Genomic DNA, 56,366 nt, shown 5'->3' on the forward strand with positions numbered 1-56,366 from the left:
AGCACTATTCGCTAAGGCGGGAGGAGCAGCTCCGGCTAGCAACTCTAGAGGCTGGGGGCTGCTCCTCCCCCCCGCCCGTCCCGTTTCCGTTGGCGCTCAGGCAGGCCGAGCCCAACAGGTAGCGCAACAATAGCACCAATCAGATGGCGTATCCTCGCTGGCGCCGGCCTTTCTCCTCCGCTGGCCCTGACCAGGACCAGGAGATTGCAGATACAAGGCGTCTCCCTTGTCAGTTAGCCCGGCATAGCGCGAGAGCGAGCGCGAGCGAGCCAGCCAGCCAGCCGGCTAGCTAGCGCAGAGAAGAGCAGAAGGGGCATAAGGTGATGACACAGCAGTTTTCTCGCCTGGTCGCTGGCGTCTATCGCATCGGGCAAGTCTTCACCCGTCCAGGTTCCATAGTCACCAGTTGTACAGCTTATAACCGAAACACGAACGATGTGGTGGGCTTGCATCTGATTGCCCTGCCGCCGACCTCTGCTTTCGCTTCTCAACAGCTGCAGAGTCTCTTTGCGTTGCTGGAGCGGCGCCGCCAGGTGCATTCGCCGACAGTGCTGCCTCTGCACACCTGGGGTCTCGATGGGTCATGGCTCTATCTGGTGACCGACCCGCCGCGTGGGGTTAGCCTGCGCTATCTGATGGACCATGAGCACATCGATCTGCAGCGCGCGCTAGAGATTGTGCGCCAGCTTCTCAAGGGTGTTGAGGTGCTTCAGGCTCACGGCTTTGTGGGTCTGGATCTCCGTCCTTCTTTCATTACGGTGCAGGTCATTGAGTTCCGCGACTATGTCCAGGTCGACGACCTTGGCCTGCGCCTGCTCGTCCACGCTCTGGGCCTGGGAGCCAGCCAGCAATCCGACGATATTGGCTTCTTCGATCCCCGCTATCTGGCGCCCGAGGAGCTTCAAGGGCAGCCGCCCGGTCCCTGGAGCGACGTCTACCATGCCGGCCTGCTGCTCTTCGAGCTGGTGGCCGGTCGCCCCCCGTTCGTCGGGCGCACCATTGCGGAAACTGCCTTTCTGCAGACCAGCGCGCCGCTCCCAAGTCTGGAGCTGTACCATCACAATACGCCGAATGTGGTGCAGGCCCTGCTAGAGCATGCCCTGGCCAAGCAGCCAACCCAACGCTTTGCTTCGATCCAGGCTTTCCTGAATGCCCTCAACGGTATCCAGATGCCGCCTCCTCCCGAGCGCGTCCCCGCCTTCGGCGAGATTACCCTGCTGGCAGGGGCCGAGCAGCCACCCTCTTCCGCTACTCGCGAGATAGCGGCCATAGAAACGGCTGATGATCTCTCCCTGGCCCAGACCCTGCTTCAGACTCCCCAGGGCAAGGCCAGCCTTCGCAGCGAGGACTCCGAGGAGGGCGTGCTGGCCTATCTCTGCTTTGAAGGAGGCGAGCGTCCTCTGCGCCTGCCGATCAGGGGACGGAACGTCGTTGTTGGACGAGCTGATCCGCGCCGCCACCTGTATCCCGATCTCGACCTGACGCCTCTCGACTCCCAGATGGTGGTCTCGCGTCAACACGCCCGTATCCACTTCGAAGAGACGTTCTTTTATATCGAGGACCTGAAAAGCCACAATGGAACCTGGCTGGGTGGGTTGCGGTTGAAGCCGCTTAAGGCCGAGCTGCTACAGCACGGCGACCATCTGCGCTTCGGTTCGCTCGAATGCATCTTCCGCGTGCCAGGCCAGCCCGACCCGCCACGGCCCGGCGCCAGATCCGAGCCACCAGCCAGGCCCCCGCTCAAGCCGAAGCCATCTGGCAGCTAGAGAGCGGCGCGGGAGCACTCTCTACAGTAGCACTAGCACAAGCCAAGGCCAGCCCCCAGTCCGTCGGCCCGCCAGGGTGGCTATGTTCGAGCAATGGTCAGCAAATCAGCAAGCAATCCCTGAGCCGTCTGGCGGCGACCTGCTCCGGGGCCGATCACGGTCACCGAGTCAAGGGTGTCGCATTCAACCGTGAGGGCATTCATGACGCCATCGACGCGCGCCAGAGGATGCTCCAGCGGTAGGGCTACAGGCTCCACCCGTGCCTCTAGAGGCAAGGTCGGCGTCTGGCCAGAGGTAGAGGCGGCATGGATCTCCGCTTTCTCGCGCAGGCGCAAGGAAGCCAGCAGTTTGATGCGACGCCCCTGAGCCTGGGCAGCACGGATCTCCTCCGGCGTCACTCCAGCGATACCGCGACGCTGCACTTGCTCGGCCCGTAGCGGTAGCCCAAAGACCAGGGCGGCCAGGATCAAGGTCTTGGCCAGGGCGTCATAGCCTTCCACATCCGCGCTGGGATCAGCCTCCGCGTAGCCGAGGCGCTGAGCTTCAGCCAGGGCCTCCGCGTAGTCCCTCCCCTGGCTCATCGCCGTCAGGATATAGTTGGTTGTGCCATTGAGAATACCCGCGAGCGCGCGAATGCGAGCGCCAGCCAGTCCCTCGCGGAGCGTGCTCAGCACCGGTGTACCAGCCATGACTGTAGCCTCCATACGCAACTGGACCCCTTTGCGTGCCGCTAAAGCCAGAAGCTCGTGAGCGGCCAGAGCCACCGGCCCCTTATTGGCTGTAATCACATGCATGCCCTGCTCCAGTGCCTGCCGGATATGGCTTAAGCCCGGCTCTCCATCGCGCAGATTCGTTCCCGTTACCTCGACCAGCACATCGGCCCCAGTGGCCGCCAACCCCTCACGCACCGTTGGCCAGCGCTTCACCTCTGTCGCCGCATAGGCCGTCAACGGCTGACCACTGCTCGCGACCCTGAGCAACTCCGCCTCATCCAGGCCCTCAGCCCGGGCCAAAAAACCTGAGCGAGCCGTCGCCACCGCCACCAGACGAGCATCCAGGCCATAGGCGGCTCGCAGCCAGTCCCGCTTCTCCTGCAACAACTCAGCCAGCCCCTGGCCAACCGTGCCGAAACCAATGAGGGCAAGGCGCAGTTCCTTTACCATTGCAGTCACACCTTGTCAATCTTTCTTTCTTTCTTTCTTGCCTGCTTGTTTGCTTAGCTGAACTGAGTCCCCCGGCCTCCGCCCGCCCCCTGCGCAATGCGACCGCGAAGAAGGGAGATCAGCCTGCAGCTGGGACGAAGGGCATAGAGGCGCCAGGCGGGACCCAGAGGAAGACCACCACTGGCTGACCAACTAGATCCAGGACAGCTTGAAGCGCGCCAGCAGGCGTCGCAAGGGACCAAGCAGCTCGATCTGCCCATCGATCTTCAGCAGGCGCGCCGCTCGCAGATAGACCAGGATGCCGACCGCCATCTCGATGAGCAGCTTCACTAGAGCGACCAGGACCTGGACCAGGCCCCCATGCGTAATCATTGGGCGCGTTGGATCGGTCGTATTCAGCAGGAAATCCAGTAGCAGGCGAACCAGGAAGACCGCCAGGCCCATCAGCCCGGTCGCTAGCAAGACCCGACTCAAGAAGGCTCCCAGATCACGGGTAATCAGTCCACCGATCCGTTGATGGATCAGGCAGAGAAGGACCGTGGCCTCCAGCAGACCAGCCACCGAGGTTGAGAGCGCCAAGGCCCCCATTCCCCAGGCCGCACCCCACAGGCGAGCGAAGGCGTTGATCAACAAGAGGCCAAGGGCAATCTTAAAGATAAACTGGCCAACGCTCACAATCACCGGCGTCTTGCTATCGCGCAGGGCATAGAACGAGCGCGTCAGAATCTCTACCGCAGCCTGGCCGGCCAGACCAATGGCGAACATCGACAGGGGGATGGCCGTAATTTCGGCGCTCTCCAGACCAAAAGCGCCGTGCTGATAGAGCGTCTGAATAATGGGCAGCGCCAGCACAATCAAGCCCAGACTGGAAGGGATCGACAAGAAGAGGATGCCGCGCAAGGTCTCCATTACGATGCTGCGCGCCCGCTCCAGCCGCCCGCGCGCGACATACTCGGCGATCGTCGGGAAAGCCGCCGTCGAAATGGCCATGCCGAAGATGCCCAACGGCAGCAGCATCAGCGAAAAGCCGTAGTAGTACGCCGTGATAAAGCCAAGGAGCGTCTGCTGCCCAAGCGAGCCGGCGACCACCAGCGTTCCCAGTAGCAGGATCAAAGCGCGATCGACAAAAGTCGTCGTTGAGAGCATCGCGGCATTGATAATGCGCGGGATCATCTGGCGACCGATCTGCTGAACGCCCGGATGGCGCCAGTCAAAGGAGGGGCGGAAACGCATGCCGACCCGCGACAGCCCAGGAATCTGAATACCGACCTGGAGTAAGGCCCCCAGGACTACCCCAGCACTGGCGCAGTAGACGGCCACCATCGAATTGCGATGGCCGATCAGCGCCAGAAACATTCCCGGCAACAGGCCGACGATCAGGCCGACGTTATAGAGCACGGTCCCCAAGGCATAGAGCGTAAAGTGCTGCTGCGCGTTTAGAACCGCGCTGACGATGACCCCGCTGCCAAGAATCACAGCCTGGAAGAGCATGATACGTGTTAAGGCCGTAATCAGACTCAGCTCGCCCGGGCTGACATTGGGATTATACAGCGGCACAATCTGATTGGCGAAAATGAAGCCGATCAGAGCAATGATGAGCATAATGGTTGTAGCCAGCGTTAGAGCCGTATTGGCCACATGCCAGGCCGTCTTCTCGTCCCGATCGCTGACCATGTAGCGCGTAAAAACGGGAATGAAGGCCGAGCTGAGAGCACCGCCGGCCACAATGTTAAAGATCGTATCAGGCAAGAGAAAAGCCTGATAGAAGGCGCCAGAGGTCGGGTCTGTTCCAAAGACAGCCGCAAACATCGAGGAGCGCAGCAACCCCAAGACGCGACTGGCCACAAAGGCCCCTGTGAGAATGAAGGCCGCGTTCCGAACCTGCACCCGCCGGATCATTGCGGTATCCTGGGCTGATTCGGAAGCAGGCTGCAAAGCGGGGGCCGAAGGCGAAGCGGCAGCAGGCGCCACCGAGGCCGAAGCCGCCGGGCTGGCCACCAACGGCTCTTGAACCTGAAGTTGGGCCTGGGCCTGGGCCTGCCCCTGCCCCTGACTCAGGCCACCACTGGCCCCACCAGCCTGCTCGCCCAGGGTTGATGAAGAGAGCGGCGCCAGATCACCCATGCGGCGCCTGAAGACCTTGCGCTGAATCAAATCGCTTAGATCCGGCTGCTGCACACGACGCTGCTGCCGACGCAGACGCTCCTCGCGCAACTGCTGCAGGCGCGCCTGACGCAAGGCCGGCAACGGCTGCGATGGCTGCGGCACATTGGCGTAGAGATACTCCATCCCCTGCCCATAGCCCAGCGAGCCCCCCATATCCGGCAGATGCTGCTCCTGATACGAGCGCCCCGGCTGGGCCCCTACCCTGCCACCAGAAGGCACCTGGGGAGGATAGACTGGCTGCTGCGGCGGGAGCGAGGCGGGTGACAGATTCACACCTGACGTCCCTGCGGCCCCTGCCCCCAGTTGCTCCTGATCATACTGCCAGCCATAGTACGGAGTTGGCTTGTTGCTTTCTTCTGCCATCCAGGTGCTATTCCTCTTTTTCGTGGATCACATACTGTTTCTTCCTGACAGTCCTGCCGTCGTTCTCGTGCGGCTTCTTTTAGAGAATAACAGGTTAGGCAGACAAGTCAAGCCCTTGAACTGAGCCGTAGCGGGGACTTCCCCCAAATGGGGGAAGCTTCCTCTCTCCTCCCTCTCGGAGGCCCTCGTGGTAGAATTGTCCCCGGTAAGGTGTGCCTTTCTTGAGAGTGTACTCGTTCTGTTGCTATGATAGGACATCTCCTTGAGCGAGCCAGCACATGGCGGCGGCTAGAGATGGCTGTGTGGCAAGCAAGCTAGCTCTCTGGCCTCTTGCTTTCTTGCGGCTTGAATCGGCAAAGACCCCTGTGCATGGGCACCATTCTGACCAACCGAGGTAGATAGATGGAAGACTTACACGCTGTCATCCTGGCGGGCGGCAGCGGGACACGACTCTGGCCGCTGAGTACCCCCGAGTTTCCCAAGCAGTTTCTGCCTCTTCCGGGAGGCCGCAGCATGATTCAAGAGACGCTGGCGCGAGTGACCACGCTGGTGCCGCCAGAACAGGTCTGGGTGGTCACCGGGCGAGCCTTTAGTGAGCTGGTGCGCCAGCACCTGCCAGAGCTGCTTCCGGGGCAGATCCTGGAGGAGCCGGTTGGGCGCAATACGGCTCCCGCCATTACCTGGGCAGCCTCCTTGCTGGCTCGCCGCTCCCCCCGGGCTGTGATGGCGGTCTTTCCCGCTGATCATGTGATCACGAAGCTGGAGCCGTTCCAGCGGGCGATCCGCTTCGGCTATCAGCTCGCTCAACGCGGCTACCTGGTAACCTGGGGCATCCGACCCACCGAGCCGGCCACTGGCTACGGTTATATCCGCTTCGCTTCCCCCGTGGCCGACGGCTACGGCCACCAGGCTTTCAGCGTGGAGCAGTTCGTCGAAAAGCCTGATCTGGCTACAGCACAGCGCTATCTCCAGGATGGACACTATGTCTGGAATAGCGGCATGTTTATTTGGCAGACCGCCACGATTCTGACAGAGGTGGGCAAACACCTGCCAGCTCTGGCGGAAGAGATGACACGCATTGTGGAGGCAATGGGCACGCCTGCAGAGAGGAGGGTCTTGGAAGAAGTCTGGCCTTCCCTGACTTCAATTTCGATCGACTACGGCGTGCTGGAGAAAACCGACAGGCTGGTGGTGATTCCGGTCGATCTCGGCTGGAGCGATGTTGGAAACTGGGAGCAGTATGGGGCGCTCTACGCTGCCGATGGGAAGGGTCTGCGCGGCGTCGGCCACCACTTTGCTCTTGGCAGCCAGAACGTCTTTGTCTACAACACGACGCAGCGGGAGATCTATACGATCGGCCTGGAGGACGTGATCGTGGTGGCCCTTGACGATAAGACGCTGATCTGCCATAAGAACCACGTACAGCGCGTACGCGAGCTGGCCGAAGCTCAGCTTCTTCAACGCGCCAGTACAACCGCTGCGCGCAACGGCCATCAGCCAGGACCAAGGCCCGCCTCTGCGCCCTCGCCCCTGCCGGCGGCCTCAACGGGCCAGAGCGGTTCCGCGCTTAGCCTTGGCCTGGCAGCTACTGATTCTCCTCCAATGACGCCAGAGGAAGTGGCACCAGGAGCAGACCCTGAGCCGGGTGGCACCGCCGACCAGAGCCAGTCGACAAGCTGATCCTGCAGTCTCCCTTTCGGCTTCCTTCTCCTTCTTGCGCCCCATCAGACCCATCTCAGGGCGGGGACTCAGCCAGCCTGGCCTGGACTACCCCGCCCTCAGTCACGCCGCTCGCCATACTCACGGTAGCGGTAGCCGCGGTAATAGCGATGGCGATGACGCCAGTGACGATAGGTCACCAGATGCCAGATGGTGAGCAGAACGGCCCCCCCAATGATGGCTTGAGCCAGGGCGATCGGCTCACCGAAAATGGTCACCTCGCTGCCGATGCGAAAAGGCAGGAGAATGGCGATGAGGATGCCAATAAAGGCACAGAGGACGGCCCCAAGAATGCCATAGGGGAGGCGCCAGCCGATGATCGTTTCCGCTACGATTCCAAGAAGTACAGCCAGAACGAAATAGAGTAAGTGGGCTAACGTCACGGTGAAGAGTGGTTGGGTGGCAAGGACGGCCAGAACTGCTGTGGATGACACGGTAGCCTCCTGGTTAAAGATGGCGCTCTTCAGCAGGCTCATGATAACGGGAGAGGACTGCGCCGTCAAGTCGCCGTCCCTGCGCTTCGAGGAAGCGCTTGCCGCCTCTCCCTCTCGCGCTATGCTATAATGGGTAGCGGGCAAGGGGCTAGCCAGCGCTTCTGGAAGCCTTCCTGGAAGGCTTCCAGGACCGGTCGCCTGATGCTCTGTTCGGCTGCTCTGTTCGGCCTGCGTTTGTTTGTCCGTTCGTTTGTGAAGTGAAGGTAGGTAGGCTTGCCTCGCCAATCAGGCTGGCCACTCGATCTGCACAGGGCTTTAGCTGGTTGACGAAGGCACTCGGTGCGAAAGGCGATCTCCCATCATGCTCTCCGACCAACCCGTCTTTGGCTCACATCTCATGGTCGCCTGCGCTCATTACCTGGCTACTCGGGCCGGTTTGCAGGCGCTGGAACGCGGAGGAAACGCAGTCGATGCCGCCGTCGCTGCTAACGCGGCGATGACGGTTGTCTACCCGCCAACCTGCTCAGCGGGCGGCGACGTTTTTATGCTGATCTGGGAGGCGCGCAGCCGTCGGCTGCATGCTCTCAACGGCAGCGGGCGCGCACCGCGTGCCCTGACTCCCGAGTATTTCGCCGCGCACTCACTGCGTGAGATTCCAGCGATTGGCCCGCTCTCGATTACGGTTCCTGGGGCAGTCGATGGCTGGTTCGAGGCCCTGGAGCGCTTTGGCCGGCTGCCAGTCGAGGAGGTCTTTGCGCCGGCCATCGCCTACGCTGAGGAGGGCTTTCCGGTCTCGTCGAAGCTGGCTGGCTGGCTGGAGCGCGCCGCCAAGACAGTGCTGCAGCGCTGGGAGGCGACGGCTCGCGTTTTTCTCCCTGAAGGCCGCCCCCCAGGCTGCGGCGAGATCTTGCGCCAGCCTGACCTGGCACGTACCTACCGCCTACTCGCACGCGAGGGCCGCGAGGCTTTCTATCGCGGACCTCTAGCGCGCACGATCGTTGACTACGTGCAGCGCTGCGGCGGAGTGCTGAGCCTGGAGGACCTCGCGGCCCATCATTCGGATTGGGTAACGCCACTGTCAACAACCTATCGCGGCTACGAGGTCTTTGAGTTTCCTCCCAATTCACAGGGCCTGACGGTCCTGGAGATGCTCAATATTCTGGAGGGCTATGATCTGCAGGCACTCGGTTATCAAAGTCCCGAGACGCTGCACCTGATGATTGAGGCTAAGAAGTTGGCCTTTGCCGATCGCGATCGCTATCTCTCTGATCCAGCTTTTGTGGAGATTCCGGTAGAACGCCTGCTGAGCAAGGCGTACGCGGAGCAGCTGCGAGCACGCATCAATCCAGAGCGCGCCTCCTTCCACGTCGAGGTCGAGAGCAAACCTGAGCGCGACGGCGATACGATGTATCTGTGCGTGGTTGATAGTGAGGGCAACGCCGTCTCGCTGATCCAGAGCCTTTTCTATAGCTGGGGCAGCGGGATCGTGGCCGGCGAGAGCGGGGTACTGCTGCACAATCGCGGCTCCTATTTCTCTCTGAACCCGCGCCACGTGAATTATCTGCAACCAGGGAAGCGCACGATGCATACACTGACGCCTGCGCTGGTCCTGCGCGACGGCGAGCCGTTTCTGGTACTGGGAACAATGGGGGCGGATGCCCAGCCGCAGATTCATGTGCAGCTGCTGACAGCAGTGATCGACTTTGGGCTGAATATTCAGCAGGCGATTAACGCCCCACGCTGGCGCAGCGGCCTCTTGCTACAACAGGGCGGACGCCGACAGCTGCTACAGGGACAGCAAGGCGCCCATCCAGCAGGAGAAAGCGGGGCCAGCGAGGTGGTGGCTCTGGAGCAGCGCTTTCCAAATGCGGTGGCGCTGGGCCTGGAGATGCTGGGCCACCGGGTGGCGATCTGGGGACCGTGGGAAGACGATATGGGCCACGCTCAGGCTATTCTGATTACTCCCGGCACCCAGGTGCTCCAGGGCGCAGCAGATCCACGCTGCGATGGCTTAGCCCTCGGCTGGTAGCTTTCTCTCGGCCCGGACCCGGCTGGCGGGCCGGCGTGCCTGCGCCAGCCTTGTCCCTGGCTCGCTCGCCCCGCGAGCAAACCCTGCTTTGCGTTTGCGCTCTCCGGCCTGGTCTGGTACCTGCCCCCCGGCCCGGCGCGTGTGAACCTGCTCCCTTGCTCGCTGCCCAAGACTCGACTCGGACCAGTCTCCCGTACACTGGTGCGATCGGCCAGCTCTATCCTGCCTGTGCACTCACCACTACGCGCGTGCGCCAATTTTCTGCTACAATGAAAACACTTTCCTGAGTTTATGGTCCCTTTTTGAGGAGGCGAGATGCTGCAAACCTGGAAGAAACGTAGCGATATTCCTAAAGAGTATACGTGGAATTTGGAGAGTGTCTTCGCAACTGATGAGGCCTGGGAGCGCGAGTATCAGGAGCTACAGCGACTGCTGCCGGATCTGGAAGCCCTCAAGGGGACACTGGCCCAGAGCGGCGAGGCTCTCCTGAGCGTCCTGCGCCAGCGCGATGAGTTCTTCGAACGACTGGAGACGCTGCTGGTCTACGCCTCGATGCGTAAGGATGAGGATACCAGTAATAGCCACTACCAGGGGATGTACGACCGCGCCCTTCAGCTCTACGTGCGCGCTTCCACGGCGATCTCCTTTATTGAGCCGGAGATTCTGGCTGTGCCACAGGAGAGGCTTGAGCGCTATCTGAACGAAACTCCCGGTCTGGCACTCTATAAGCATCAGCTGCATGACCTCAATCGTCAGCGCCCACATATTCGCTCCGCCGAGGTGGAGGCGGTGCTGGCCGCCGCCGGAGAGATGGCTGAGACGCCAGATGCCATCTTCACCATGATCGATAATGCCGATCTGCACCTGCCGACTATCCGCAACGAGCAGGGCGAGGAGGTGGAGCTGACCAAGGGGAACTACCTGGTCTATATCCGCAGTACGGATCGGCGCGTGCGTCAGGAGGCTTTCGAGGCACTACACGGGACTTTCCTCAAGCAGCGCAATACGATCGCCGCCACCCTGGCCGGACATATCAAGACGGATATGTTCTACACCCGACAGCGCGGCTATCGCTCGGGCCGCGAGCGCGCCCTGGCTCGCTACAACATCCCCGAGAGCGTCTACGATATGCTCATCGAGACGGTCAACGAGGAGCTGCCGCTGCTGCATCGCTACCTGCGCCTGCGTAAGCGCATGCTCCAGCTCGATGAGCTGCATATGTACGATCTCTATGTCCCGATCGTTAAGGAGACGCTGCAGGAGATCTCTTACGAGCAGGCCCGCGATACAGTCATTGCCGCCCTCGCACCTCTGGGGGAAGAATACATCAGTGGGCTCAAGCAGGCGTTCAGCGAGCGCTGGATCGACGTCTTCGAGACGCCCGGCAAGCGCGGCGGCGCCTACAGTGGCGGCGCCTATCGGACGCGCCCCTTCATCTTGCTCAATTTCCAGGGTAACCGCGATAGCATGTATACCCTGGCCCACGAGCTAGGGCACTCGCTGCACTCGTATTACACACGCCGCCATCAGCCTTTTGTCTACGGAGACTACACGATCTTCGTGGCCGAGGTGGCCTCGACTTTGAATGAGACGCTGCTCACCGAGTACTTGCTCAAGACGACGGAGAGCCGCGAGGAGCGCCTGGCCATTCTCAATCACTCACTGGAGGATTTCCGCGGGACGCTCTACCGCCAGACGATGTTTGCCGAGTTCGAGTATCAGATTCATCAGTTGGCTGAGCAGGGCGAGCCGCTGACGGCGGATACGCTGAGTCGACTCTACCACCGCCTCAATGAGAAGTACTATGGGGCCGAGGTGGTTATCGATGACTTGATCGATATCGAGTGGGCCCGTATCCCCCACTTTTATTACAATTTCTACGTCTATCAGTATGCGACCGGCATCTCGGCAGCCTGCGCGCTGGCCCAGCAGATTCTGGAGCAGGGGGCGCCAGCGGTCGCGCGCTACTTGCAGTTCCTGCGCTCCGGCTCCTCGGACTATAGCATTGAGCTGCTGCGACGGGCCGGGGTCGATATGACGACGCCGGAGCCGGTGCGCCAGGCCCTGCGTCTCTTCGAGTCACATCTCAGGCAGATGGAGGAGCTGATCGGCTAGCCAGGAAAGGAAGGCGGGCGATCTGGTAGACGCGCCTCGCTGCGCTGCGCCTGGGCGCCGCCAGGCACCCAACACGGGCCGCCAGACGGCGCACTGCTCCCCCACTCCTCGCTCCCTCCGCTCTGTTAGACGTGAGCGGCAATGAAGTCGCGCATGGCCTCCAGGACCTGCTGGGGCTGCTCGATATGCGGGGAGTGCCCACAGTTGGTTAGCTGGAGTTCGTGATAGCTCCCTCCCTGCTGGCGATAACGCTCCAGGAGTCTCCGAATCTGGGTCTTCATGGGCTGGGGCGGATACTGCTCGGCCCCTGGCCAACCCGGTACGATGCCAAGCTGCCCGAGATAGCCAAGGTCGAAGAAGGAGGTGTCAGAGACGATCTGGTCGTCGATACCGTGAATCCAGAGAATGGGCGGCTTGGGATTGAGGTCGACCAGGGCCGCTTGATTGAGATAGGCGGGAGAGAGGGCATTGTTGACTCCCTGACGCCCCGGGGCAACATAGGGCCAGTTCGGCGACGGCAGGGAGTCGCCCGGATAGTTGCCAGGCCCGGTGCGCGTCGAGAGGATGGCGCTGACGTAGATCTCTTCGCGCTCGGGCGCTACATGAAACGGCGGCTTGAAGTAGAAGTTGTTCATAACAGCCCGCGGTGAGCCTTGCTCAGCACTGCGATCGCCAGCGGCAAGACGCTGCACGAATTCAGCATTGGCGGTCCCGCCTCCGCTGCCAGCGAAGTCCGGCCAGACCGGGCGCCCTTCGGCGTCGCGCGTTCCTCCAAAGCCAAAGGGCGAGCCGGTCGCCTCTAGAATGAGGCCGCGGAGCCGGCCAGGATAGTCGATGGCATACTGCATGGCAACATTGCCTCCGAGCGACCAACCGAGCAGGTGGAAGCCGCTCAACCCCAGGGCTTCCGCGAAACTGGCCAGGTCGTCTGAGAGGTCACGGACGCCACGGGTGGCATCAATCGGTAAGACCTGGCTGTCACCGTAGCCCCGCATGTCGGGCGCGTAAACATGGTAGCCAAGCGCTGCCAGGGCCAGCATGAGGTCCTGGAAGAAAAGCGATGAGGAGCAGTTGCCGTGGATAAGGACGAGCGCCGGCCCTTCGCTCCCGGCTTCGAGATAGGCAATCTCTAGACGCTCTGTGCTGCAACGCCTCTGGCTGATGCCAGGTAAAAGGACTGAGGTGGGCATGCCTATGGTGGCCTCCTTCACTATCAAATATGAAAGGTGAATCACATATCAGTAAGCTTACCCCAGCCGGTACCCAAAATCAAGCAAGTCGCTTCGGGCTGGTGGGCGTAGGCGCGTTGGTTCGTCTCTTTCACGACTCAATGCTTGAGGTCGCAGTCCTGCTTACCTGGCTGTCCGCCAGCCAGTCCGGTGCGCTATTCATCCCTGGCCAGATGTGCTATACTTAAGGGCGAGCGATGGCCTTCGCGCTTGCGCTTATGTGCTATGGTATTTGGTAAGGGGAGTTTCTTCTTTCTTTCTTTCTTTCTTTCTATCCAGGCTATTCAAAGAAGCAAGCTTCGCTCACTAATGGCAGCGTGGGGCGCTCCGGCTCCCGTTGGCTGGTGAGTGCGATCTGAAGCGAGGAACAGGAGCTGTATGGACAGGTCTCCTCAGACTGCCGGCTCGATTGCCGACGAAATTCACGCGACCTTGCTCGACGTTGAGGGCGAGGAAGGGGAAGAGCATATCCATACACCCGGGCCGAGCTATTGGCCGCTGTTGTTGGCCGTGGCAGTGGCTGCGGTCTTCTTTCTGCTGCTCTTATTGAACAGCGCTCCCTTGCTCTCGCTCGGGCTGGCGCTGGTGGCAGGCATTTTTGTGATTGCCTTTATGGTCGGTTGGGGGCTCGAGGACCCCTTCAAATCTCTGCCACCCATCTATGTGCCCGCGCCCGCTGAGGCACGCACGCGCTCTCCTTTCAAGCTGGGTCTGGACGTGGTCGATGCCCGTGGCAGCTGGCTTGGAACCATTCAGGCCCGCTTCCCGACCTATCTGTTGGTTGAGCGTGGGCGCCTCTTCCCCAAGGTCTACTATGTGCCGCGTCAGGCGGTGAAATCCCTGAGTGATGATGGTGTAGTGCAGCTGAATCTGAGCGAGGCGGATCTGCAGTGCATGGGTTACAATCGGGTGCCCGACGATCTCTATAGCGAGTCGCCCGAGCCAGATGTGCCGCGTGTGCGTGGTATCCCGCAGTTCGGCAAGCTGCCGCTCTCTCCTGCTCAGACCGGTCATTATCTCTATGGCGCTCGCTGGCCCGGTATCAACACGGATGCCAAGAACTCCTACCATCTGGACGAAATCCAGCCCGACCCCAGCGAGTATGTGGCTGAGGGCTATCCCGTTTTGAGCCATGCTCCCGCCCGGAGCGGCAGCTAGTTCACCACTCTCAACTCCTGTGTAAGCACCCCTACGCCGGGCGACCGCTCTGGTCGCCCGGATTCGCGTGGGGAAATCACTATCCACCTTGCTTTCTTCTTCTTCTTCTTCTTCCCTTCCCCTCTTTCTTCGCTCGGAAGGAGGGATATTCTTGCTATTTACCAGTCAGGCCTCTTTTTCCGTTTGACCTGTCTGTTGTGCCTCCCGACGCTGCTTGTGGCGTGCAGCAGCATAATAGAGGCAGAGATCGCGGAGAAAGCACTGGTCACAGCGCGGTCGTTGGAAGAAGCAGCGGCGCTGGCCGTGCCAGACGAGACCTTTGTGGAAGTTGTAGATGGGGCGAGCCTCGGGCGGCAGCAGGGCCTGCAGTACGGGCTGGGCTTGCTCGGGGGTGAGCCGAGGCGGGATGAGGCCCAGGCGGATAGAGATGCGATGGACGTGGGTGTCGACGGGGAGCACTGGCAGGCGGCAGCTAAAGAGGAGGACGCAGGCGGCAGTCTTGGGACCGACGCCCTCGAAGCGACTGAGCCAGGCGAGACCTTCCTGGACAGGGAGACTGCAGAGGAAGTCAAGGGTGAGAACGCCGCGCTCAGCAGTGATCTGACGCAGGATGGCCTGCAGGCGTGGCGCCTTGACCTCTGGCCAGTTGACGACGGCAATGGCGTTCTCTACGGCTGCCGTGGGGGCGTCACGTACCGCTTCCCAGCTTCCGAATTGCTGGCGCAGGCTCGCATAGGCGGCGGCTGTCTGCTCGTCGCGCGTGCGATGCGAAAGCAAGACATCGACGAGCTGGCTGAGGGGGTCTTTGCTGGACCACTCCGGCTCGCCATAGTGCTCAACCAGCCGCTGCGTGATCTCCTGAATCCGCTGGCGCTGGGCAGCCTGGTCCTGACTCTGCTCCGCGGCCCTCCGCTCCTCTGAACCTGGGGGCTGAGACGTTTCGTCGAAGAGCGCCTGGCGGTAGAGCGCCTCCTGCTGGCTTCGACGTTGTTTCGGCTTCACGGGATCGGTCCTTTCTCGTTTCCTTCTTCGTTCGCTTCCCGCCAAACCTGGAGCCGCCCGAGCGGCGGAGGTGAGGGGAGGCTCCCAGGATAGCCTGGCCGCCCTATCTGGAGGGAGCGGCGCGGCGGCCAGGCGAGGCGAGACGTCAGGTCATGAGACCGGCCAGGCTACTCACCCGAGGTCAGCGCTTCCTGACGGCTTGCTTCCTCGTGGGCCTGGCCCTCTAGCCAGCGCTCCAGATCGATGGCTGCCCGACAGCCGTCACCGGCAGCGGTGACCGCCTGGCGATAGCGGCGATCCGTTACATCGCCAGCGGCAAAGACACCCGGAATATTGGTCATGGTGTGCTCGACAGGGATGATGTAACCCAGCTCATCCATCTGCAGCAGGCCCCGGAAGAGGTCGGTATTCGGCTGATGACCGATGGCCAGAAACAGCCCCTTGACAACTAGCGTCTGCTCCTCGCCCGTCTTGACGTTGCGCAGGCGCAGGCCGGTCACCGAGTCCTCGCCCAGAACCTCGACCACTTCGCTATTCCAGATAAAGCTGATCTTGGGATTTTTAAAGGCGCGCTCCTGCATGATCTTGCTGGCGCGCAGGGTATCGCGACGGTGGATGACGGTCACATGGCTGGCGTAGCGCGTGAGGAAAAGGGCCTCCTCCATCGCGGTGTCGCCCCCGCCGATCACGGCCACCTCTTTGTCTTTAAAGAAGAAGCCATCACAGGTTGCACAGGCACTGACCCCGCGTCCCTGCAGATGCTGCTCGCTCGGCAGTCCCAACCATTTGGCGCTGGCGCCGGTGGCAATGATCACCCCTCGGGCCAGGTAACTGCCCGAATCGCTGGTAATCACAAAGGGGCGGCGGCTAAAGTCAACGGCAGTGACGTCTTCGGGAAGCATCTCAGCCCCGAAGCGCCGCGCCTGCTGCTCCAGCTTCTCCATCAGGGCCGGCCCCAGGATGCCTTCTTCAAAACCGGGGTAGTTCTCGACCTCGCTGGTCAGCATCAACTGTCCGCCGACCTGGTAACCCTGAAAGACCAGGACCGAGAGGTTGGCGCGTGCAGCATAAATGGCCGCAGTATAGCCTGCCGGCCCTGAGCCGATGATGATTGCGTCATAGAGCTTCGCCATAGACAGTATGTACTCCGCTTCTTGCAAACGTATTCCCCTGACTGTAGAAAGAAAGGGACGCTAAAGGTCCACTTGTGAAAACACGAGAAGGGGGGCCTTTTATGCCCCTCTCTCTCGTCGCTGGCTCTGACTCCGCCAGCCTGCCCTGAGTCAGGGCAGGCTTCCGGGACGCTCGGAAGGCAGGGCTTGCTGCGTCTGCCGCTCAGCGCTGAGCCTTCCCTGGGCCCGGTTGAGGGCCGCGTCAATGTTGGTGCAGGCCGTAATGAGCGAGAGATGGGTGAAAGCCTGGGGGAAGTTGCCCAGAGCTTCGCCACACAACCCGACTTCTTCGGCATAGAGACCAACATGATTACTATAGGTGAGCATCTTCTCCAAGAGCAGGCGCGCCTCGTCGAGGCGTCCGCAGCGCGCTAGCACTTCGGCCAGCCAGAAGCTGCACGGGCTGAAAGTGCCTTCCTGACTCCCCAGGCCATCGTCAGCAGCCCGCCCGGGATCATAGCGATGCACCAGGGAGTCGCTGGCCAGTTCGCGCTGAATGCGCTCGATCGTCTTGAGCATGCGCGGCTCGTTCGGTCCTGTGAATTTGACAATGGCCATCAGCAGGGCACTGGCATCGATAGCATCGCTTCCATAATACTGAACAAAGCTCTGTTTACGCTCGTTCCATCCTTTATGCATAATCTGCTCATAAATGCGGGCGCTGGTCTCCATCCACTCGACCATTGGCGCCGGCCAGCCGCGGTGGCGAGCCAGGCGCAAGGCGCGATCGAAGGCGACCCAGGACATGACGCGCGAGTGGACAAAGTGCTGGGGGCCGCCGCGCACCTCCCAGATGCCTTCATCGGGATCGTCCCAGTGATGTTGCAGCCACTCCAGCAGACGTCGCAGGTTCTCCCACAGGTCATAGGAGATCGTGCTATAGCGATTGAAGATGTAGATGGCATCCATCAGCTCACCATAGATGTCGAGCTGCTGCTGCTTGTAAGCGGCGTTGCCGATGCGGACGGGACGACTTTGGCGATAGCCCTCCAGGTGATCAAGGGTGTATTCGACCAGTTCCTGCTCGCCGTTAATGCCATACATGGGCTGGAGCGAGCCGTTTTCTTTCAGCTCATGGCAGCGAGCATCAAGCCACTGCATGAAGGCCTCGGCCTCCTGAGTGAAGCCGAGGGTCAGCAGGCTATAGAGCGTAAAGGCAGCATCGCGCAGCCAGGTATAACGATAGTCCCAGTTGCGAGCGCCACCGACCGTCTCGGGGAGGCTGGTCGTCGGCGCAGCTACAATAGCGCCTGTGGGGGCATAGGTGAGCAGCTTAAGCACCAGAGCCGAGCGCTGCACCATCTCGCGCCAGCGCCCCTGGTATTGGCACTGGGAGAGCCAGCGCCGCCAGAAGGTGAGCGTGCGCTGAAAGGCATCGTGATAGCGGCGCGATGAGACATGCTGTGGGCCAAGGTCGCCGCGCCTGGCGCTCTCCAGCAGGAAGTAGGCCGATTGGCCAGCGTGCAGGGTAAACTCAGCGCGTACTCCCCTCCGTCCGTCCTCGCTCAGCGGCACCGTGCTGGCCAGCCCCAGAGAGAGCCCATCGCTGTGGAACATCGCCCCTTCGGGCGAAAGATGGACGACGTGCCCGTCGCGGCCATAGTTGAAGGCGGGATGACAGACCAGCTCGAATTTGAGCGAGCCACGCACTACGGTCACGGCCCGATAGAGATGATGCTGATGCTCGGCGCTGCCGGGCACCTTCACCGGCATGAAGTCGGTGATCTCCCCTACGCCATCGACCGTGAGAAAGCGCGTCAGCAGAATGTTGGTCTCCGGAATATAGAGCTGCTTCTGTCCCATCGAGGCATGATCGTGCGGGGGCGGCGCAATGCGAAAGAAGCCACCTTTCCGCGCGTCTAATAAGGCGCCAAAAACACTAGGAGAATCGAAGCGTGGAATACAGCACCAGTCGATCGAGCCATTTTTGCCGACCAGGGCCACCGTATGCAGGTCTCCGATGACCGCATAGTCCTCGATGGGTAAATAGGTCGCCGGGCGATCATCTGCCGTTCCTGGCTGCTCAAGGCGACCGTGTGACCGCACGGGCGGTGCTGTCTCTCCTCCGTCGTGCGACTTTGCCTGTTCCATGCCAGAGTCCTTTCGCGCCATCATTGCTTTCTAGCGACAGGGTATGGTATACAGAGAAAGCTATGACATGCGCAGCGTCTAGCAGCGTTAGGCAGCGAGCCAGCGCTCCTGTGGCCTGGCCGCAAACTGCTTCGCTTCGCTGTCGGCGCGTCGCGCTTCCCTGTTGCTATCTGCTGGTATGCATTGTACCACAGGCAAACAGCGGATCTGCTCAGGCTCAAGTCCTGGCCAAAGCGCTGCTGAGGTAGACTGGCGCCGAAAAGATGAACAGTGAGCGGGAGACAAAGCCGCGCTCCACTTGTCATGGTGGGAGAGGAGGCTGGTGCCAGAGAAAAGCAAAATCGCCGCGCAAAGCAGTAACCTTCTCCCCTTAAAAGGGGCAGAGCCGGGTCGATCTGCTTTTTGATCTCTCTAGCAGAGCAAGATCCCTGAACGGGTGGAATGGGCGGCAATACCAGGCAGGCCGGTAGCTGAGGGCAAAGTAGTCACCGCCTGGCCTGGCTGAGAGAGGAGGGGCCAACAGCAAGCAGTCAGACAGACAAGCATCATGCATGCGAACAAGGAAGGAAAGAAGGAGAAGAGGAGCATGGCAGATCTGGCGTCCGTACCTGACTTTGAGATGGTAGCTACCTGTATCGCAGAGCGCTTTGAGCGCATGCGCCCCTTGATGAGTCAGTGGGCAGATCTGGCGCGCCTGGCAGTCCAGGGGCTGCCACACGATCGGGCGCGTCTGGCCGAGCTGGAGCGCCGTCTTAATCAGCTACGTGCGGAACTGCGGACCTTTGTGCTGGTGGCGTCCGAGCATTTTTCCGATGGGCAGCTGGCTGCCTTGCGTAAACAGGCCCGCATGAGCAAATCGGCCTGGCGGTCGCTGAAGAAGGTCCGCCCGATCACCACGCGCTCCGGCTTCACGCTGCTCAGTTTCTAGCTGGCCCGGCAAGGATACCAGCGCTCGCTCGCACGACGCTCTCTTTCCGACTCCGAGATGCTATACTGAATTGACGCGCCGCCACTCTTCATGCGTCATGAGCAGCGCCAGGTTGCTCTACTCTTGTCCTTTTGTAGATTGGTCCGTTCGTTGCCTTTGGTTGTCCTTTCTTTCTCAGGAAGAGGGCTGAAAGGGGGCTTAGATTGCGTATGGCACCTGCAGCAGCGCGCGTGCTGGCGATCGACATCGGCACGGGAACACAGGATATCCTGCTCTTCGAAAGCGGCAGGACGATGGAAAATAATGTGAAGCTGGTGATGCCCTCGCCAACGGTGATTGTAGCCGAGCGCATTCGCCGGGCGACGGAGGCGGGCCGGCCTCTGCTGCTGACCGGGGTCACGATGGGCGGTGGCCCTTCGCACTGGGCGGCCCGCGACCATGCTCTGGCTGGCTATCCGGTCGCAGTGACTCCCGAGGCGGCGCGCACCTTCGACGATGATCTGAATGCGGTGGCGCAGATGGGCTTTGAGATCGTCAGTGAGGAGGAGGCCGCCCGGCAGGCCCGGCGCCCGGATGTGGTCCATATTGAGCTGCAGGATCTGGACGGGCAGGCCATCGTCCAGGCTTTGCGCACCTTCGATGTTGATCCGCGAGTGGATGCCCTGGCCATCGCCGCCTTCGATCACGGGGCTGCTCCTCCGGGCTATAGCGATCGGCGCTTCCGCTTCGAGTTTCTGGAACACATGATCCGCCGCTCGCCAAGACCGGCAACCTTCGCCTACCTGGCGGAGGAGATTCCGCCGGCGCTGACCCGCCTGCAGGCGCTCAAAAGAAGTGTTGCCCGCTATATGGAGTACAGCGGTTCCAGGCCGGACCTGCCGGTGCTCGTGATGGATACGGGGGCTGCGGCAGCATTGGGGGCCTTGGAGGACCCACTGGTGCGCCAGCAGAGACAGAGCCTGCTGTGCAACATCGGCAACTTCCATACACTGGCTTTCCACCTGGTGGAAGGACGTATCGTCGGTCTTTTTGAGCACCACACCGGCGAGATCAGCCGGGCACGCCTGGAGGAGCTGCTGCAGAAGCTGGCCGCCGGCATACTGACCAACGATGAGGTCTTTGAGGATAGCGGACATGGGGCACTGGTGCTGGAGCCAGCGCGCCCAGCGGCGTCGCCTACTACCTCCCCGGAGCTGCCGTTTCTGGCGGTCACCGGCCCCCGCCGCGAGCTGCTGCGCGGCTCGGCACTGCCTCACTACGAGGCCGTACCGCATGGCGATATGATGCTGGCCGGTTGTTTCGGTCTGCTGCGCGCTCTGGCCGAGCGTGTGCCCGAGCTGGCCCCAGCGATTCGGCCCGCACTCCTGAACGGGAGAGACAGCCTGGCCCGTGGCTGACCAGACGGACAGGCCAGGGAAGGATCGGTAGCGCGCTGAGCAGAGGTCTGACGTGGCAGCAGACAGGGCGATTGGCAGGAGAAGGAGGAAAGGAAAGGAGGAGGAGCGGGGAGCTGCATCAGGGGGTCACACCACTATCGGGAACTTCGGCGCCGGTGGCCTGAGCGGATGCTTCCGCCTCAGAGACCGGGGAGGGTAAAGGAATTGGCTCTTTGCTGCGCTGCCGGCGACGGCTCTTACGGCGGGGAGCAGCCTGCTCGGGGTCAGCATTGGGGTCGGCGCGTTGATCGAGGATGCGAGCCACTTTTTCGCGGATCAGGGTAATCTGGGAGTAGACGGCCTGGCGTGACTGCTGAAGCTTGCGGGCGATAGCGGAGGGGCGTTCACTATTGGCCAGATAGCGACAGATGGTGGCTTGTTTCTCTGTCAGATCGACATCGGGGTGAGAGAGCGCAGTCCGGGCCAGATCGACCAGTTCGCCATAGCGCCGGCGCTTATACTCATCGAGGTCCGCCGGAGAGAAGAGCCAGCGATCAACGATTCGTACGCCGGGGATGCGTCCGGCCTCTACAAGGTGCATAAAGTGCCAGTAACTCAGATCGAGTTGTTTGGCAGCCTCGTGGGTAGTCAACATACCATTCAGATGCTGCAAGTTATAGTGCAGTTCATCGCTCCGTAAGGCCATCTTGGACGCCTTTCTCCACCTGGGATACGTTATCTTGTCTTCGTCTCGCCTTCGTACGCTGGTGGTCAGCGCTGGCAAGCAGCAGGCAAGATACAATTGTTCATGGTGAGTATACCATACCCAGGGAGGGTTAGCAAGGCATAAGGGAGGGAAGCCGCCTCGGGGAAACTGCGAGGCGAGCGCGGGCAAGGGTGGGAGAAGATCGCAGAGCAGGGCAGGGCAGGGTAGGACAGCGCAGGAGCCTCTGATAGTAAAGAACACCTCGGGTCCATGAGAGGCTTCTCATGGGACCAAGGTGTCTCAGCCGGGAGACGCCGCGAGAATGAGCGCCTCTGCTCGTTGCGTTGCTCTGTTGTAGGCTGTGCGCAGCGGACAGCGGCTTCGCTCAGTCGGAAATAGAGCTGAAGCCTTCGCTTAGCGAGGCCGATTGAAGAGATTCTGAAGGCGCATCGCCAGCATCATATCGCCGCTGATCTTGATCTTGCCAGTCATGAAGGCCGTCGTAGGATCGAGCTTTCCCTCAACAATGGAGGCCCAGTCTTTATCACTGACGGTAAGGGTGATGTCGGGCTTCTCGACGCCGCCCTTGATCAGCTCAGCCTGACCATTTTCCACTTTGATGGCATAGACGCCAGGATCATCGCCGGTGATGTTCCACTGGAAGGTCTTGTTCAGCCCACTCGCGGCTGACGGATTGACATTCTGAACCATTGCTTCGAAGATCTCAGCAGTTGTCATTGGTGCACTCCTTCTTTGCTCTTTCGCAGGGAGTTACCCTAACTGGCACTGGTTACAGTATAGCAATGGCCCTCAAAGAATTCCAGGCAACTGGCTAACAAAAACGTCCGCTTGCCCAGGCGAAAAACTCCCTCTCGCGCCGCTGCCTCATCCCCCAGCCTCTTTTTGGAGCAGGGGACCCGCGGAAGCTGCAGAGAGAGCCTCTTGCCAGGGGCGGAGCTTAATGGTATCGTGTCCCTGGCTGGTCGACATATCCAGGGCGCGCCGCGGAGCGCCGGCTCCGGTGCAGCGCCGGGCTGGCCGGGGTAGGACGGCAGGCAGCCGTCCAGCGCTCAATTCGGCAGGGGGAGCGCCAGCCTTGCAATCTGTCGCTGCTGCAGCGGGCAGGGCCCGTGACGGGCGGGCCTGGCCTGTCGGCAGGGAGGGAGGGAAGACAAGAGAGATCCGCTATGGCTAGTGCAAGTAGTTTTAAGGTGAAGGTGGAGGGCGGCTATCTCCAGTTCAGCGCCGCCCACTTCATTACTTACGGCGGGAAGTGCGAGCGCCTCCACGGCCACAACTATGGCGTCACCGTGGAGGCGGAGGGGACCCTCAACGAGGATCAGCTGGTCTTCGACTTCACGATCCTCAAGCGCCTGACGCGCGAGATCTGCCAGCGCCTCAACCATCGCTTCTTGCTGCCGATGAAGAATCCGCATATCGAGTTGATTGCCTCCGCCGATGAGTGGGAGATCCGCTTTCGCGAGAAGCGCTACGTCTTCCCACGGTCCGATGTGGTGGAGCTGCCGATCGATAACTCAACCGCAGAGCGGCTGGCTGAGTATATCGCGCAGGAGCTGCTGGAGGCACTGGCACCCTACAATACGTTGAATGTGCAGACACTGACGGTGGGCGTTTCGGAGGCTCCGACGCAGATGGCCTGCTACCATCTCGATCTGCGGGGACGTCTGCCAGGCTGAGGCAAGGCGCCGGGCTGGTTCAGGCCCTGGCCCCTGGACTCGCTTGCTCTGCAGGCAGCCCGGCAAAGAAGCGCTCTGCGGCGGCCCGGCCCTGGCGATAGAGAGCTTCGATCTCGCCGCGACTCAGGTCGAAGCGCGTGGCTCCGATCTTGCCAACGGGGATGCTGATGGTGCGGATGGCCCCCATTCCATGAGCGCGCTGCTCCAGGGCGAAGCGGTCATGGGCCGATAGCATGGTCTCCAAGAGGGCCTGACTAAAGGCGACCAGGTTGCCCGGCGGCAGGAGGATCGGCTCCCCTGGCCGATCTGCGCCTTTGTCGCTACCATCCTCATCGTCCTCGCCGTCGCCCTGGCAGAGGCGAAAACCCAGCAGAGGGCGGGCCGCTTCACCATCTGGAGGAACCAGGGCGAAGAGCGGGAAGCCGCTGACGAGGCCGCCGTCGACAATGTAGCTGAGTCCGCCGTCGAGGCGCCGGAGGGACACTGGCACATAAAAGAAGGGGATGCTCGCGCTCATGCGTACGGCGCGGGCAATGTCAAGCTGGTCGGGATCGAGACCATAGCAGGCCCGCTCACTGTGCAGGTCCTGGGGAAGACACAGCAGGCGCCGTCGGCTGACGTCGGCAGCAATCACGGTCAGCCGATAGGCCGGGGAGCTACCGACCGCCGCGGCTCTTTCTGGAGGAAGGCGCAGGTCGCCGAAGCGGCGCAGGCCACGCGCCTGGAGCAGCTCACGCATGAAATGCTCCAGTTCGATGCCCGCGTGCAGGCCGAGCTTGAAGAGCAGGCGGCTGACCTGATGGAGATGCAGGTGGTCGTCGGCGGCATCATCGGCAAAGCGACGATAGTCGACGGCCCCCATGATGGCGTGTAGCTCGGCAGCACTGTAGCCAGCGGCAACCAGGGCGGCGATCATGGCCCCGGCTGAGGTGCCCGCGAGACGGTACCAGCGATAGCCGCGCTCTTCGGCGACGGCTAAGGCCCCAATGTGAGCCAACGCTCGCATGCCACCGCCTTCGAAGACGGCGTCAGCGACCAGAGCCGGCGGATGAGCAGGACTGGAATTGGAAGCACACTGAGAGAGAGAGGCAAGAGGAATGTCGCGAGTGTTAGACATGTTGGGGAGGACCTCCAGAAGATGAGGTTGTTGCGCGCGCTCCAGGACGCGCTGGCGAGGAAAGAGGAATGGTTTGCTCAGGAGAGCAGTTGCGTCTTCAGGTGGACGCTCTCTAGAATAACTATACACTGATTTCAGTAGAAAAGAAAAGTCTCTGGACGGGCACAAGTGCAGTGATGCTCTAGCCTTTCCATCCCGAGTATTACCAGAGTGCTATCTTAACGATTTTTTTCTATGCAAGGCTCCCCAGGCCGTGATAGAATGGCAAGCGCAGAATCGCGAGATCGCGCCCACTGCAGCCAGGGGAGTATCTCGCCCTCGATGAGCAGGCCCTGACGCCAGCGTCTCTCTCGCAGGCTGATACTCACTGTGCTGCTGTCGTGCTGCAGATGCTGGTTGCGAGCGGAGTGAGACTATGGGATGGGCTTTGAGACCGTTCTCCCCGGGCGACGACGAAGACGACGATGGATAAGGTCTATTATCTAGATTTGCAGACCCTCCTGGACTATCTGCAGGGGCAATCTGCGATTCTTTCAACGACGGTGAGCGTACCTTCTGTGCGCGGCACCTGCCAGGGCCTGGTCTTTGTGAAGGAGGGGACAGTGCTGGAAAGCCTCATCCAGGGGCCGAATGGAGTCCTGCTGGCAAGTGGAGCCAGGGCTTATGCCCTGCTGAGCAGCCGCGATCAGTGGCAGGTGCGTATCCAGCCCGATGTCGAGCAGGTGCTGCGCTCCATGGTACGTCCCGCTCTGCCCGAGCCGGAGCCGCGGCCAGGGCCGGGGCCGAGGCCGACTCAGGCCGCGCTTCCTCCCGCCTCTCCTGTCTCGCCACCTTCCCTCTCGCTGACGCCGGTCCCTCGACCGCTGCGCCCGCTCGATGCCCAGCTGCTGGCGGGCTTCAGCATGCGCCAGCGTTTCGTCTTGCGCCTGGTTTTTACGATGGTCAACGGCGAGCGCTCGGTCGAGCAGATCAAGGCGCAGTTGAATCTCTCGCCAGCGGTGGTTGAGGAAGCGCTGATGACGCTGCGCACTCTGGGTGTGATCAGCTAAGCTCAACGCTGCAGCTTCGCTACGATGGAGGATGGTATGAAATCCCTGTTGGCCTGGTGGTTCCGCCTGACGCTCCCCAGGCATCTGCCGGAAACAACGCCGGCTGAGCGTGAACGCGCCCGCTATGCACGCTTAACCAGTACGTTCGCTCTGGTAATTGCCCCGCTCGGCCTGCTGGCTTTCATCTACGGAGCGCTGACTTCTCTGAATCCAATCGCTCCCTGGATCGAGGGCGCGGCCTGCTTCTGCGCTCTGGCCGCACCTCTGCTGAACCGCTGGGGCTTCACTCATGTTGCCGCCTCCTTGCTCGTGCTGAATTCGATGATCAACTCGGTGGGGAACCTGATTACGAACCCCCTCGATCCGGTCTACGTGGGAATCTTCAGCGCGCTGGTGATCCCGGTGGTGCTCGCTGGGGCCTTGTTGCCCCCGGTGGCCTCCCTGGTGACCAGCTTCTTGAACAGCGCCGTTATTATCGGCCTGACGCTTTTCCAGCAGCATACCGCCGAGTACGATCGCTGGCTGCGCCTGGGCTATGGCTCCATTATGATCGCTTTGCCGATCGCGCTCCAGTTGATCGTGGGTATTATCACCTATGTGATTATGCGCTATCTGATTGCAACGATTCGCCGCGCTGATCGGGCAGAGGAGATCATTGCCTTGCAAAAGGAGATCGCGGAGTATCAGCGCCAGCGCGCTCAGGAGCAGCGCCAGCTTGAGGAAGGCATCGCTCAGATCGCCCAGGTCCATGCGGCGGTGGCCAATGGCAACCTTGACGCCCGCGTGCCCACCGGTCAGGAGGGGGTCCTCTGGCAGATCGCTGTGCCGCTCAATAATTTGTTAAACCATGCTCAGCAATGGAAGCGCAATTCCGATGTGCTGGAGCAGACCTATACGCTGGCGCATCAGTTGGTGCGTTATTTGCAGCGCTGCCGCTTGCAGCAGACGCCGGCGGTCTTTACGCAGCCAACTGGCACGCCTCTCGATCCTATTCTGCCAGAAATTCAGTACTTGAGCGAGAAGGCTACCAGGCCGAGCCGCACCTCGTCTCTGTAGTGAGTCGATGATGCGGCTCGCCTGCTTCGCTCACTCGTTATCCTGCGCGCCCGTGCGCCTGACTTCTGTCGGTGTGCCGCGGCGCGCTGCGATTCTTGAAGCTTGCTAGTTGAAGAAGCTCGCTATTGAGCTGGAAGGAGTCTTTGCTTGTATGCGAGTCCTTGTGACGGGCGCTTTTGGCAATATCGGTTTTAGTACGGTGCAGGAGTTGCTGCGCCAGGGCCATACGGTCCACTGTCTCGACCTGCGAACGAAGGGCAATGAGCAGAAGGCGCAGCAGATCAGCCGCGAGGCGGGCGAACGGGTGACAGTCCAATGGGGCGATATTCGCCAGCGCGAGACGGTGGTTGAGGCGATGCGCGATCAGGAGGTGGTGGTCCATCTGGCCGCCATTCTGCCGCCAGACATCTATGAGAAGCTAGAACTGGCTTATGAGGTGAATGTGGGGGGGACGCGCAATGCGATTGAGGTGGCACGGCAGCAGCCCCAGCCTCCACGCTTTCTCTTCGGTTCGAGCCTGGATGTGTTCGGCTACACGCAGGATCAGCCGCCGCCGCGCAAGGTGACCGATCCTGTACAGGCTACCGACGATTATACGCGCCATAAGCTGGAAGGGGAGGCAATGCTGCAACGGTCGGGGCTGACCTGGAGTATCTTCCGCTTCGCTGATGTGCCTCCCCTGGGACCGCGCCCGATTCATCCGATTATGTTCCGTATCCCGCTGGATACCCGCCTGGAGATGCTGCATACGTTCGATGCCGGGCTGGCGGTGGCGAATGCGGTGAGCAGTGCGGAGGTCTGGGGGAAGATCTGGCTGATCGGCGGCGGCCCTTCTTGCCAGGTGCGCTATCGCGATTATTTGAATCGCATGCTGGAGGTGATGGGGATCGGTTCACTGCCGGAGGAGGCTTTCGGCCACGAGCCATACTGTACGGACTGGCTGGATACGAGTGAGAGTCAGCGGGTGCTGCGCTACCAGCGCCATTCCTTCGAGGAGATTATCCAGGATGTGGCGAAGTATGCGGCTCCGCCGGCGCCGGTGCGGGTGCTGATGCCACTGCTGCGCCCAGTGGTGCGCCGCCAGATGCTGAAGCTTTCTCCCTATTGGCAGAAGGCTCAGGCTCCTTCAGCCTGAGTCGAGCGCTGAAAAAGTCCCTGGAGCTGCTTGAGGCGCGTCGGCTGATTGCTCCTGCTCTTATTGAGAAGGGCAGGCAGGCCGACGCGCCTTTTGCTGTTGGTGGGCCTGCAATGAGCCGCTCCGGCTTTAGATGAGGATGCGCCCGTCTTTGAGGAAGAGGGTGTCGTCAACCCAGACTTCGCCGCCTTTGCGCAGGTCGCAAATCAGGTCCCAGTGCAGGGCCGAGCGGTTCTGGCCACCCGCTTCGGGATAGCTGGCCCCCAGGGCGAGGTGGATGGTGCCACCGATCTTTTCGTCGAAGAGGATGTTGCGTGTGCTCCGTTGAATGTTCCAGTTGTTGCCAAAGGCAAATTCTCCGGCGATGCGGGCGCCATTGTCGATGTCGAGCATGCGCAGCAGATAGTCCTGGCCCTGGCGGGCGCTGGCTTCGACGACTTTGCCGCCGGCAAAGGCCAGGCGGATGCCTTCGACGAGGCGCCCGTCAACGGCGCTGGGCAGGTCGAAGGTGATGGTGCCTTCGAGGCTCTCTTCGACGGGACTGGTGAAGATTTCGCCGCTGGGAAAGTTGCGCCGCCCGTCGCTGTTGATGAAGCGCCGCCCAACAATGGAGAGGGTGAGGTCGGTGCCTTCGCTGAGGACGCGAATGCGCTGCTTCCCTTCAAGCCAGGCCACCAGACGCTGCTGCTGCTGGGAGAGGTCCCGCCAGCGGGCGGCTGGATCGGGGTCGTTGAGAAAGCAGGCTTCGAAGACGAATTCTTCGAATTCGCTCAGGGAGAGACCGGCGTCCTGGGCATAGGCTTCGGTGGGATAGAGGGTCAGGCACCAGCGATAGCTGCCCTCTTGCTCGCGCTGCTGCAGGCGGTTTCTGAGGGCACCCTGGGCTTTGCGCCGCATGGCCAGGCGGCCCGGGTCGAGGGTGGTAAGAGCGCTGGTGTTGCTCGCGGCTTCGATTCCCAGACGGGCGGCGATGCGTTCGGCGAAGCCTTCATGAAGCGAGGGGGTGTTTTGCAGCTGGTCGTCGTTGCCTTCGCGCAGCAGTAGCTCCTCCAGCCTGTCCAGGCTGAGGAGGGTCAGAGGATAAGCTCCCGCGCGCAAAAGCTCTCGATAGATGTTTTCGATCAGGGGAACGGCCAGGGGCGTGGATTGGATGGCGACAAGCTGACCTGGCTGCACCTGGAGGCAGTAGTCGACCAGGGTACGCGCCCAACGGGCCAGTCGAATGTCGTGCATATGGCTTTCCTTTCTTCTTTTCCTCGCACAGGTCTTGTTTCTGACTGATGATGATAGCATAAGGCCATAAGGCAAGAAGGCCGACCAGGGCAGCCGAGTGCGATCTCTTGCTTCTCTCAGCACTGCCGTTAGAAGCGCTTGGAAGATTACAACGGTGATTCGTCTCTTTTTAAGAGAGGAAGCTGTTTTCTGTCATGTCTGACAACAGGGCTACTGTTTCCCTCAGAGCGAAAAGGACGGTAGGAACCAGATGGACATTACAGTTGTGATTCTTGTGCTCGCCCTGATTTGTCTGGGGCTGGTTGTCATCAACAGCTTGCAGCGGCAACGGAGGAGCGGCCCGGCAGCGCATGCTGGTGTTGAGCAAGGCAGCACTCTGGGGGCCGAGGCGATCGAGGCCGGGGGTGATCAGCCGGTCAGCGGCAGTGTGCATAGCCACCATCGCCATGCGCCGCATCCAGAGACATCGCTGCCGTCACATTCATCGGGTTCTCACCATAGCAGCCATACCGGCGGCCATTTCGGTGGAGGTGCCGGCGGCCACTTCGGCGGTCATACTGGCGGCCATTTCGGCGGTCATACCGGCGGTCATTTCGGCGGTCATACCGGCGGTCATTTCGGCGGTCATACCGGCGGTCATACCAGCTTCTGAGTCCGTACCAGCAAGGAGGGAAGCACCCGCAGCGCTTTTCCTCCTTGCTCATACGGCTCGCTTTTGCGGTGACTGACTTTTGCGAGAAAGGTGGCCAGCTTCCAGGGGCGGGTCTGGCGCTGATCCGGATTTTCCCTACTGAGGCTTGCGACCCCAGACGGTCAGCAGTGTGTAGAGGCCACAAAACTCCTCTTGCTGCATTTCAGCCGTTGCTTGCTGGATCAGGCGGCCCAGCTCTTCGCCTGTAGCTACTCCCATTTTGATCAAGAATGGTTGGATCAGCTCCTGGAGCATCAGCCAGTCTTTGAGCATAGGATAGTAGCCTTCGGTGCCCATCGAACACTCAATGGCGCTGGCCCGCAGCTTCACCTCCTCAAAGCCCGCCTGCCTCACCAATCTGGGCAAGACCGGCGTGATCCCAATATGGCGCCCGTCCGCTGAGAAGCTCTGGCCCGCCTTCTTGAGCGCCTCCGCCAGGAGAGCGTTGAAGCGCTCTGCGGCTGGGCTGGTCGTCAGTCCGGACTCGGACTCGGTGAGTCTGATGATCCCACCCGGCTTGAGCAGGCGCCGGCACTCGGCCAGCAGCTTCGGCCAGGCCTCCGGCAGCATGAAGCCCAAGAGTAGCCGCCCATTGATCAGGTCAAAGGAGGCATCGGGGAAGGCCAGCGGCTGCATGACATCCATCACCCGAAAGTGGGCGTTCTCCAGCCCGCGCGACCAGGCTTGCGCGCGGGCGTATTCGATCACTGCCTGGCTGATGTCGACGCCGATCACTTCCACGTTGGGATAGGCAAAGGCCACTTCCAACGCCCAGCCTCCCGGGCCGCAGGCCAGGTCGAGGACACGCCCCCCTGCGGGCAGCGGCGCCCCTTCAGGAAACTCTGGCAAGAGGCCACCCATGCCTCTGGTCAACATCTGGTCCTGATGCATCAGGCGGGCCAGCTCTCCTGCGTTCTCCGAATCGATCACGTAGGAGTTCTGGTCCTCTTCCCGCACGCTGTCATTCTCGGCAGGGTCCATCGTACCTCTCTTCCTTGTGCTCTACGCTACTCCTGGGGCTTGTATCCCCAGACCGTCAGCAGCGAGTACAGAGCACAGAACTCCTCTTGCTGCATCTCGGCCACCGCCTGCTGTACAAGCCTCTTCAGCTGCTCCTGATCTGCCAACCCCATCTTGAGCAAAAATGGCTGACTCAGCTCCAGGAGCATCAGATAATCCTTGAAGACTGGATAATGGGCCTCGGTTTCCACCGACCACTCGACCGCGCTGGCCCGCAGCTTCACCTCCTCAAAGCCTGCCTGCCTCACCAATCTGGGCAAGACCGGCGTGATCCCAACATGGCGCCCGTCCGCTGAGAAGCTCTGGCCCGCCTTCTTGAGCGCCTCGGCAAACAGGGCATGCAAACGCTCCAGGGCCGGGCTGGTGGTCAACGGTAGCTCTGCCTCCGTCAGCCTGATCACCCCACCCGGCTTGAGCAGGCGTCGGCACTCGGCCAGCAGCTTCGGCCAGGCCTCCGGCAACATGAAGCCCAAGAGTAGCCGCCCATTGACCAGGTCAAAGGAGGCATCGGGGAAGGCCAGCGGCTGCATGACGTTCATCACCTGAAAGTGGATGTTCTCCAGCCCGCGCGACCAGGCTTGCGCGCGGGCATATTCGATGATGCTCTGGCTGATGTCCACGCCAAAGACGTGGACCTTGGGATAGGCAAAGGCGAGTTCTAAGGCCCAGCCTCCCGGGCCACAGGCCAGGTCGAGGACACGCCCCCCCTCTGGGAGAGGTGGCCCTGCGGGAAACTCGGGGAGGAGACCCCCCATATGCCGGTTGAGCATCTGGTCTTGATGCATCAACCGCGCTAATTCTGCTTCGTCCTCGGAATTGAGCACATAGGTATTCTGGTTGCGCGCTCTCTCTTGACTATCCCCGGCAGGGTCCATCTCTTCTCTCTCCTCCTTTGTTGATTCTCTCTACTGAGGCTTGTATCCCCAGACGGTCAGCAGCGAGTACAGCCCACAAAACCCCTCCTGCTGCATCTCGGCCACCGCCTGCTGCTCTAAGCGCTCTAAATCGCTCTTGTCGAGGCTCTCCATCTTCAACACAAAGGGCCTCATAAGTTCTAAGCCCATCAGCCAGTCTTTGAAGACCGGATAATGGGCTTCAGTTCCTATCGACCACTCGACGGCACTGGCCCGCAGGCGCACGTTGGCAAAGCCCGCCTGACGCACGAGCCGCGGCAGCACCGGCGTGAGGCCAACATGGCGCCCGTCTGCCGAGAAGCTCTGGCCGGCTTTCTTGAGTGCATCGCAGAGCAAGGCCTGATAGCGCTCTAAGGCCGGACTGGTCGTCAGCGTCAGCTCAGTTTCCGTCAGCCTGATCACCCCACCCGGCTTGAGCAGGCGTCGGCACTCGGCCAGCAGCCTTGGCCAGGCCCCCGGCAGCATGAAGCCAAAGAGCAGCCGCCCGTTGATCAAATCGAAGGAGGCATCGGGAAAGTCCAGCGGCTGCATGACATCCATCACCTGAAAGTGGGCGTTCTCCAGCCCGCGCGACCAGGCCTGCGCCCGCGCATACTCGATCACTGCCTGGCTGATGTCAACGCCGATCACTTCCACTTTGGGATAGGCAAAGGCCACCTCCAACGCCCAGCCTCCCGGGCCGCAGGCCAGGTCGAGGACGCGCCCCCCTGCGGGCAGCGGCGCCCCTTGAGGAAACTCGGGGAAGAGGCCGCCCATGCCTGCGGTGAGGATGCGATCCTGCAGCATCAGGCGCGCTAACTCACCGGCATTCTCAGAGTCAATCAAATAGGTGTTCTGGTTGGGCCTCCTGTTCTCGTCGTGCTCCTTCTCAGACGCCATAACGCCTCTCTTTCAGCAGCTTACTATCTATGCCGATACCCCGATCTGCGTCGCCCACTCCTCTAGCTGCTTCACCTGCGGCCAGCGCGCCTGCCCCTGCCTCAGCAACTGCCTGACCATCGCCAGCGCATAACGGCTGCCGCTTTGCTGCGCCGCCCCCAGACTTGCCCCTAGCGCTTCCACAAATAGCTCCTGATCCCTCAACGCTAACGCTACCGCCGCTCGCCTTGGCTGTAGCTCCGCCAGCGCTCTGCCTTTCGCTTGCGGCCACTGCGCCTCGTAGAGCCGCTGGCTCTCTTCCAAAGCAGCCATCACACCCTGCGTTTGCCCCAGATTGATAAGAATCCGCACGCGCCGGAGAGGAATCGTATACGCAGGAGCATCGGCTAGCCAGTAGCCCGGATCAGTAGCTGGTGAGGTTGAGGCATAGCGGTCTTCAGCAAGAGAGAGAGTCTTAAGCGCCTGGCGTGACTCTTGAAGCAGGCTGTACGCCTCTGCCAGGCCACCAAGCAAATCGGATTCGAGCGCAGGGGACGCTGGCCCATCTTTGAGAGCCAGCCCGCGTTGAAAGCAGAGCAGCGCCTTCTCTGGCCGCGGCCCGTACTGCTCCTTCCCGGGAGCCAGATTCCAGTTGTAGCCGTACCCCAAGTAATCGAGCACGGCCTTGGTGAGCAACGGGTCTGCCGAGAGCTGAGCTTGCTGCTCAGCTTGCCGCAGATGGTCCAGGCGCTTGTCTGGCCATAGTAGATGACGTGCCACCGTGGCTAGAATAAGGTGCACCTCAGCCATCAGCGAGGCCCTTGTCTCCCGCTCCCCTTCGAAAGCTGGATGGTTCTCTAGAAATCGCAGGAGGAGGGCCGCCAGCCCGTGGATCGTCTCTACATGCTCTGCTAGTGAGGCTCTCCACAGCACCCCTAACAACGTCCGCGACACTCCGAGCGCTTCCGCTGTGGTGTAGGGCAGAGCAGGAGACAAAAAGGCTAAGCCGCTCCCTGCCGTCAGGACATAGAGTGCATCGCGTCGCTTGATGTCGTCCTCCTTCGGGGCTGTCTTCCTCTTCCCTCTCTGCTGGCAGACCAGCCCCAGCTCTGCCGCCGTCTTGCCGTAGTACTCGCAGATCAATCGGATCGTATCCAGTCGCAGCGGGCGTCCATGCTCCGCTGCCAGCAGCGTCCCTACTGCAATCCCTATCTTCCCCGCCTGCTCCCTCAAGCCCGCTAGCTCCTGCTCCCGCAGCTTTCGTAACAGGCTCATCCCTCCTCTTCTCCTCCTCTCGCTCCCTCAGCAGGCTCTTCTGTTATGCCGATACCTCGATCTGCGCCGCCCACTCCTCTAGCTGCTTCGCCTGCGGCCAGCGCGCCTGCCCCTGCCTCAGCAACTGCTTCACTTCCGCCCTCCCGTACCGGCTCCCACTCCTCTGCACCCCCTCCACACTCGCCTGCAGCGCCTCCACAAAGAGATCCTGATCCCCTAACGCCAGCGCGACCACTGCCCGTTTCGGCTGTAGATCGGCCACCCCCCTTCCCTTCGCCTGGGGCCACTGCGCCTCATAGAGCCGCTGACTCTCCTCCAACGCCGACAGCGCCTCTCTCGCCTGCCCCAGGTTCAACAGCACCCTCGCCCGGCAGAGAGGCACAGCATAGGATGGACGGTCAGCCAATGCATAGCCAGGATCATGCCGGGATGAGGCTACCGCATAGCTCTGCTCGGCCTGTACCAGCGCGTTGACTGCCTGTTGCGGCTCCCGAAGCAGGCTGTAGGCTTCTGCCATCCCTGTCAGCAAGCTCGCCTCTAGCGCCGGCGAAGCCGGTCCTCCCTTGAGAGCCAGCCCGCGCTGAAAGCAGAGCAAGGCTGTTTCTGGCTGCGGCCTATACTCCCCCGTTCCTGGCACTAAGTCCCAGAGATAACTATAACCCTTGTAATAGGGCAATGCCTTCTGTAAAACGACATCTCCCGACAAATGCGCATAGTGTTCTGCCTGCTGTAAATGTTGCAGCCGATCCCGAGGGCGAAGGAGATGACGCGCTGCAATGGCCTGAATTAAGTAGACCTCTGCCACTACGCGCGCTGTCTCTCCCTGAAGCCTCTTTCCTCCTGGCTCCTTTTCCAAGATCGCAGCCAGCCAGGCGGACGTTTGAGACACTGTAGTAACATCCTCAGACTCCGAGGCCCGCCACAGTGCTCCCACCAGGGTGCGTGCTATCGTGAGTGCCTCCTCCCTGGTCAGGCTCAGACTGCCCATGCCAGCCAGCAGCGCCAGCCCACTGCCGCCCGCCAGCAAGGTCAACGCTTCTCGCCGCTGCATCTCGTCCTCCTTCGGGGCTGCCTTCCTCTTCCCTCTCTGCTGGCAGACCAGCCCCAGCTCTGCCGCCGTCTTGCCGTAGTACTCGCAGATCAATCGGATCGTATCCAGTCGCAGCGGGCGCCCATGCTCCGCTGCCAGCAGCGTCCCTACTGCAATCCCTATCTTCCCCGCCTGCTCCCTCAAGCCCGCTAGCTCCTGCTCCCGCAGCTTTCGCAACAGGCTCATCCCTTTCTCCTCTGCGCTTACTCTTCCACAAAAGGACACCAAGGGGCCTGAATTTCGTATTCCCTCTGACAGTATAACAGCAGGTCATACCGAGTTCAAGGCTTCCTTTTTTAACGGAAATGAACTTGAGACAAAGCTGTCACAAAACTCTCTTTACTGTGGCGGCAAAGCTGGCTATAGTAGATTCGACAGCAGGTCAAGATATAGCTTCTTCACCGTATTAACCCTATCTTTCTCTAGAAAAAGGGTAAGGGAGACTATTCACTCAAAACCAATGACGAGGCTTTTTCAATGCTCGATGATACTGCTAACCATACGTATCGACGTCAGGATGATCATCTAGAACAGGAGAGCCGCATCATGGCCACCGCCCTTCTTCCTCGCGGCAGCGAGGTCCCCAGGCATCGCTGTCCTCGCTGTCGCGAAGCAGACTTCAGCCAGCGATCTTCCTTCAGTCAGTGCCGCCTACCCGAGAGCCGCCAGGACCATCTCAGCGCCCTGCGGGCCGAGCTAGGGGCAAGTGAGGAGACCGAGCACCTCATTGATTGGCTGCTTGACATGTGGGAAACCATCGACCTTCTCATCGCCCGCTTCGGGGCGGCGCGCGCCTGGCAGATCATCGCCACGCCCGCCGCCCTCTGGCCGCAACCCATCAGTAGCGAGGAGCTGGGCGCGCACCTGCACGGCGAAGAAAGCGCCCTTGCTGATCCGCCGACCGTCTACCCCTGAATACAAAGGAGACTGAGCATGTTCTTCATGCGCCTCTGGAAACGGTTGCGCTCCTCCCCGGCAGAGCCAGGGCAGGCCGTCGACGAGATCAACCAGACTGAAGCAGCGGTTCCAGACCACAAGAGCAATGGGCGTCGGCGCCTGTCAGACGTGCCCTACCTGCTACCCAAGGATCTGGACGAGATCAACCGTCTGGACTTTCAGCATTATGTCCTGCGCCTGGCTCTGGGACGGCTCACCTTTGCCCCCGTCGACGAGCAGCTTCGGCAGGGCGGGCAGGTGCTCGACGTCGGCTGCGGAACGGGCCGCTGGGCCATCGAAATCGCCCGGCTCTACCCCCTCACTCACGTCACGGGCCTGGACCTGGAACAGGCCAAAGCGACGACGCCGCCTCCCAACTATCGCTTTATCCAGGGGAATCTCCTCCAGGGCCTGCCCTTCGCCGACAGCACCTTTCACTACACTCATCAGCGCTTCCTCGTGGCCGCCATTCCCCTGGAGCGCTGGCCGGGGGCGATCTGCGAGCTTTACCGCGTCACCGTCCCGGGCGGCTGGATCGAGCTGATCGAGCTTGGGGCCGAGACACGCAACGCCGGCCCTTGCCTGCAGCAGCTCATCGCCTGGGGGCGTCAGCTCGCAGCCCCGCGCGGCATCGACGGCACCCAGATGAGCCGCCTGGGCGAATGGCTCCAGCAGGCTGGCTGCCGTCAGATCTACACACACACCCTCTGGCTGCCCGTTGGTGCCTGGGCCGGGCGCCTGGGGCTCCTGTTCATGCGCGACCTCGCGGCAGGCTTCAATGGACTGGAAGCCCTGGCCGTCCGCGCATGCGGCATCACCCCCGAGCACTTTCGCCAGACCATCGCCGCCCTTGAGCAAGAGTGCAACCAGCACCAAACACGCTACGCCTGCTACCTGGCGGCAGGCCAGCGCTAAGCCCAAGCGCAGCCGGAGAGCGCAGTCGGCCTGGTCACATCAGCTCTGTCCGCTCCCAGACCGAAGCCGAACAGCTGGAGAAGAAAGGAAGAAGAGGGGAAAAGCATGAAAAGAACAGCTATGCGGCGACCCTATCACCGCGGGCCACGGGTCGCCAGTCCTGGCGGCCTCCGCCCGGAGGAATGGCGTGTTCTCATCCTGGCCCGTCAAGGACTGGCCCGACGCCAAATTGCCGCCCAACTGGGTGTCAAAGTCGAGACTATCAACCTCTATTTCCAGCGCATCTACGAGACGCTTGGCGTTCACTCCTGGCGCCAGGCCATCGAGCAAGCGCCCTGGGAGAAATGCCCACTGGAAGCCCCGCCTGGCTCTCTGGAGCAGCAAGGACCAGCACAAGGGCCAGCAGACCCATAGCAAACCCATCGCAAACCCATCGCAAACCCATCGCCCCCCAGTCTCTGACGCTAGCTGCAGCAGAGGGCAGGGAAGCCAGTTTGTGGGCAGGCCCTGGGCGGACGCCCCAGGCGCGCCGGCATGAGGCGAACGCCCAGGCGCCCACCTGCTCAGCCAGGGCACGCCACGCAACCCGAGAATCATCAGCAGAAGCAGAAGAGGAGTTGACGTCATGCCATTACGCCCAGAAGATGCCCGCTTCGCCATCGGCCTCGACCTCATCCTCACCGACGCGGATCGCAGCCAGATTGCCCTGATCTTGCGCGCGGACGAGCAACGTTACGCCCTGCTGGGAGAAAAAATGCGCTGGGGAGAGCGCGCTGATCAGGCTTTTCTGCGCGCCTTGCGCGAAGAGCTGGGCCTGACAAAGATCCTGCCCAGCCGCGTCAATGGCGAACTCAACCGCAAGCTGCAGGCCAGCGGCATCCTGTGCTGGCAACTCGCCGGACTCTTTGGTCTCCTGCGGCCCGAACGCGATCCCCGCTTTCTCCAGGCCCCGCTGGCCGAGCGCGCGCAGGTCCTCTCGCTGGCCTATCTGGTCGACTGCGATCTGAGCCGCCTTCAGCAGGTCGTCAAGCCGGGGAACAGCGTCCTGCGGCTGGAGCTTTTCAGCCTGACCGCGCTGCCCACCCTCTTTCTCGACCATGCCGAGCTGATCAGACACATCCTTGAGGCCGAGCGACGCGGAGAGCTGCCGCTGATCCGTTAGTCCGCTCGCTCAGCCGGGTAGCAAGCCAGACGAGGGCCGGCCCCCTCACCTTCTTGCTAACGCAGAGGACCCTGAGCGGAGCCTGCTCGGGCTGGCCCGCCCAGGGTCCTCGCCTTACGTGCCCACCTCAGCCGGCTGGCTGGGCGGGCGCCGGGAGTCGCCACCTAGCCGCGCGCGCGCTCGGCAGCCTTCAGAATGGCACGGCGCGCCATCACAGCGGCCATCTGCGCCCGATACTGTTTTGAACCGTGGATATCCTCCATCAGCTCCAGGCCCTCAGCGGCATGACTGGCCGCCTCGGCCACCGCTGCCTCGTCCAGTTGCTTGCCCACCAGGGCCGCCTCCACCGCCGCTGCCCGTGTTGGCATCATACCCGCCCCCGTAATCACCACACTGGCAGCCGTACAAGCGCCATCGGCCCCCAGCGTCACCACCGCCGCGCAACCCGCGACCGCATAGTGCGACGCCTTATTAGCCAGCTTCGTGTAGGCGCTGCCCGTGCGCGCCGGCGGCAGCGGGAAACGAATCTCCGTCACCATCTCGCCCGGCTCCAGGGCCGTCGTGAAGGTCCCCAGAAAGAAATCATCCGCCGCGACCGTTCGCTCCCCATTGGGGCCGCGCACACGAATCTCCGCCTTCAAGGCCCGCACCGCCCCCGGCATGTCCGCCGACGGATCAGCATGCGAAATACTGCCGCCGATCGTCCCCCGGTTGCGCACCTGCGGATCACCGATCACCGAAGCGCACTCGGGCAAGAGGGCAAAATGCCGGCGCAAGACCTCCGAGCGCTCAATCGTCGCATAGGTCGTCAAGGCACCCACCGCCACCACATTACCCTCTTCACGAATATAAGAAAGGCCCGGAATACGGCCAATATCGATCAAGTGAGCCGGCTGAGCCAGACGCAGCTTCATCGTTGGGATCAGACTATGGCCGCCGGCCAGCAGCTTGGCATCATCACCGTACTGCGAGAGCAGGGCAATGGCCTCATCCACCGAGGTCGCAGGATGATACTCAAAAGCGGCAGGAATCATCAGACATCTCCTCCTCGCATCGTACGTCAGTCAGTCGGCCAGAGCGAGGGAGTGCAGACCAGCCAGAGAGAGCCGATCGACGATCTGCCCGCCTGCCGGAGCGCCTTCCCATCCCTGGCCCTGGCCTTCATCAGCGACGTTCGTCAGGGCAACAGCTCACAGGCAGCTTCACGCCTGAGGCTGGGCCTGTTGCTGCTGGATAATCCGCCAGATGCGCTCGGGCGTCAACGGGATATCGACATGCGGCAGACCGAGCGCATCGGCCACCGCCGCAGCGACCGCTGGCGTCGCCGCGATCGTCCCGGCCTCGCCCACGCCCTTGACCCCGAGCGGATTATACGGCGTTGGCGTCACCGTATGATCCAGCTCAAAAGGCGGCAGCTCCGAAGCCAACGGCATCGCATAGTCCATAAACGTCGACGTCAGCAACTGGCCATTCTCATCGTAGACCACGCCCTCAAAGAGCGCTTGCCCGACCCCCTGAACAATGCCCCCGTGGATCTGGCCCGCCACCAGCAACGGATTCAACTGGCGACCGCAATCATCGACGGCCACATAGCGTCTCAGATGCACCTCGCCCGTATCCTTATCGATCTCCACAACGCAGATATGCGTCCCGAACGGGAAGGTACAGGCTTCCGGCTCAAAGAAAACCGTCGTCTCCAGTCCCGGCTCGATCCCCGGCGGCAACGTATTCGAGAAATTGGCCGCCGCCGCCACCTCAGCGAAGGTCACCGCCTTCTGCGGCGCTCCAGTCACCGAGAACTTGCCATCCTCCAGCGTCACATCCGCCGGACTGGCCTCCAGCATATGGGCGGCGATCTGCTTCATCTTCTCCTTCAGCTTCTGCACTGCATTATAGACCGCCGTTCCGCCCACCGCCGTCGTGCGGCTGCCGTAAGTGCCACGTCCCTCGGGCGTCGAATCGGTATCGCCGTGCAGCACCAGCACGCGCTCGATTGGAATGCCAAACTCATCGGCGGCAATCTGCGCGAAGGTCGTCTCCTCGCCCTGGCCGTGCGGCGAGGCCCCCGTATAGATCAAGACATCGCCGCTCTGATCGACGCGCACCCGCGCGCTCTCATACAGACCAAAGGGGGTCAAGCCCTTGGGACCAATGCCGCAGATCTCCACATAGGAAGAGATGCCAATCCCCATCAGCTTCCCCTGGGCTCGCTTCTGAGCCTGCTCGGCGCGCAGCTGCTGATAGCCGATCAACTGCATGGCCTTCTCCAGGGCCAGCTGATAATTGCCACTATCGTAGACTGTACCGGTGGCCATCTTATGCGGGAACTGCTCCGGCTTCACAAAATTGATCATGCGCACCTCGGCAGGATCTTTGCCCAGGGCATGAGCCACCAGATCGACGGCCCGCTCCGCGATATAAGCCGCCTCGGGCCGGCCCGCTCCGCGATAGGCGTCGGTCGGCGCCTTATTGGTGAAAACAATATCGCAACTGCCATAGGCCACCGGGATATCGTAGCAGCCGCAGATCATCGGCAGCGTAAAGGCAATCGCGATCACATCCGTAAAGAACTGCAGGTAGGCGCCCAGATCCGAGACCACATGGACCTTCAAACCAGTGATCTTCCCCTCGCGCGTCGCCGCTACCTCCACATAATCGATCTGGTCGCGTCCGTGGATAGTCACCGCCAGATTCTCGCTGCGGTCCTCGATCCACTTCACCGGGCGGCCCGTCTTCATCGCCGCAAAGGCGGCCAGGGCCTCTTCAGGATAAATATTGAGCTTGCAGCCGAAGCCACCACCGACCTCGGGCACAATCACCCGTACCTGATGCTGCGGCAGACCCAGCTGCTCGGCCAGGTAGTTGCGCAACAGATGAGGAATCTGCGAGGAGCTCCAGATGGTCAGCGTGCGATCCGCCTTGCGGAACTCCGCCACCACCCCGCGCGTCTCCATCGGCGAAGGGGCCAGACGCTGATTGACAATACGCTGCTTGACCACAACGCCGCCGTTGGCCTGGGTCTCGGCAAAGACACGGTCGATCTCATCGGTCGGGGGACGCACCGAAGCGGCCACATTCGTCCCGAACTCCTCATAGAGCAAAGGCGCATCGGGCTGAGCCGCCTTCTCAGGATCAACCACCGCCGGCAGCGGCTCGTAGTCAACCTCGATCAGATCGAGGGCATCGCGCGCCCCGTAGCGGCTCTCGGCGATCACCACCGCCACCGGATCGCCGAAGAAACGGACCTTGCCCTCAGCCAGCGGCCCACGCCGGCCCATACCATTGGTGATGTGCGGCGGCAACGGCGCCGCCACCGGGATAGTGCCAACCACTCCCTTGAGGTCCTGCGCTGTGTAGACCGCCACCACACCCGGCGCCTGTTTAGCGGCCTCCGTATTGATGCTGCGAATGCGCGCGTGGCCGTAGGGGCTGCGCAAGACAGCCATGTAAAGCATGCCGGGGAGCTTGAGATCGTCGACGTAGGTCGCTTGACCGGTGATCAGACGGGGATCTTCGCGCCGCTTAATCGGCGTACCAACCAGTGCAGCAATACCCATAAGCAACCGTTCCTTTCTCCTCGTAACAGGCAACAGAGACGTCTAGAGGAGACCTGGCCAGTTCAACCCAGCCAACACAGCCCGCCTCGCCCCACGCGGAACGAACAGGCGGACGGCCTGCAGACAGCGCTGTCTGAACCAGGTAAGCACTCATCTTGTTGCTGGATGACTACGTGAACGCCAGTAACAACTGTCGCGCATAGCCAAACCTCGCTGGAGCAGCCCAGCGCGGCAGGCTCTGCCGGGTCAAGGCAATGAATGAGGTGGGAGACCGGGCCGGCCAGACGCCGGCTCAGTGCAGCGGAAGAGAGAGGCCAGGAGGGCCCGACTGACACTACTCGCTGGCACCCACGGGCTGCGAGACACCGGCCTGCAGCTTCTCTGCCGCATACTGGACAGCCCGCACAATATTTTGATAGCCTGTGCAGCGGCAGATATTGCCCTCTAGACCCTTACGGATCTCCTCTTCGCTCGGGTTGGGGTTGGTCTTCAGCAACTGGTAGGCCGCCATGATCATACCTGGCGTGCAGAAACCACACTGCAGCCCATGCTTCTCCCAAAAACCTTCCTGCAACGGATGCAGCTGTCCCTCTGGAGCCAGGCCCTCGATGGTTGTCACCTCACAGCCGTCCGCCTGCACGGCCAGTACGGTGCAGGACTTGACCGCCTCACCATTGAGTAGCACGGTACAGGCCCCACACTGCGAGGTGTCGCAGCCGATGTGCGTACCCGTGAGATCCAGCACATCGCGTAAATAATGCACCAGCAACATGCGCGGTTCGACCTCTGAACGGTATTGCTGACCATTCACAGTCACCGTGATTTCGCGCTTCGTCGTCATTGGTGATACCCTCCATGTGGTCGGTTTCATCAGGCCCGTGAATGAGCTTGCATGCTTCTGCCCTCAGTTCAGTATACAGGGGCCTGGAACAGCATAGGACCAAAAGGGAACAGCTCGTGTCTGTGCATTGGACTGCAGCCAGAGAAGCGGATGGCCTGGACGCATTGGCCATCGACCCAGCCACACCACAGGGCCGCAGGCGCTCAGATGCCCCTATTCGCTCGCTGACAACTCACTCTGGATGCTTGAGAGTCACGGGGAAAGGATCAACACAGGGCAGGCTCGCCAGATCGCTGCCCCCCTGCCTCTTCATCGTTGTGGCTTCTCCTTCCTTTCTCGCTCCTTACACACGCCCAGAGAGAACGACCTTTTGAGCACCTTGCACACCCGAGTCGCTCACCGGCCCCACCCCACACCTGCGCCCGCTGAGGCTTGCACTGGACCGCAGGCCCGCAATCGCGGGAGAGAGCCAGGGCAGCTCCCTGCAGAGGCCACACGCTTCAGATAAGCGCGCCAGACCGGTAAGAACTCGTTTCAACTGACAGATAGAGAGTAGCATACGAATGGGCTGAGTGTCAATCGACACCAGGCCCATCAAGCCGATTCCTTGCCCCTCCCCCGCTCGCCTGTGGTACAATATCCCTGATTTTTAATAGGGTACAAAGTACACTAACTGAGGAGGGCTTCCGATGCATCGCCGCGCCCCCAGTGTGCACCCGGGATTAATGACTGACATGTACCATCCAGACGCTGCCTATGTAAGCTGGCGCACCGGTCGCAACGGCCTGGCCACCTTTGACCTCTACACGCGCTCCGCCCCCTTCGGCGGCGCCTATCTCCTCGTCGCCGGCCTGGAGGCCGCGCTCGAATTCGTCCAATCGTTTCGCTATACAGAAGAAGAGCTGACCTTTCTGGCACGCATCCGCGACTATGATGCCGCCTTTCTGGACGAACTGGCAAACCTGCGCTTCACCGGCGAGATCCTCGCTATGCCGGAAGGCTCCATTGCCTTCCCTAACGAGCCAATTCTGCGGGTGACGGCGCCGTTCCGCGAAGCTCTGCTTCTGGAAGCCGGCATTATGCAGGCCATCAATCTGGCGACGCTGATCGCCACCAAGGCCTCGCGCATCGTCTACGCCGCCCAGCAGGGCCAGTCGCGCCGCGTGGCCGAGTTCGCTTTCCGCCGCGCCCAGGAGCCAATGACTGTGGCCCGCGCGGCCTACATCGGCGGCTGCGCCAGCACTTCGCTGCTCAACGCCGCCTATGAGTTCCGCCTGCCCGCGACCGGCACAGTCCCCCATGCTCTGATCGAGTTGTTCGACAGCGAGGAGGAGGCTTTTGAGGCCGTCGCTCAGGCTTACAACCGCTATACGCTGCTGCTGGACACCTACGATCCGCGCCGCGCTATTCACACGGCAATCGAGGTGGCGCTGCGTGCTCAGGAGACCCTGGGCCATACGCTGGCCGCTGTGCGCATCGATAGCGGCGACCTGGTGGCCGATAGCCTCTACATCCGCGAGCAGCTTGATAAGGCGGGCCTGCAACAGGTACGTATCCTGGCCAGCGGCGACCTGGACGAGTGGAAGATTCTGGAGCTGCTGCAGGCCGGTGCCGCCATCGATGCGTTCGGCGTCGGCACGGCCCTGGGAAGCGGCGCCGGCTCGGTCGAGCGCGGGATCGCCGGCGGCTCGCTCGGCGCGGTCTACAAGGAGGTCTGGTACGTTGATGAAAACGGCACGGAGTATCCCAAAGTCAAGCTGGCCAGCGAGAAATCGACCTGGCCGGGCAAGAAAGAGATCTATCGCCACCCCCAGTGGGAGGAGGATGTGGTGCAATTGGCCCACGAGCCGGCCCCCGTCGGCTACCATCGCCTGTTGAAGCCCGTGATGCGCAATGGCGAGATGGTGCCCGGCAGCCTGCCCCCACTCTCGGAGATCCGCGAGCTGGCTCAGCAAAACCTGGCCGCTCTGCCCGAGAAGTACCGGGCGCTGACGGTGCAGGAGCCCTATCCCGTGCGCTTCAGCGAGGGACTGCAGGTGCTGCGTCGTCAGGCGGCCCGCATCGTGGGGGTCGAACTGCCCGAGTAGAGCCAGCCAGTCGGGTGGGCCACTCGCGATGACGGCCCACCTGGCTAGGACTTGGCGGCAAGCGCTACTGCTCTCTCCTCCTGGTGGAGTATAATGCAGGGGAGTCAATCCTCCCAGGGAGGTTGAAGGGTGACGGGAGACGGGATCATTGATCAGGAAAGAGGAAGAGAGCATGGCCGAGAGCGCCATCGAGCCGCCAGAGCAGGCAGCCTGCCAGGAGAGAGCGCCGGTCAGCTACAGCCCGGCGCCGGCAGAGGGGTCATCGACAGCGGCGAGAGAGCAGGAAAGCAAGCAAGCAGAGACGATAGTGTGGACGCCAGGCTTTATTGTGGTTTTCGCCTTGACTCTCGGCCTGGGCCTGAGCGCAGAGTGCCTCTTGACCAACGGCTGGCTGGCCCATCTCTACAGCGGTAACTGGCCCCAGCTCGCTCATCTCGGGGCGTTGTTGCTGCTGTGGCTCGTGCTGCTGGTGCGCGGGCGCACGGCCTGGGCACGGCTGGGGGCACTCTTTGGTTGCCTGTGGGCCTGCTTTGAGGGCCTCAATCTGCTCTTCAATCTGCGCTCCCAGCCGGGGGCGGTCGCCTATTTGAATGCCTCGGGTAATCTCTCCTTGCTGGGTATGTACCTCTGCTTCGCCACAGAGCGGGCGCGCGCCCCTCGCTGGGACACCTGGTTCTTCGCCCTGACTCTGGTAGGCGGAAGTAGCATCGTCCTGGCCGATTACCTGTTGACCGCCGCCGATCAGCGCTCTTTGACGACGGTCGCCAATGCCATCGCCGCCCTGGCCCTCTGGCTGGCGCTGCTGATCTGGTGGCTGCGCCCCGCTTGCTGGCGCCTCCACCCAGGGCCAACTTTCCTCTGTGGGCTCTTCCCCCTCATCATCCTGCTTCTCTCTATCCCAGGAATCACAAACAGCTTCAATAATCTCTTCTTTCTGCAAGTAGCGGATCTCTCCCTGCTCCTGGGCGGCCTGCGGATTCTGCAGGCCCAGCGCGTTCTTTCCTGAGAGAGTCTGCAGACGAGGGAGCCACTTCCGGCTCGTTCAACCGTTTTGGAAGGAAAGAAAGAGAGGAGAGAACGCCGCGAGGAGCCAGAGAGCGAAGCGCGAACGCTTCGCGCCACGCCTGCCCGGAGGGCGTGTACTCAGCAGGAGGTAACCAGGAGGTAACAGGCAAGATGTCCCCACAGTCCGAGCCACAGCACGCCGACGATCTCTACGCCACCCTGGCCATTAGCGCTGAGGAGGCCAGAAGCGGTACCAGCCGCATGCTCACCCTTCCCGACGGGCGTCAGCTCCCGCTGACTCTCCCGGCGGGTGTGCAATCGGGCCAGCGCCTTAGCTTTGCCAACCAGGGACGGCGTCGAGACGATGGCAGCTACGGCTCGCTCCAGCTCACGATCATTGTGCTGCCCGGGCCGCCCGTGGGCGGGCTGGCTGGACGCTCCTCAGAGGAAGAAGTCCCTACCCAGCTCAGCAGCGATCAGCTCCAGCTGGCGGCTCCCGCCGCGCTCGCCTCCTCTGCCTCAACAGTGGGGCAGACGGCGCCTCCCCCTCCCCATACGCCGGGTCCCCTTCCGCCGACCCTGTCGTCTCCAGCGCTCTCCCGGCAGCGCCCGGCCACGGCAGAGCGAAAGGGCACCAGCCCGCGCCGTGGCCTCTGGCTGATCGCCACCATGGTTGTACTGCTCATACTGATCAGTAGCGCGCTCCTGCTGGAGCAGCAGCAGCAGCAGGCCCAGGAGCAGGCGCACGCCACGGCCACCAGCGCCGCCGCTACCTCTCTCGTGGCTAGCAGACAGGCCAGCGCGGTGGCCCAGGCCACGGCTGCCGCCCAGGCCACCGCTTCGGTCATCGCCGCCTACCCCAATCCTTACCCACCGGGCGGTGGTAGACTGGTGCTCTATGCCCCCCTGAGCGATGCGCGCAACAGCATCGGCTGGGAAACCGGCGTCCACTGCATCTTCCGCTCCGGGGCCTACCACGTTGTGAGCCAGGACCCACGTTTCTTCGACCAGTGCGGCAACGGCATCAGCTACAGCGATTTCACGCTCGAAGTTGAGATGACCATCGTAGCGGGGGATCAGGGCGGACTGCTCTTCCGTGGAGCGAATATCGGCGACAACCACTATTACCTCTTCCAGATCGGCACCACCGGCATCTATACACTTTTCGCCTACACCGGCGGCGACCAGACCGCGGAGCTGACGCGCGGGATCGCCCTGAACTACCAGCGCGGCCTCGGCCAGACCAATCTCCTGGCGCTCGTGGCTCGCGGCAATAGTCTGACCATCTATCTCAATCACGATCCCGTGGTACAGGTCAGCGATGGACGCTATCGGGCCGGCGAGCTGGCTCTGCTGGCTGTACCGCTGGCCAATGGCGGACAACCAACAGATGTGGCCTATCGCCATCTCAAAGTCTGGACTTTCTAAATCCCAAGTGGATGGTGTATAATACGCAGCCAGGAAAAAGAGACTGATCCAGAAAGCAGGGCTATCAGCCAGCCAGCCAGCCAGCCAATACAGGGTAGGCAGGGAGAGGCAGAGAGAAGCAGAGAGAAGCAGCCAGAGGACGCGAAGAACCGAAGGAAGCATGCATGTAAAGCCTTGAGGCTCGGAGAGGGACGATCCATCATGACCACAACTGCCACCATTCCCAAGGGGAAGTACCACATCTGGACGGTCGGCTGTCAGATGAATCAGGCCGACTCGCAGCGCATTCAGAGCATGCTTGATGAGTTGGGGTGGGAAGAGGCGAGCCTGGAGCAGGCCAATCTGGTCGTGCTCAATACCTGCAGCGTGCGCCGGGCGCCCGAGGAGAAAGCCCACAATCTGCTGGTGCGCCTCAAGCAGATGAAGGAGCGGCGCAGCGATCTGCTGATTGCTCTGATGGGCTGCATGATCGGCAATCAAAAGACCATCGACGAGCTGACGCACCGCTATCCCCATATCGATCTGCTCTTCAAGGTAGAGCAGGCCGATATCCTGCCGCGCTTCCTCGAAGAGCGCTGGACGCCTATCTCCGGAGCGGGCTGCCTGGATATCGAGTATCAGGATGAGAGCGGCCAGCTGCACCAGCTCCAGCCGCTGCCGTGGGAGGCGGAGACGGAGACGGAGGGGCGCCCCCATCAGCATCAGAGTCAGCCGGCGCCGACCATCGCCACCTCGCTCAGTCGCAGCGGGCAGCGCACGGTCTTGCCAATGGCCATCACGCCACGCCCTGGCGAGCGCGTGGCCCACTATCCGACCAAGATCGAGGCGCGCTATGTGGCGCCTACCGCCTGGCTGCCGGTGATCTTGGGCTGCAATAAGGTCTGCACCTACTGCATTGTCCCCTACCGCCGGGGCCGTGAGCGCAGCCGCCCGCTGGCGGAGGTCTACGCCGAAGCGCAGTCCCTGGTGGCCAAGGGCGCCCGCGAGCTGACACTGCTCGGCCAGACCATCGAGGCCTATGGCCTCGATCTGCCTGGTCAGCCCGATCTGGCCGACTTGATGGAGAAGCTGAGCGAGATCGACGGCCTCAAGCGCATTCGCTTTATGACCTCCTACCCGCGTCACATGACGGATCGCATGATCCAGCGCATGGCAGCCCTGCCCAAGGTCTGCGAGCATGTCAATATTCCTGTGCAGTCGGGCGACGACGCCGTGCTGCTCCGCATGAAGCGCGGCTATACCATCGCCGAGTACCGCGAGCTGATCGCCAAGCTGCGCGCCTGGTGGCCCGGTGTGACGCTCTCGACGGATGTCATCGTCGGCTTCTGCGGCGAGACCGAGGAGGAGTTTCAGCATACGCTCGACCTGCTGGAGGAGATCCGCTTCGATGTGGTTCACGTGGCCGCCTACTCACCTCGCCCGGGCACGGTGGCGGCCCGCTGGTCCGACGATGTGCCGCTGGCCGAGAAGAAGCGCCGGCTGCACGCCGTTGAGGAAGTGCAGGCCCGCATTGCTCTGGAGCTGAATGAGCAGTATGTGGGACGAGTGGAGGAGGTGCTGATCGAGGAGAGCAATACGCTGCATGGCCGCCGTCAGTGGAAGGGCCGCAACCGCGGCAATAAGCTGGTTTACTTCCCTCCCGCTGATGACGAAGGACATCTGTCCTTCCACGATGGACGCGAGGCGGGCGTCGATCTGGAGGCGCTGCGCCCCGGCGACCTGGTGCAGGTGCGCATCGAGCGCGCGACGGCCTGGTCCTTGCAGGGTTGCGCCGTTGCGGTATAATAGGCGGGCCAGGCCCTGGCCCGCGGCATTTCGCAGTTCGTTCGTAGATGGAGGTGGCTTCTGATGACGCAAGCGCTATCGGCGGAGGAGAAGGCCCGGCTGAAAAAGCAGTGGACGGAGCTGGCCATTCAGCAGGCCCTGGCTAGCCAGTGGCAGGAAGCGGTGGTCACGAATAAGAATATCTTGAACCTCTTCCCAAATGAGGCCGAGGCCTACAACCGCCTGGGCAAGGCCTACCGCGAGCTGGGCATGTACGCCGAGGCCCGCGAGGCCTACTCACAGACGCTCAAGCTCAATCCCAATAATACGATCGCGCGCAAGAATCTGGAACAGCTCGCCTTGATCCAGGAGGATCAGGCCCGCATCAATGCCGCCACTGTCGCTATCGACCCGGTGATCTTCAATGAGGAGCCAGGCAAGCGGACAACCACCGACCTGATCAACCTGGCCGAACCCCAGGTGCTGGCCCGCGTCAGCACCGGCGAGAAGGTCCAGCTTGAGCGCGATGGCCATGCGATCTACGTGCACTCCGCTACAGGTGAGCGGATCGGCCAGATTGAGCCGCGGCTGGCTAACCGCCTGATCACGTTGATGGAGCACGGCAATCGCTACGAGGCCGCGATCTCAACACTGGATAACAACCACGTCCGCGTGGTGATCAGTGAGTCCTATCAGCATCCGAGCATGGTGGGGACGGTGAGCTTCCCAGCCCAGGCCGGTGGTGAACTCGTCAGACCGTACACCAAGGATAGCATGCTGCGCTACGACCGCGATGAGGAGGATGAGCTGCTCAGCGAGGACGAGTACTACGAGGGCACCGAGGATAGCGATGAGTACAGCGACCTCGATTTCGAGTCCGGCAGCGATGTCGAGGAGTAACAACGGAGAGCAAGACCTGCTCTCCCAGGCATCGGTTGCCGTTCCTGCTATCTCCGCTCTGCTCTGCCCTGAATCCGTGAATCTCTTCTATTATCATCCATTGACAAGACTACTCTGATCTGGAAAGAGGTTTTGCTTGCTATGAATAAGCGTAAACGAGTCGCTCAGCGCAAACATCGGATGAAGGAGAAGAAACGCCAGGAGAAGCGCAAGGCTCAGCGAGCCAGCGCGAGTGCGGCTGCGAATACGGCGCGGCGGTAACGCCGCGCTTCCCTCTTGTATGGAGGCGCTGCGATGACTAGCCCGTCCCCTGCTTCGGCGGCGACGGTGCGCAACGTGTTAACCTTGCTCGCTTCCCGCGATGCCCAACTGGTGGCCGGCGCCGAAGGGCTGGAGCGCCGCGTGACCTGGGCCTTGCGAATGCGCGCCCGCCTGCCAGCTTTCGAAAGTATCCGTGGCGGCGAGCTGGCCTTGCTGAGCCTGACTCAGCTGCGCCGTCTCGATGAGACATTGCCACATCTGCTGCAGACACTGCATCGGGAAGGGATCGCCGCAGTGGCGGTCGCTGCCCCTTCGATCGAGGCCCTTGGACCGGAGGCGGAGGCTATGGCCAATCGGCTGCACCTGCCGCTGATCTATCTACCGGCTTCGGCCCCGCTGGAGGAGATTGTGCGCGAGGTGATTACCTTCGTGGCCAGCTTCCGCAGCGAGGTCGAGCGCCGCGCTACCGAGGTGGCTCAGCAGCTGATGCAGCTCAGCGTACAGGGCGTCGGTATCCAGGGCCTCTGTGAGCATCTGGCGCGTGTGACTGGCAAGTGGGTAGTGGTCCAGGACGCGGACTACTCGCCTCGCTGGCAGGTGGCTCCCCCCACCGCCCAGCCAGAGGGCCTGCTACCTATCAACCTGCCTCCTCTACAGGACGAGGATGCTCTGCGCCAGGAGGGCCTGGCGCGCGTCGTGGTCCCGATCCTCATCCGCCACGAGATCGTCGGCTATCTCTCCTTGATTGGCCGGGAACAGACCTTCGATTATCAGGAGCGCCTCCTGCTTGGCCAGGTCTCTCCTATTCTGGCACTGGAGTTTGTGCGTGAGCGCGAGCGCAGCGAGGTGGAGAGCCGCTATCAGCTGGAGGCTTTCTTCGATGTGGTGCAGGGCAACTACCAGCAGCCGGAGGAGATGCAGGCTCGCGCTCGCTTGCTTGGCCACGACCTGACTCCTCCCCAGGTGGTGGTGGTCTTCGAACTCTCCCCCCAGCAGGCAGCCCCTCTGGCCGGAACCATCGCCGCCGGCTGGAGCAGGCGCGTGCGCGAGGAGCTCCTGCGCTCCTGGCCTTCGGCCTGGGTGGTCGCGGAACAGCACCGTGTAACGGCTCTGCTGCCGCTCGGCAACCTGCGCACGGGAGGCGGCGATTCGCGCTCCGACCATGAGCTGGAGCAGGCGCTTTTCTCGCGCCTGGAACGGGTGCATAGTCGGATTCAGCAAAGCACCAATTTTCTGAGCACCTCCGCTGGCAGCTCTCGCTCTCCGGCGCGCGACGAGAGCGATCCTCTCTATTCGGTGGGCGTCGGGCGCATCGCTCAGCAGATCCAGGGCCTCGGACAGTCTATGCGGGAGGCCCAGCAGGCCCTGGAGATTGGGCGCCGCCTCTTCGGCGAGGGCCGCCTCCATTCGTTCGCCCGCCTCGGCATCTATCGCCTCCTCTTCCACCTCTACGGCCACGAGGAGCTGACGGCTTTCTATCGCGAGACGCTCGGCCCGCTGCTGGAACACGACAGCCGCGGCGGCGAGTTGATCGAGACGCTGGAGTGCTTTTTCCGCTGTAATGGCAATCTCAGCGAGGCGGCGCGCGCTATGCATATGCACCGCAACTCGCTGCTCTATCGCCTGGAACGCATCGAGGAATTGCTCGGCCAGTCCCTTGAGGATTCAGAGCTGCGACTCTCTTTGCAAATCGCTCTAAAAATCCGCTATATGCTTCAGGAACGCTGAGCTGTATCTCCACCCAATCCTATAACCTTCTTCCTCTTATGCCCTTGTTTTTGCTCTTCCGTGTCAGGAGTCTCTCCTCACCCCGGCAGGAATCTCAGCCATAGCCCGATAGTCTGGAATAGCTACCAGACAGCTATCGATGTGCTATCCTTTACAGAGATGTACCATTGTGATATGCCTGACTGAGGCGAGATCGAGCAGGACCGCCACACCGCGGCGCGCCGCTGGGTGCACAGGATTTTTCGGGAGCCCTGGTCGAGCTTCCTCCCACCAGGTGGTGAGAAGAGCAAGAACCAGCCAGGGCTACCCCCCTCTCGCAAGCAATCGCTGTCGAGCCGCAACCGGCACTAGCACATTGCTGCTTTTTCTGATCATATTATCGGTTCTGCTTTCCGGTAAAAGATGCGTCTTTCTCTATAGAAGACCTTGAGTTGACTGAACTGAGCTACAGCGAAGAGAGGACTTCTAGCATGCGCATTGCGATTTTGTCGGATATTCATGGCAACCCAATCGCGCTGGAGGCTGTGCTGGCCGATATCCAGAGGCAGGGGCCAATCGATGAGTACTGGATTCTGGGCGACCTGGTTGCCATCGGCTATGATCCCGTGGCCGTGCTGGAGCGGGTGACGAAGCTGCCACGGGTGCGTTTTACGCGCGGAAATACCGATCGCTATGTGGTAAGTGATGAGCTGCCCATCTCGATCGAGCAGATACGGGCTCAGGGTCGCCTTGAGCTGTTGCCCAAGCTGCTGAGCACGGTGAAGAGTTTCGCCTGGACCAAGGGCTATTTGACGGCTACGGGCTGGCTGGACTGGCTGGGCCGCCTCCCCCTGGAGCAGCGGCTGACCTTGCCCGATGGGACACGCTTGCTCGGGGTACATGCAGCCCCCGGTACTGACGATGGCCCCGGCATCCATCCCCGCTTAAGCGAGGCCGAGCTGGAGGCCCTGGTGAAGGATTGCAATGCCGATCTGATCTGCGTTGGCCATACCCATATTCCGCTTGATCGTACAGTGGCTGGGGTGCGCGTGGTGAATCTGGGCAGCGTGAGCAATCCGGTGACACCAGAGCTGGTGGCTAGCTATGCCATTGTGAAGGCCAATAATAGCGGTTACCAGCTTCAGCTGCGGCGCGTTCCTTATGATCGAGAGGCGGTGATGGAGGCGATCCGGCGCGCTCGTCATCCGGCGAGCGATTATCTGCTGGGCTTTATGCGCGGGGAGTTCGTGGCAAAGCAGGGCTAGCCGCGGCTGGCCCACCCAGCTCCCTCCCACTCCAGATAGGGAGCTGATCACACGCTATACAGGAAGAGGAGCAATGAGCGACTACAGCGGCCTGCAGCTCGGCCACTATCGCCTGGAACGCTTGCTTGGGGCCGGCAGTTTTGCCCAGGTCTATCTGGCGACCCATGTGCACTTGCAGACACAGGTCGCTGTCAAGGTGCTGCATGCGGCGCTCGGCCCCGAGGCAGTCGAGCAGTTCCGCCGCGAGGCGCGTACCATTGCCGCTCTGGTGCATCCGCATATTGTGCGCGTCTTGGATTTTGGGCTGCACGAGGGGCACCTGCCCTATCTGGTGATGGATTATCTGCCCGGCGGCTCGTTGCGTCAGCGCTACCCGCGCGGGAGTCGTCTGCCGCTGGCGCTGGCTTTGAGCTACGTGCGCCAGGCGGCGGAGGCGCTGCAGTATGCTCACGAGCGACGCATCGTTCATCGGGATGTGAAGCCGGAGAATATGCTGCTGGGAGAGGATGGCCTGCTGCGGCTGGCGGATTTCGGCATTGCGACTATCCTGGAGACAACGGGATCGCTGGGCCACGCTGTGGACGGTATGGCTGGCAGTCAGAATCTGGCGGGGACGGTGCTCTATATGGCCCCGGAGCAGATTCAGGCCCACCCACGCCCGGAGAGCGATCAGTATGCGCTGGCGGTGGTGCTCTATGAGTGGCTCTGTGGAGCACCGCCTTTTACGGGCAGCTTTGCCGAGGTGGCAGTGCGCCATTGCACGGTGATGCCACCTCCTCTACGCGCCCAGGTGCCTGAGCTACCGCCGGCGGTAGAGGAGGTCATTCTGCGGGCTTTGGCCAAGGATTGGCGCGCCCGCTTCCCTTCGGTGCGCGCTTTTGCGGAGGCGCTGGAGCAGGTCAGCGGGGTGGCGGTGCTCATGGCTGGCGCCGGCGCGTCGCTGCCTTTGTCGGCGTCTGGGGGAGGCCTCCTCTCGGCTGGAGCCGCCGCGGCTCTGCCAACAGAGCAGGCTCCCGTTGCTTTTTCGTATTATGCTGAGACGGGGGCGCCTCCGCCGCGCCTGCCTCCACCTCCAATGGCCCTGAATTATTTGCCGCTCCTGCGAGGTCCAGTCAGGCCGAAGCAGCTTCTCTATCTGGCTATCTACGCTGTTGTGCTGATTGTGCCGTTCCTGCCATTGTTGTTACTGCGCCCACCTTTACAGACGCTGGGCTTGCCTCTCTGGCTCTATACGGCGATCGGTGGCTCGCTGGTGGGCAGCGGCACATTGTTGGCAGGAGCACTGTGGGGAAGCTGGCGCGGAGCAGTGGTCAATGGGGTCTATGCGCTCTTTCTGGCGACGATCAGTCTGACAGGGCATTGGCTGTCATTTTCTCCATTTCTGCTCATGCCTCCTATAGCGGCGCTGCTGACTGGTTGGATCTATGAGCGCCGTACGCTGCGCGGTCTGGAGCGGGCGCTCTTAGCTTTGCTGCCAGGCGCTTTGCTGCTGGTGCTGGGGCCGCTGCTGGGCAATCTGTTGGGAAAGACAGGCATGGCCGAGGTCACGCTGGCTTTGCTGGTGACGCTGGCAACGTTGATCCCTGGCCTGACGAACGGGTTGTTGTGGAGTGTGCTGGCGTCCCTGCTGGTGATGCTTCTGGTCAGCGCGCTGGTTGAGATGGCCCTGCAGCAATGGCTCGAGCGCCAACAGGGTTGAGGGCACAGGGGAGGGAGACCAATGTTTTGCTCCTGCTTCCAGCCTACGCCTGTCTCTCTCTGCCCTCACCACACCGGCAGCTCTAACCCCAGATAGGCCATCGCTTCCTCCCTCCTGTAGACGTGCAACCACAGCCCTCCCCCTTCCAGCTCCTCCACCCACGCCCCCGGCGTCCCCTTCAGCCGCTCCCTCCCCCAACGCTCCACTACCTCCGCACTGTACAGGTTCTCCCCGTACAGATACCTGATCTCCACTCGCTCATCCTCTCCCCGCGGCAAAGGCCGCTCCGTCTGCTCCACCAGATACACCACCAGCGGCCTCCAGTACCGATAGAGCAATAGCGGCAGCTCCCTCCTCCAAAACCCCTGTTTCCCCTCCGTCTTCAGCAATTGCTCCGTCACCAATGCATAGGCCATCTCCGCCGGCACTTCCTCCTCCTCCTCCGCCGGACAGTACAGCACAAAGCACCAATCCAACCCCTTCAGCTCCCCTTCTTGCGCCGCTGCATAGACATCAATCGCGACCCGCTCCTGCGGATCAAGCGGCTCGCTGCAGAAGCGCCGGAGCCGCTCCTCCAATCCAGGCCAGATCTTCGGCTCCAGCAGCGCCGCCCGCTCCTGCTCCGTCAGCCCCCTCACTTCCTCCCTCTCCGGGAAAAACAGTATGCCATACCACAGATCAAGAAACCTTTCTCTTTCCTCCCCTCCCCCCCACATATCCAGCAGAATAAAGCCCCGCTTGACCAGCGCTTCCAGAAAGGGACGCACTATCCCCGGATCGCGAAAGTCCTCCGGCCTCCTTAAGCCCATATACCAGAATTGGGTTGTCTTCATATCTATCACTCCACATCATTCAAACACTATATTTCACGGTACTCACAACAGCTACTATTTTTCCTTTATATTTTGACAAAAAAATTCACAATAGAATTCGGAAGTTTTCCAGAGCATAATTTATTCGCATCAAATATTAAATATATTACTCTATTTACATAATAACGTATAAACCTTTCTATTTGTTTTTCTAAGTCTTCGATATTGGATCTTATATTTTTCGAATCGTAAGACTTTAAATCAATTATATCCCCATAAATATCTATCGCATCAGGCCCGAGATCACCATCGGGGGCGACCGGTTCCAAGCTTGCAATCAGAGAGAGATGATCATGAACCCACTGCAGTTCAAAGAAGGCGCCCTTGAACCTTGCGGAACTCTCCCCGAGGCGTAAATTGGCCTCCAGCTCAGTCAGACCACCAAAGCGTCGCAGCGTTTCCTCATCGATATCCAGTAACTCCATCAGAATATAGCACCAGTAGACAGGGTGGTGTTCGCGAACATCTTCAGCGAAGCCTTCTCCATAGAGAGCCGAAGCCCTCTCAAAGGTACCCACCTCACAGTGATCCTTATCTCGCTTCTTCACTGTGGGATCAATTGGGAAGGGATCGACGAGCACGTTTGGCGTGGCCTGCGGCTCAGGAGTTTGCTCCGGCTGCTGCTGCGGCTGCGGCTGAACTGGAACCTGCACCTGTTTCTCGACCGACTTCTCAAGTAGTTGGAGAGCAAGCAACGACACATTCATCAGCGAGGCGATGAGCCCGAATATGAGAGGCCCCGCGAGTTCCATCGCAAAGAGCCCCACGTCCACCACGAGAAAGGCAATACCCAATGGCAGAGCGCCCACGCCAAAGGACCCACCTGCCACGCCTGCAAGGCAGATCACCCCGACAGCCAGTACAAGCATATCAACGAATAGAATCCACCCTAGATTCCGCAGTTCCCAGTCATAGAGAGCTTTTCACCTGCTCATTGATCACCGACTGTCTCTCACAGAACTGCTGCCCGGGATCGCTGTCACTTGCCAGCAATCGTCTCAGCGAAGTTGCGATCTGATTGTAGCGCCGCTCCACCTCATCAGCCAGGTCTCCACTGAAGGCCAGGGAAGGGTTGCCATCTCCCTGACGCAGGGCCATTAGCTTCTGCTGTACCTGATCCAGCATGGTCTGATGAATCGCTCCCAGAGTGTAGGCCTGCTGGCTATGCTGGTCCAACAGATGTTTCAGCGGAGTCAGGCATGGCCACTTCTCCTCTCGACTGATGCAGGCCGCCAGTTCTTCCTCACAGCCTCTCTCATGCTCGTATATGCTATCTAGCGACTCCTACTCCCATCACGCCGGACCGCTCCTAATTAAGACCACCAGCAATGGAATCGCCTGGCCACCCTTCCCATGCTCTTTCTATAGTGGTCACATGACCCATAGTAGTTTTTGGTACATTTGCCGGAGTCTTT

Annotated in this window: 46 protein-coding genes; 24 read left to right on the forward strand and 22 right to left on the reverse strand. The window is 61.5% G+C overall.

What is annotated here, in order from left to right; translation table 11 throughout:
* The first annotated feature begins 323 nt into the window (after positions 1 to 323).
* Complete coding sequence (locus BGC09_RS06125) at positions 324 to 1,766, forward strand: protein kinase domain-containing protein (protein ID WP_069803010.1); 1,443 nt, start codon at positions 324 to 326, stop codon at positions 1,764 to 1,766.
* An 80-nt stretch (positions 1,767 to 1,846) separates the two neighbouring features.
* Here the strand turns inward: BGC09_RS06125 and BGC09_RS06130 are convergent, their stop codons facing one another.
* Together BGC09_RS06130 and murJ are read right to left on the reverse strand one after the other, a co-directional pair.
* Positions 1,847 to 2,929 (reverse strand): homoserine dehydrogenase, encoded by a 1,083-nt coding sequence (locus BGC09_RS06130; protein WP_069803011.1) that lies wholly within the window; start codon positions 2,927 to 2,929, stop codon positions 1,847 to 1,849.
* Positions 2,930 to 3,121: 192 nt separating this feature from the next.
* Entirely contained in the window at positions 3,122 to 5,458 is a 2,337-nt protein-coding gene (gene murJ, locus BGC09_RS06135) for a murein biosynthesis integral membrane protein MurJ (protein ID WP_069803012.1), read from the reverse strand.
* Positions 5,459 to 5,860: 402 nt separating this feature from the next.
* On the opposite strand from murJ, the gene BGC09_RS06140 reads away from it, so the two are divergent.
* Entirely contained in the window at positions 5,861 to 7,138 is a 1,278-nt protein-coding gene (locus tag BGC09_RS06140) for a mannose-1-phosphate guanylyltransferase (RefSeq protein ID WP_069803013.1), read from the forward strand.
* Between the two features lie 98 nt (positions 7,139 to 7,236).
* Here BGC09_RS06140 and BGC09_RS06145 read toward each other — a convergent pair whose 3' ends face one another.
* A complete protein-coding gene (locus BGC09_RS06145) occupies positions 7,237 to 7,611 on the reverse strand; it encodes a hypothetical protein (protein ID WP_141727661.1) in 375 nt (124 codons plus the stop codon).
* A gap of 361 nt (positions 7,612 to 7,972) precedes the next feature.
* Here BGC09_RS06145 and ggt point away from each other — a divergent pair, with 361 nt between their 5' ends.
* Entirely contained in the window at positions 7,973 to 9,640 is a 1,668-nt protein-coding gene (gene ggt, locus BGC09_RS06150) for a gamma-glutamyltransferase (protein WP_069803015.1), read from the forward strand.
* Between the two features lie 315 nt (positions 9,641 to 9,955).
* Positions 9,956 to 11,755 (forward strand): oligoendopeptidase F, encoded by a 1,800-nt coding sequence (gene pepF, locus BGC09_RS06155; RefSeq protein WP_069803016.1) that lies wholly within the window; start codon positions 9,956 to 9,958, stop codon positions 11,753 to 11,755.
* Between the two features lie 125 nt (positions 11,756 to 11,880).
* On the opposite strand, the gene BGC09_RS06160 is transcribed toward pepF, so the two are convergent.
* Positions 11,881 to 12,945 (reverse strand): alpha/beta hydrolase, encoded by a 1,065-nt coding sequence (locus BGC09_RS06160; RefSeq protein WP_069803017.1) that lies wholly within the window; start codon positions 12,943 to 12,945, stop codon positions 11,881 to 11,883.
* A 417-nt stretch (positions 12,946 to 13,362) separates the two neighbouring features.
* On the opposite strand from BGC09_RS06160, the gene BGC09_RS06165 reads away from it, so the two are divergent.
* Positions 13,363 to 14,142: a hypothetical protein gene (locus BGC09_RS06165; protein WP_069803018.1), complete on the forward strand. Its 780-nt coding sequence runs from the start codon at positions 13,363 to 13,365 to the stop codon at positions 14,140 to 14,142.
* Positions 14,143 to 14,307: 165 nt separating this feature from the next.
* On the opposite strand, the gene BGC09_RS06170 is transcribed toward BGC09_RS06165, so the two are convergent.
* From BGC09_RS06170 to BGC09_RS06180, 3 genes are all read right to left on the reverse strand, one after another.
* On the reverse strand, positions 14,308 to 15,144 hold the full coding sequence (locus BGC09_RS06170) for an endonuclease III domain-containing protein (protein ID WP_218103981.1): 837 nt from the start codon (positions 15,142 to 15,144) through the stop codon (positions 14,308 to 14,310).
* 167 nt (positions 15,145 to 15,311) lie between these two features.
* A complete protein-coding gene (gene trxB / locus BGC09_RS06175) occupies positions 15,312 to 16,277 on the reverse strand; it encodes a thioredoxin-disulfide reductase (protein WP_069803019.1) in 966 nt (321 codons plus the stop codon).
* A 150-nt stretch (positions 16,278 to 16,427) separates the two neighbouring features.
* Positions 16,428 to 18,407, reverse strand: a complete 1,980-nt coding sequence (locus BGC09_RS06180) for a glycoside hydrolase family 15 protein (RefSeq protein WP_084658004.1) — start codon at positions 18,405 to 18,407, stop codon at positions 16,428 to 16,430.
* A gap of 586 nt (positions 18,408 to 18,993) precedes the next feature.
* On the opposite strand from BGC09_RS06180, the gene BGC09_RS06185 reads away from it, so the two are divergent.
* Together BGC09_RS06185 and BGC09_RS06190 are read left to right on the forward strand one after the other, a co-directional pair.
* A complete protein-coding gene (locus BGC09_RS06185) occupies positions 18,994 to 19,335 on the forward strand; it encodes a hypothetical protein (RefSeq protein WP_052889854.1) in 342 nt (113 codons plus the stop codon).
* A 209-nt stretch (positions 19,336 to 19,544) separates the two neighbouring features.
* Complete coding sequence (locus tag BGC09_RS06190; protein ID WP_069803021.1) at positions 19,545 to 20,732, forward strand: DUF1786 domain-containing protein; 1,188 nt, start codon at positions 19,545 to 19,547, stop codon at positions 20,730 to 20,732.
* Positions 20,733 to 20,850: 118 nt separating this feature from the next.
* Here BGC09_RS06190 and BGC09_RS06195 read toward each other — a convergent pair whose 3' ends face one another.
* Both BGC09_RS06195 and BGC09_RS06200 read right to left on the reverse strand, forming a co-directional pair.
* The gene (locus BGC09_RS06195) at positions 20,851 to 21,417 is read right to left on the reverse strand and encodes a helix-turn-helix domain-containing protein (RefSeq protein WP_069803022.1); all 567 of its coding nucleotides are present in this window, start codon (positions 21,415 to 21,417) and stop codon (positions 20,851 to 20,853) included.
* Between the two features lie 414 nt (positions 21,418 to 21,831).
* On the reverse strand, positions 21,832 to 22,155 hold the full coding sequence (locus BGC09_RS06200; protein ID WP_069803023.1) for an SCP2 sterol-binding domain-containing protein: 324 nt from the start codon (positions 22,153 to 22,155) through the stop codon (positions 21,832 to 21,834).
* Positions 22,156 to 22,604: 449 nt separating this feature from the next.
* Here BGC09_RS06200 and BGC09_RS06205 point away from each other — a divergent pair, with 449 nt between their 5' ends.
* A complete protein-coding gene (locus BGC09_RS06205) occupies positions 22,605 to 23,114 on the forward strand; it encodes a 6-pyruvoyl trahydropterin synthase family protein (protein WP_069803024.1) in 510 nt (169 codons plus the stop codon).
* Between the two features lie 19 nt (positions 23,115 to 23,133).
* Here BGC09_RS06205 and BGC09_RS06210 read toward each other — a convergent pair whose 3' ends face one another.
* Entirely contained in the window at positions 23,134 to 24,231 is a 1,098-nt protein-coding gene (locus BGC09_RS06210) for a patatin-like phospholipase family protein (protein WP_069803025.1), read from the reverse strand.
* 464 nt (positions 24,232 to 24,695) lie between these two features.
* On the opposite strand from BGC09_RS06210, the gene BGC09_RS06215 reads away from it, so the two are divergent.
* The 3 genes from BGC09_RS06215 to BGC09_RS06225 all read left to right on the forward strand — a co-directional run bounded on the left by BGC09_RS06215 (position 24,696) and on the right by BGC09_RS06225 (position 27,471).
* Complete coding sequence (locus BGC09_RS06215) at positions 24,696 to 25,280, forward strand: hypothetical protein (RefSeq protein WP_069803026.1); 585 nt, start codon at positions 24,696 to 24,698, stop codon at positions 25,278 to 25,280.
* Between the two features lie 36 nt (positions 25,281 to 25,316).
* Positions 25,317 to 26,336: a hypothetical protein gene (locus BGC09_RS06220; protein ID WP_069803027.1), complete on the forward strand. Its 1,020-nt coding sequence runs from the start codon at positions 25,317 to 25,319 to the stop codon at positions 26,334 to 26,336.
* 151 nt (positions 26,337 to 26,487) lie between these two features.
* Positions 26,488 to 27,471, forward strand: a complete 984-nt coding sequence (locus BGC09_RS06225; protein ID WP_069803028.1) for an NAD-dependent epimerase/dehydratase family protein — start codon at positions 26,488 to 26,490, stop codon at positions 27,469 to 27,471.
* Positions 27,472 to 27,600: 129 nt separating this feature from the next.
* On the opposite strand, the gene BGC09_RS06230 is transcribed toward BGC09_RS06225, so the two are convergent.
* On the reverse strand, positions 27,601 to 28,704 hold the full coding sequence (locus BGC09_RS06230; protein ID WP_069803029.1) for an aminopeptidase: 1,104 nt from the start codon (positions 28,702 to 28,704) through the stop codon (positions 27,601 to 27,603).
* A 250-nt stretch (positions 28,705 to 28,954) separates the two neighbouring features.
* Between BGC09_RS06230 and BGC09_RS22120 the strand changes: the two genes are divergently transcribed.
* A complete protein-coding gene (locus BGC09_RS22120; RefSeq protein WP_084658006.1) occupies positions 28,955 to 29,356 on the forward strand; it encodes a hypothetical protein in 402 nt (133 codons plus the stop codon).
* A 135-nt stretch (positions 29,357 to 29,491) separates the two neighbouring features.
* On the opposite strand, the gene BGC09_RS06240 is transcribed toward BGC09_RS22120, so the two are convergent.
* From BGC09_RS06240 to BGC09_RS06260, 5 genes are read right to left on the reverse strand one after another with little or no spacing between them, the layout of a single operon-like run.
* Positions 29,492 to 30,376, reverse strand: coding sequence for a class I SAM-dependent methyltransferase (locus BGC09_RS06240; protein WP_069803031.1), 885 nt, complete (start codon positions 30,374 to 30,376; stop codon positions 29,492 to 29,494).
* Between the two features lie 26 nt (positions 30,377 to 30,402).
* Entirely contained in the window at positions 30,403 to 31,290 is an 888-nt protein-coding gene (locus tag BGC09_RS06245; RefSeq protein ID WP_069803032.1) for a class I SAM-dependent methyltransferase, read from the reverse strand.
* Positions 31,291 to 31,320: 30 nt separating this feature from the next.
* A complete protein-coding gene (locus BGC09_RS06250; RefSeq protein ID WP_069803033.1) occupies positions 31,321 to 32,208 on the reverse strand; it encodes a class I SAM-dependent methyltransferase in 888 nt (295 codons plus the stop codon).
* Between the two features lie 27 nt (positions 32,209 to 32,235).
* The gene (locus BGC09_RS06255) at positions 32,236 to 33,462 is read right to left on the reverse strand and encodes a tetratricopeptide repeat protein (RefSeq protein ID WP_069803034.1); all 1,227 of its coding nucleotides are present in this window, start codon (positions 33,460 to 33,462) and stop codon (positions 32,236 to 32,238) included.
* A 43-nt stretch (positions 33,463 to 33,505) separates the two neighbouring features.
* Positions 33,506 to 34,738: a hypothetical protein gene (locus tag BGC09_RS06260; RefSeq protein ID WP_069803035.1), complete on the reverse strand. Its 1,233-nt coding sequence runs from the start codon at positions 34,736 to 34,738 to the stop codon at positions 33,506 to 33,508.
* Positions 34,739 to 35,029: 291 nt separating this feature from the next.
* Here BGC09_RS06260 and BGC09_RS06265 point away from each other — a divergent pair, with 291 nt between their 5' ends.
* The 4 genes from BGC09_RS06265 to BGC09_RS06280 all read left to right on the forward strand — a co-directional run bounded on the left by BGC09_RS06265 (position 35,030) and on the right by BGC09_RS06280 (position 37,565).
* Positions 35,030 to 35,467: a hypothetical protein gene (locus BGC09_RS06265; RefSeq protein ID WP_069803036.1), complete on the forward strand. Its 438-nt coding sequence runs from the start codon at positions 35,030 to 35,032 to the stop codon at positions 35,465 to 35,467.
* Between the two features lie 18 nt (positions 35,468 to 35,485).
* Positions 35,486 to 36,403, forward strand: coding sequence for a class I SAM-dependent methyltransferase (locus BGC09_RS06270; RefSeq protein ID WP_069803037.1), 918 nt, complete (start codon positions 35,486 to 35,488; stop codon positions 36,401 to 36,403).
* Positions 36,404 to 36,508: 105 nt separating this feature from the next.
* Positions 36,509 to 36,817 carry a helix-turn-helix domain-containing protein gene (locus BGC09_RS06275; protein ID WP_084658008.1) on the forward strand — a complete coding sequence of 103 codons (309 nt, stop codon included), beginning with the start codon at positions 36,509 to 36,511 and terminating at the stop codon, positions 36,815 to 36,817.
* Between the two features lie 211 nt (positions 36,818 to 37,028).
* Positions 37,029 to 37,565 (forward strand): NUDIX hydrolase, encoded by a 537-nt coding sequence (locus tag BGC09_RS06280; protein ID WP_069803039.1) that lies wholly within the window; start codon positions 37,029 to 37,031, stop codon positions 37,563 to 37,565.
* A 164-nt stretch (positions 37,566 to 37,729) separates the two neighbouring features.
* Here the strand turns inward: BGC09_RS06280 and BGC09_RS06285 are convergent, their stop codons facing one another.
* The 3 genes from BGC09_RS06285 to BGC09_RS06295 form a co-directional block, all read right to left on the reverse strand.
* Positions 37,730 to 38,599, reverse strand: coding sequence for an FAD binding domain-containing protein (locus BGC09_RS06285; protein WP_069803040.1), 870 nt, complete (start codon positions 38,597 to 38,599; stop codon positions 37,730 to 37,732).
* A 168-nt stretch (positions 38,600 to 38,767) separates the two neighbouring features.
* Complete coding sequence (locus BGC09_RS06290) at positions 38,768 to 41,122, reverse strand: xanthine dehydrogenase family protein molybdopterin-binding subunit (protein ID WP_069803041.1); 2,355 nt, start codon at positions 41,120 to 41,122, stop codon at positions 38,768 to 38,770.
* Between the two features lie 334 nt (positions 41,123 to 41,456).
* On the reverse strand, positions 41,457 to 41,963 hold the full coding sequence (locus BGC09_RS06295; protein WP_069803042.1) for a (2Fe-2S)-binding protein: 507 nt from the start codon (positions 41,961 to 41,963) through the stop codon (positions 41,457 to 41,459).
* A gap of 689 nt (positions 41,964 to 42,652) precedes the next feature.
* Here BGC09_RS06295 and BGC09_RS06305 point away from each other — a divergent pair.
* The 8 genes from BGC09_RS06305 to BGC09_RS06340 all read left to right on the forward strand — a co-directional run bounded on the left by BGC09_RS06305 (position 42,653) and on the right by BGC09_RS06340 (position 54,079).
* On the forward strand, positions 42,653 to 44,050 hold the full coding sequence (locus tag BGC09_RS06305; RefSeq protein WP_084658010.1) for a nicotinate phosphoribosyltransferase: 1,398 nt from the start codon (positions 42,653 to 42,655) through the stop codon (positions 44,048 to 44,050).
* Between the two features lie 172 nt (positions 44,051 to 44,222).
* Complete coding sequence (locus BGC09_RS06310) at positions 44,223 to 45,056, forward strand: hypothetical protein (RefSeq protein WP_069803045.1); 834 nt, start codon at positions 44,223 to 44,225, stop codon at positions 45,054 to 45,056.
* A gap of 170 nt (positions 45,057 to 45,226) precedes the next feature.
* Positions 45,227 to 46,483: a 3-keto-alpha-glucoside-1,2-lyase-like domain-containing protein gene (locus tag BGC09_RS06315; protein WP_069803046.1), complete on the forward strand. Its 1,257-nt coding sequence runs from the start codon at positions 45,227 to 45,229 to the stop codon at positions 46,481 to 46,483.
* A 201-nt stretch (positions 46,484 to 46,684) separates the two neighbouring features.
* Positions 46,685 to 48,268 (forward strand): MiaB/RimO family radical SAM methylthiotransferase, encoded by a 1,584-nt coding sequence (locus BGC09_RS06320; RefSeq protein ID WP_069803047.1) that lies wholly within the window; start codon positions 46,685 to 46,687, stop codon positions 48,266 to 48,268.
* A gap of 63 nt (positions 48,269 to 48,331) precedes the next feature.
* On the forward strand, positions 48,332 to 49,147 hold the full coding sequence (locus tag BGC09_RS06325) for a tetratricopeptide repeat protein (RefSeq protein ID WP_069803048.1): 816 nt from the start codon (positions 48,332 to 48,334) through the stop codon (positions 49,145 to 49,147).
* Positions 49,148 to 49,441: 294 nt separating this feature from the next.
* Positions 49,442 to 51,136: a helix-turn-helix domain-containing protein gene (locus BGC09_RS06330; protein ID WP_069803049.1), complete on the forward strand. Its 1,695-nt coding sequence runs from the start codon at positions 49,442 to 49,444 to the stop codon at positions 51,134 to 51,136.
* 470 nt (positions 51,137 to 51,606) lie between these two features.
* On the forward strand, positions 51,607 to 52,380 hold the full coding sequence (locus BGC09_RS06335; protein ID WP_069803050.1) for a metallophosphoesterase family protein: 774 nt from the start codon (positions 51,607 to 51,609) through the stop codon (positions 52,378 to 52,380).
* 73 nt (positions 52,381 to 52,453) lie between these two features.
* Positions 52,454 to 54,079, forward strand: a complete 1,626-nt coding sequence (locus BGC09_RS06340; RefSeq protein ID WP_069803051.1) for a serine/threonine-protein kinase — start codon at positions 52,454 to 52,456, stop codon at positions 54,077 to 54,079.
* A 65-nt stretch (positions 54,080 to 54,144) separates the two neighbouring features.
* Here BGC09_RS06340 and BGC09_RS06345 read toward each other — a convergent pair whose 3' ends face one another.
* From BGC09_RS06345 to BGC09_RS06355, 3 genes are all read right to left on the reverse strand, one after another.
* Positions 54,145 to 54,912: a hypothetical protein gene (locus tag BGC09_RS06345; RefSeq protein WP_069803052.1), complete on the reverse strand. Its 768-nt coding sequence runs from the start codon at positions 54,910 to 54,912 to the stop codon at positions 54,145 to 54,147.
* 65 nt (positions 54,913 to 54,977) lie between these two features.
* A complete protein-coding gene (locus BGC09_RS06350; RefSeq protein WP_069803053.1) occupies positions 54,978 to 55,820 on the reverse strand; it encodes a hypothetical protein in 843 nt (280 codons plus the stop codon).
* A gap of 40 nt (positions 55,821 to 55,860) precedes the next feature.
* A complete protein-coding gene (locus BGC09_RS06355; protein ID WP_141727662.1) occupies positions 55,861 to 56,076 on the reverse strand; it encodes a hypothetical protein in 216 nt (71 codons plus the stop codon).
* Between the last annotated feature and the right edge of the window lie 290 nt (positions 56,077 to 56,366).

It is taken from the genome of Thermogemmatispora onikobensis (genome assembly GCF_001748285.1).
GTDB lineage: Bacteria > Chloroflexota > Ktedonobacteria > Ktedonobacterales > Ktedonobacteraceae > Thermogemmatispora > Thermogemmatispora onikobensis.

What these genes read in the sequence shown, in the direction of transcription:
- BGC09_RS06180 (WP_084658004.1), bottom strand. Translation starts at nt 18,407, where the DNA reads ATGGAACAGGCAAAGTCGCACGACGGAGGAGAGACAGCACCGCCCGTG.
- BGC09_RS06240 (WP_069803031.1), bottom strand. Translation starts at nt 30,376, where the DNA reads ATGGACCCTGCCGAGAATGACAGCGTGCGGGAAGAGGACCAGAACTCC.
- BGC09_RS06140 (WP_069803013.1), top strand. Translation starts at nt 5,861, where the DNA reads ATGGAAGACTTACACGCTGTCATCCTGGCGGGCGGCAGCGGGACACGA.
- murJ (WP_069803012.1), bottom strand. Translation starts at nt 5,458, where the DNA reads ATGGCAGAAGAAAGCAACAAGCCAACTCCGTACTATGGCTGGCAGTAT.
- pepF (WP_069803016.1), top strand. Translation starts at nt 9,956, where the DNA reads ATGCTGCAAACCTGGAAGAAACGTAGCGATATTCCTAAAGAGTATACG.
- BGC09_RS06285 (WP_069803040.1), bottom strand. Translation starts at nt 38,599, where the DNA reads ATGATTCCTGCCGCTTTTGAGTATCATCCTGCGACCTCGGTGGATGAG.
- BGC09_RS06335 (WP_069803050.1), top strand. Translation starts at nt 51,607, where the DNA reads ATGCGCATTGCGATTTTGTCGGATATTCATGGCAACCCAATCGCGCTG.
- BGC09_RS06185 (WP_052889854.1), top strand. Translation starts at nt 18,994, where the DNA reads ATGGCAGATCTGGCGTCCGTACCTGACTTTGAGATGGTAGCTACCTGT.
- BGC09_RS06280 (WP_069803039.1), top strand. Translation starts at nt 37,029, where the DNA reads ATGCCATTACGCCCAGAAGATGCCCGCTTCGCCATCGGCCTCGACCTC.
- BGC09_RS06250 (WP_069803033.1), bottom strand. Translation starts at nt 32,208, where the DNA reads ATGGCGTCTGAGAAGGAGCACGACGAGAACAGGAGGCCCAACCAGAAC.
- BGC09_RS06260 (WP_069803035.1), bottom strand. Translation starts at nt 34,738, where the DNA reads ATGAGCCTGTTGCGAAAGCTGCGGGAGCAGGAGCTAGCGGGCTTGAGG.
- BGC09_RS22120 (WP_084658006.1), top strand. Translation starts at nt 28,955, where the DNA reads ATGGACATTACAGTTGTGATTCTTGTGCTCGCCCTGATTTGTCTGGGG.
- ggt (WP_069803015.1), top strand. Translation starts at nt 7,973, where the DNA reads ATGCTCTCCGACCAACCCGTCTTTGGCTCACATCTCATGGTCGCCTGC.
- BGC09_RS06245 (WP_069803032.1), bottom strand. Translation starts at nt 31,290, where the DNA reads ATGGACCCTGCCGGGGATAGTCAAGAGAGAGCGCGCAACCAGAATACC.
- BGC09_RS06255 (WP_069803034.1), bottom strand. Translation starts at nt 33,462, where the DNA reads ATGAGCCTGTTACGAAAGCTGCGGGAGCAGGAGCTAGCGGGCTTGAGG.
- BGC09_RS06310 (WP_069803045.1), top strand. Translation starts at nt 44,223, where the DNA reads ATGGCCGAGAGCGCCATCGAGCCGCCAGAGCAGGCAGCCTGCCAGGAG.
- BGC09_RS06320 (WP_069803047.1), top strand. Translation starts at nt 46,685, where the DNA reads ATGACCACAACTGCCACCATTCCCAAGGGGAAGTACCACATCTGGACG.
- BGC09_RS06325 (WP_069803048.1), top strand. Translation starts at nt 48,332, where the DNA reads ATGACGCAAGCGCTATCGGCGGAGGAGAAGGCCCGGCTGAAAAAGCAG.
- BGC09_RS06290 (WP_069803041.1), bottom strand. Translation starts at nt 41,122, where the DNA reads ATGGGTATTGCTGCACTGGTTGGTACGCCGATTAAGCGGCGCGAAGAT.
- BGC09_RS06210 (WP_069803025.1), bottom strand. Translation starts at nt 24,231, where the DNA reads ATGTCTAACACTCGCGACATTCCTCTTGCCTCTCTCTCTCAGTGTGCT.
- BGC09_RS06265 (WP_069803036.1), top strand. Translation starts at nt 35,030, where the DNA reads ATGCTCGATGATACTGCTAACCATACGTATCGACGTCAGGATGATCAT.
- BGC09_RS06130 (WP_069803011.1), bottom strand. Translation starts at nt 2,929, where the DNA reads ATGGTAAAGGAACTGCGCCTTGCCCTCATTGGTTTCGGCACGGTTGGC.
- BGC09_RS06220 (WP_069803027.1), top strand. Translation starts at nt 25,317, where the DNA reads ATGAAATCCCTGTTGGCCTGGTGGTTCCGCCTGACGCTCCCCAGGCAT.
- BGC09_RS06230 (WP_069803029.1), bottom strand. Translation starts at nt 28,704, where the DNA reads ATGCACGACATTCGACTGGCCCGTTGGGCGCGTACCCTGGTCGACTAC.
- trxB (WP_069803019.1), bottom strand. Translation starts at nt 16,277, where the DNA reads ATGGCGAAGCTCTATGACGCAATCATCATCGGCTCAGGGCCGGCAGGC.
- BGC09_RS06315 (WP_069803046.1), top strand. Translation starts at nt 45,227, where the DNA reads ATGTCCCCACAGTCCGAGCCACAGCACGCCGACGATCTCTACGCCACC.
- BGC09_RS06215 (WP_069803026.1), top strand. Translation starts at nt 24,696, where the DNA reads ATGGATAAGGTCTATTATCTAGATTTGCAGACCCTCCTGGACTATCTG.
- BGC09_RS06350 (WP_069803053.1), bottom strand. Translation starts at nt 55,820, where the DNA reads ATGCTTGTACTGGCTGTCGGGGTGATCTGCCTTGCAGGCGTGGCAGGT.
- BGC09_RS06340 (WP_069803051.1), top strand. Translation starts at nt 52,454, where the DNA reads ATGAGCGACTACAGCGGCCTGCAGCTCGGCCACTATCGCCTGGAACGC.
- BGC09_RS06225 (WP_069803028.1), top strand. Translation starts at nt 26,488, where the DNA reads ATGCGAGTCCTTGTGACGGGCGCTTTTGGCAATATCGGTTTTAGTACG.
- BGC09_RS06345 (WP_069803052.1), bottom strand. Translation starts at nt 54,912, where the DNA reads ATGAAGACAACCCAATTCTGGTATATGGGCTTAAGGAGGCCGGAGGAC.
- BGC09_RS06330 (WP_069803049.1), top strand. Translation starts at nt 49,442, where the DNA reads ATGACTAGCCCGTCCCCTGCTTCGGCGGCGACGGTGCGCAACGTGTTA.
- BGC09_RS06125 (WP_069803010.1), top strand. Translation starts at nt 324, where the DNA reads ATGACACAGCAGTTTTCTCGCCTGGTCGCTGGCGTCTATCGCATCGGG.
- BGC09_RS06355 (WP_141727662.1), bottom strand. Translation starts at nt 56,076, where the DNA reads ATGCTGGATCAGGTACAGCAGAAGCTAATGGCCCTGCGTCAGGGAGAT.
- BGC09_RS06305 (WP_084658010.1), top strand. Translation starts at nt 42,653, where the DNA reads ATGCATCGCCGCGCCCCCAGTGTGCACCCGGGATTAATGACTGACATG.
- BGC09_RS06195 (WP_069803022.1), bottom strand. Translation starts at nt 21,417, where the DNA reads ATGGCCTTACGGAGCGATGAACTGCACTATAACTTGCAGCATCTGAAT.
- BGC09_RS06295 (WP_069803042.1), bottom strand. Translation starts at nt 41,963, where the DNA reads ATGACGACGAAGCGCGAAATCACGGTGACTGTGAATGGTCAGCAATAC.
- BGC09_RS06200 (WP_069803023.1), bottom strand. Translation starts at nt 22,155, where the DNA reads ATGACAACTGCTGAGATCTTCGAAGCAATGGTTCAGAATGTCAATCCG.
- BGC09_RS06275 (WP_084658008.1), top strand. Translation starts at nt 36,509, where the DNA reads ATGAAAAGAACAGCTATGCGGCGACCCTATCACCGCGGGCCACGGGTC.
- BGC09_RS06270 (WP_069803037.1), top strand. Translation starts at nt 35,486, where the DNA reads ATGTTCTTCATGCGCCTCTGGAAACGGTTGCGCTCCTCCCCGGCAGAG.
- BGC09_RS06165 (WP_069803018.1), top strand. Translation starts at nt 13,363, where the DNA reads ATGGACAGGTCTCCTCAGACTGCCGGCTCGATTGCCGACGAAATTCAC.
- BGC09_RS06160 (WP_069803017.1), bottom strand. Translation starts at nt 12,945, where the DNA reads ATGCCCACCTCAGTCCTTTTACCTGGCATCAGCCAGAGGCGTTGCAGC.
- BGC09_RS06205 (WP_069803024.1), top strand. Translation starts at nt 22,605, where the DNA reads ATGGCTAGTGCAAGTAGTTTTAAGGTGAAGGTGGAGGGCGGCTATCTC.
- BGC09_RS06190 (WP_069803021.1), top strand. Translation starts at nt 19,545, where the DNA reads ATGGCACCTGCAGCAGCGCGCGTGCTGGCGATCGACATCGGCACGGGA.